Here is a 51,297-nt window from a genome sequence, read left to right on the forward strand (position 1 = left end):
ATTTAATGTTTTAGTCGGTTTTAACCGACTTCTGCTATGAGGCGGGGAATTCATTCCCCGGCGGACTCTGGGTGAATGCGTGGGAATTGATTCCCCAGCGGACTCTGGGTGAATTCGAGAATCAAATATACAATCCCAAAATTCCCAAAATCCCATGCAACAATACCTGACAATCAAACAACTTACAGAAGCGGTAAAAGGCACAATTACCCCTCGGATGGTGCGACACTATCACGCTTTGGGGCTGCTATCTCCGGCGGTACGATCGACTTCTAACTATAGATTGTATACCCGCAGCGATGTGCAAAGGCTGCAAAGAATAGTGGCACTCAAGCAGCAAGGCTTTCAACTGTCTCACATCCGCAAACTGTTAGAAACTGATGCGGATGCTTCGCCTGACGCGCTGATGGCGACTCTGCAACGGCAATATCTGTCGGTTATTCAGCAAATTGTTCGCCTCAGAGAAACGGCTTCGGCGCTGGAAGGATTGCTGGGACGGGATATTTCCTGTCAAGCGGTGCAAGCGGACGCATTGGCGCAATTAAGGCTGTTGCAGGCGGAAACTGAGGGGGGGTGGGATGAGTTGGAACAATTTTGGGAGGGTTGGGATGCGGGGGCGCACACTCACCCGGAGGATTTTGGGGAGTCGTTGCAGCTTTTGTTGCCGGATTTGGCCGATCGCTCGGAAATTGAGGTAGACTTGCTTTCTAAACTGGTGTTAGCTTGCGGAGATTGTTCGCTGCTGCCGTTTGTGAAGTTGAGCGAAACGGCGATTAAATCGGCGCGGGATGCTTTGAAAAATCAGTGTCAAATTGTGGCTGATGTGCCGCCTGTTTTTGCGGCTTTGGATGGGACAAGATTGGCGCATTTGGGAACAAGTATTGCAACTTTAATTGATGATCCGCACATCAATGCTGCGGCGGAAGCGGAACAGGAATTCTGGCAGCAGCGTGAGTGGTTTGATAAGTTGTTGAAACTGGAAAAAGGATGTATATTGGTGATAGGATATGCGCCGTCTGTGCTGATGGCGGTTTGCGAGGCGATCGAGTGTGGGCAATTGCAACCGGCTTTGGTAGTTGGAATGCCGATCGGTTTTAGTCATTCTCCGGTGGCGAAACGGCGGTTAGTGCGATCGGGCGTTGCTTATATTACGACTGTGGGAACTTTTGGCGGCGGATTGTTGGCGGCGGTTGCTTTGAATGCTTTGGTTGAGTCTTTGATTGAAAAGCCGAATTGTCACTGTCATCTTAAGTAAAGATGGGATTTAGGTTGGTTGTGACTTAATTTGTATTTTGCTCTTTCAGAGGTTTTAATCCCTGATAGGGAGTTTGGTTAATTGCGGCGTAACAATGGGACAGTTACTAGATGAAATTATAAGTTTCAATCCCTGATAGGGAGTTTGGTTAATTGCGGCGTCAAAATTAACTAAAGGGAAAAAAGCCTTTACGTTTGGTTTCAATCCCTGATAGGGAGTTTGGTTAATTGCGGCGGAAAGGATTCGGCGAAGGAAACGAACGACAAATCGTTTCAATCCCTGATAGGGAGTTTGGTTAATTGCGGCGGGTTAGAGAGTTACCACTTATGGGAAGAAATAGGTTTCAATCCCTGATAGGGAGTTTGGTTAATTGCGGCAAACCCGCCGCGTCGCAGGCTACTATACGGTAGAGGAATTAAGTTTCAATCCCTGATAGGGAGTTTGGTTAATTGCGGCGTGGATGTGGTGCGGAAACCCCCCGAAATTCTAAAAGTTTCAATCCCTGATAGGGAGTTTGGTTAATTGCGGCTAGCGCTACTAGAGGTTCTTGCTTTTAGTCTTAGGTTTCAATCCCTGATAGGGAGTTTGGTTAATTGCGGCTAGAAAACTGAGAAGCTCTAGCCAACTCATTTAAGGGTTTCAATCCCTGATAGGGAGTTTGGTTAATTGCGGCATAATGCCAAAAGGTGTAGCCTTCACAGGTCAAGTTTCAATCCCTGATAGGGAGTTTGGTTAATTGCGGCGAATCTTATCATGATGCAACAATTCAGAGTAGCCAAGTTTCAATCCCTGATAGGGAGTTTGGTTAATTGCGGCTCTGGCGGACGGTTCCTTTGTCCAGATTCCCCGCCAAGCCGAGTTTCAATCCCTGATAGGGAGTTTGGTTAATTGCGGCCAGAAATGTTTGCTACCGTACAATTTCCTATTGACGGTTTCAATCCCTGATAGGGAGTTTGGTTAATTGCGGCGAGTAAATTATTTTCCTGTTCCTTCTCCTCTGCCGTCTGTTTCAATCCCTGATAGGGAGTTTGGTTAATTGCGGCTTTTCGCCCGTCGCTGCGGGTAAAATTCATGTTGTGTTTCAATCCCTGATAGGGAGTTTGGTTAATTGCGGCAGATGGGACTTATAAAGTAATTTGGAATAATTACTTAGGCGTTTCAATCCCTGATAGGGAGTTTGGTTAATTGCGGCTCGGCTTACGATATAGCAGGTCTTCCTTTGTATCCCGGTGAGTTTCAATCCCTGATAGGGAGTTTGGTTAATTGCGGCAGCCGACTGGATTTCATTAAGCGCAACCGCAACTTCCTCGTTTCAATCCCTGATAGGGAGTTTGGTTAATTGCGGCCAAAGTCCAAAGACAAAAATTGTTAGCTTGATTTCCCCAGTTTCAATCCCTGATAGGGAGTTTGGTTAATTGCGGCAATCAGTTTGATTAACTCCAGCAAAAGCTTGTTGGTTTCAATCCCTGATAGGGAGTTTGGTTAATTGCGGCCTGCTGCGGTACTCACTAACGCTACGGGATTACCTTTAACTGGGTTTCAATCCCTGATAGGGAGTTTGGTTAATTGCGGCTTTGCCGTCGTCGGCGATCGTCCCGCTCATCGTCGGACTTTCGTTTCAATCCCTGATAGGGAGTTTGGTTAATTGCGGCCGTAGCGGAAAGAGTCATTCTCTGTAAGCCAAGTAGTTTCAATCCCTGATAGGGAGTTTGGTTAATTGCGGCCTGTACCGACCGCATTAACAAGGTAAATATGTCCTGGTCGCGTTTCAATCCCTGATAGGGAGTTTGGTTAATTGCGGCCAGAGCTCAAGCAGCCGCTGGGCGAAGAGTCGCGGGTTTCAATCCCTGATAGGGAGTTTGGTTAATTGCGGCGCTTCAATATTTTGGGATGAGTGCAGGATACGCAAATCGTTTCAATCCCTGATAGGGAGTTTGGTTAATTGCGGCACGACTTACACAACTTCCAATAATGCTCCAACTGGGTTTCAATCCCTGATAGGGAGTTTGGTTAATTGCGGCCGACTGGCTTGCAGTCGGGAAGTTCGACGCATTTATTGTTTCAATCCCTGATAGGGAGTTTGGTTAATTGCGGCTCGCACGGATTAAGAGAAGATGCTGAAACAGATTTAGTTAGGTTTCAATCCCTGATAGGGAGTTTGGTTAATTGCGGCAAGTCTTATTAGGCTATCCAGTAAGTTAGTTTACTGGGTTTCAATCCCTGATAGGGAGTTTGGTTAATTGCGGCCGAAGTTGGCGAGGTATCAGACGGATTTCATACTTTTGTTTCAATCCCTGATAGGGAGTTTGGTTAATTGCGGCTTTATCCGATTGTTAGTATTGGAGCCGAGCCTTTGTTTCAATCCCTGATAGGGAGTTTGGTTAATTGCGGCAGAGCTAGTATTCGCTCATGTGTAACCGTATCTGTGTTTCAATCCCTGATAGGGAGTTTGGTTAATTGCGGCTAAGCGGTAAGTTTTTCCAGTTCATTCATTGCAAGTTTCAATCCCTGATAGGGAGTTTGGTTAATTGCGGCGCTTTTCGGGGAGGTATTCCAAGGTCTTGCCGAAGCTGTTTCAATCCCTGATAGGGAGTTTGGTTAATTGCGGCTCAAAATTCTTGGCGTAGAACTTGGATAAACCAAAGTTTCAATCCCTGATAGGGAGTTTGGTTAATTGCGGCTATTAAGCGACGGTGGAAGGCGTTGATTGAATCAAAGAGTTTCAATCCCTGATAGGGAGTTTGGTTAATTGCGGCGCCCGTATTAAGCGCGAGGATGAGTTAGCCAAGTTTCAATCCCTGATAGGGAGTTTGGTTAATTGCGGCATTACTTAGGATTCAAGGGAGAGCAGCAAATCAAAGTTTCAATCCCTGATAGGGAGTTTGGTTAATTGCGGCGCCCGTTCCAGAGGCTTTGCTGTATTTGGTTTTCAAGGTTCATTTGCGTCTGCATAAAACAAAAGTACCATTTCAGCCTTCGACTTGTCAATACCCAACTTTTCAGACAGCCCTCAAACCCTTGTCCCGCATAGATTTCAGCGATTGCGTCTACCATTTTATTGCTTGAAGGGCCTCTAACCCTTACAGCATCTACATTATAGCCCCCCAATTTAACACCTCGATTTTTACACCTACTCATAGACGCATTTTCCACCCAAAAACAGACATCAACCGATCACCACTTACCCAAAGCCCCCCAAACAGTACCCGAAACCACCCCCCAAATCGCCCCCAAACCAGCCCCCACGATCGCCCCCGCCACAGGCCCCAACTCCACCGGCACCCCAGCACTAACAGCCGGAAACATCGCAGACACCCCCGCACCCAACACAGCACCCGCAAAAGTCCCCAAAAAACTGCCCCAAATCGCCCCCAAACTCCCACCACTTACACCCGAAGGCTGAAACGAAATCGGCAACTTCGGCGCAAACCCGCAAAAACCCAACAAACCGCCAGAAACCACACCTCCAACAGAACCGACACCAGCCGCCACGATCGCCACACCCAGCAACAAACCCGCAAACTCATTCACCGGCCGCATCTGGACACCGTACTGCTGCCAAACCACCAGCCCAGCCCCCAAAAAAACACCAGCCAGAGTCCCCACAAACGAACCCCAGACGGCCCCCAAATACCCTCCCCGTCGGCCCCACACCCTCCCCATCGGCAGCGCCAGAGGAGGCTGAAAACTCGCCCAAACACAGCCCCAGACAGCACCAACCCCCGCCCCAGCCAAAATCCTCTCCCCGATCCCCGGAGTGCTATTAATCGCCCCAAACACCGCACCGCCGATCGCCGCCAACAAAAAAGCCCCCCAAGACGCCCCCACCAAAACACCGCCCCACTTCCGCCAAATTTGATTCGGCGACAAAGTAAAAACCCCCCACATCACCCCAAAAAAACAGCCCCAAATCGAACCAACAAAAATCGCCCCCAAAATAGCACTGCCGCCCTCAGCTATTGCCGAATAAATCCCCCCGATCGCCGCCAAACACAAACTACCCCAAACACCTCCCCAAGCAGCATCCTGAAAAATGCGCTCAAACTTGCCCACCGGAAGCTGAGGCGCAGGAGTCCGACTCCGAGAAGACATTGGCATCGGTAGCAACGGCACTGCGTACTGGCCCATGGGGCGCGACAGGCCCGTGGCGGGCTGTTGCCGACGCACTGCGGGCTTGGGCACGACAGGCGGTGGTTGGGGCTTTTTACGCTTGGTTTTCGCGGGCTGCAAGTGCAATCCGTGGCTGATTGCTTGCCGCGAAGGAAACGGATCGCGCCCTTTGAGGAGTTTTGCCCGATCGCACCAAGGACACCGACTGAGATGATTTCCGTACTTATGCTGACTGTTTTTGCTGCAAGTTACCAAAGCATCTTCCGCTTCCCGAATCGCATTCACCCAAGTTTTCGCATCCGGGCGCGCCGCCGGATTGCCGTGCCCTTCCTCAAAACAGCGGATAAACAGTTGCCGCAGCCGGGGATGCAGCATCTCAAAAGGAGGCGCAGCGGGCATCGGGCGGTAGGGAATCCGCTTCGTACCTGTGGGGAAATGGCCCGATCGAATTCTCGCTTCCAAAGACGGCGGTTCATCGCTACCGAGATAAACTCCCGCAAACGGATGCGTACCTTCCATCAGCAATTGAAAAATTAATACCGCTAAACCGAACAAATCGTGCTCTGGAGATCGATCGATATCGCGGAAAGTCTGCCCCTGCAACTCCGGCGGCGTAAACTCCGGTTTCCCCACGGGACACCGATAAACGTAACCCGTATAAGGATCGCGGACTTGAAACGAATCCGTGTCCACCAGCGTTACCAGCGCCGTATCCGTCACGAGAATGTTCGACTCGTTTACATCGCCGATGACGTAACCCCTGACGTGGAGGGCATTTACAGCCGAGGCGAGGTTTCTGGCGGTACGGTGGAGGTAAAGATAGCTAAATAGCGGTTTTTGTTCGCGCCTGGTTTTGGGAGTGTAGAAAGTGTGTACCGGCATCACTTTGTTGACGCGTGGCATCACAAAACCGACGATTTTTTCGCGCCCGCCGACAGTATGCAGCAAATCGATCGGCCAAGCAATGGAAGCGTGCCCGGGTTCCGCGATCGGCGCATCCGGCGGCATACTGAACATGACTGTGAGTTTGTCGCCGTCTTCGTCTGTCGGTTTGTGGTAGATTTTTGCTACAAGGGACGAGTCTTGGGCGATCGGGTAGATGCGACCTTCACCCCCACTGGCGATCGCGTTTTTGGTGTCGATCGCAATCAGTTGTCCGCTAAATTGGCGCTGCAACTGCATAGAATTCGCTTAGGGTATGGGGGCATCAATCGATTTTAGATTTGAGATTTTGGATTTTAGATTAAAGAAAGCTACCCCACTGATAAATCCGTAATTCTATTTTATTGTGGGGAGTAGGGGTTGGGCAGGAGAGCCCGCCCTGGAAAATTCAGCAACAGGCTACGAGGGCCTGTTCCACGATAATTCTATTTTATTGTGGATTGGGCAGGAGAGCCCGCCCTGGAAAACTCAGCAACAGGCTAAGAGGGCCTGTTCCACAATAGTTCAATTTTATTGTGGGGAGTAGGGATTGGGCAGGAGAGCCCGTCCTGGAAAACTCAGCAACAGGCTAGGAGGGCCTGTTCCACAATAGTTCAATTTTGCAGTTGTGCTTACAATTGATTGGGATCGATGCCCATTTCTCGGAGTCTTGCTTCCAAAGCTTGCGATCGCGATCGTTCTTGTTCCAGCAGCATTTCTGCCTGTTCGGCCCGGATCTGTTCTTGTTCGGCCCGCGCCTCAGCTTGCTGGATCTGTCGATCGAGTTCCACAAAACTTCTAAACGGTTCTCCAGAGGGCCCGAACATTTCGAGTCCTGTTTCTGATAATTGAAACCGCACTCCCAGTCTCGGACTTACCCAACCATCAATTTGTTCGATCGGTTCTAATTTTCCCTCAGCCCGCAACCATCCTATCAGTTCCAATTTTTCGGGATCGTACAAATAGTATTCTTCCACACCATAGCGTTCGTAAAATTGAAATTTTTGCATCATCGGAGTCAGACGATTTCCCCGCGACCAAATTTCAAATGCGACTTGTGGCGCAATATCATTTTCATACCACTGTTGATAGGAACCTCGATATCCTTTGGGGATGCCAAAAACTGCCATTACATCTGGTGCTTGAGACAGTTTGTTATTGCCTTCCACCGGATACCAAAGCAAGTCACCTGCTACAAAAACATTTGGATCGTCGGCAAACAGCAATTCTAAGTTTTCTTTAATCCAAACAATTAATCGAAACTGATCCGTATTGTTTGACATCGGTTCGCCGTTATCGTCGGGGTAGATGATATTTGATTTTTCGGGAGATTGCAGTTGTGTAACCATTGCTGTTTCCCCAATTTTTTTGACAATTTGATTTTATTTCAGTCGATCGCCTGTTTCCTCTTCCAGTTCGTCAACTGCGGTTTGGATAAAGTTATCCACCAACCAGTCGCGGGTACGCGAGAAATTGCTTCTCAACTCCAGGTACTGACTGCCTAGTTTTGCCTTAAAGTCTTTGGGGAAAATCTCTTTGGCGACTAACATATTTTTCCAGCGAGTTAGCTGGCTGGCGTTGCGTTCGGGAAAGCGGTTGTACAAATAGTCGATCGCGATCGCATCTAGAATATCCGCCCCCAGGATTTCCCGGCGTTTCACCTCGTTTTCTGGCCCTGTTTGTCGCCGCTGAGTTATCTCCCCATGCTGGCAAACATTTGGTTCAATCAAGTGCTGAATCAGCCAGTTTTCTGCACGAAAAAAATCGCGATCGAATTCTAAGTAAATCGCGCCAAACAAAGCTTCACAAGTCTCCGAAAAAACTCTATTGCGATCGCTTTCTTCTGTTTCTCTCCCATTCCATACGCGCCAACTGAGTTCGTTGAATTTCAGATTTTGTGCAAAATCCGCAAGTTTTTTGGGTTCTGCTAAACGAGCTTTTAAGGTTGAGATAGCATCGGGATCTAGTTCGGGATATTCGCGGTAGAGGTAATCGGTAACAATAGCACCGAAAATCGCTCCTCCTAGGAGTGACAGGCGTTTGTACTTAACCTCTTGCCAAGCGGGAGACTCCTCCGGGCGATCGGAGTAATAGCTGGTAGAGGAACGGCAATTTAAGGCAATTTCCAGCAGTTTTGTCTGCTGAAAGCTGGAAAGGTCGATCGCTGCTTTGACTGCTTCAATATCTACCTTTTTATTTTTTATTAGCTCTAATTCTTCTTCACATTTTCCCCACTTTTCCAACCAATCACCGCCCGCGTCTTCCACATACAAATCCACAAAATCTACCCCGTAATTCATCCATTCATCCTGCATTTTTCTGGCTGCTTCCAGTTCTTCCCAGACTTTTTGCAAGTTATTTTCAACGGTATGTGTACCTTGTACTGTCATAGTATTTGATTTTGATGTAATTAGATTTTATTTCCAACAATTTCACCGCAATTAAATCAAATCTCAATTCAATTTAGGCAGACTTGCTAGTTATTTCACCCGATTGATTGCTGCGGTAAATGTTCCCATTGCTTAGCCTTCGTATCAAGCACCTCTTGCCTGTGTCTGGCAAACCCCTCCCGGAGACAGAAAAGGGGAGGAAAAATCTTGCTCTGTTTTCCCTTTTCCAGAATCTGTCTGGGGACTAGGCTGTTGCCCTTCTCGAAAATTGTGCAATATGTGAGTTAGTCAAATTTTTTTTCACAGAGTTTGGAGCAGTCGAACTATTCTCAGCAGCAGATATGCTTGATTTACGGGAACTTGAGGTAACGACCTGCGGGCAAATTATCACTATTATATAATGCTATATTAACTAACTGATTCAGGAAATTTGCATCGTTTTTATCATAACTTAAAAATAATCCTCTGTCAATCCCCCAATCTTGAAGAGTTTGTTGCCAATTATGATATTTTTGTTCAGAGAATTCATCCGAAAGAGTTGTGACTTGAATGCAGAGGGGCTGCTGTTGGCGGCTACTAACGATCGAATCGGTTGCCATAGAAAGATCTGCAACATATCGATACAAAACAGTGCCTTGGCGATCGACTATTCGGGCTGCGATCGCACGAATCACGATATCATCACCCGGATCGAATTGGCCGGCCTTGAGTTTTTGTTTCCAGATGTAAAATTTGCGATCGTTTTCGCTCAGCCATTTAGGAAATAGATAGCTGTACCAATACCTTTCCCCCGGCGTCATTAACTCAAACGCGGCTTGCTGTTCTCTTTCCGAAGGTAGAGATTGAACTGCCAGCCAAACCTGAGAATCTCGGATAAGCTGCAGCAAAAAAGCCATCACAAATTTTTTAGCAGTTAGCGAACCGGGTTTAACATCTTTCACCCAGCGATTGATTTCATCCAATCTTCTCGCCAAACTCGGATCTATTGGATCTGCGGCGCTAATTAGGGAGTTGAGCTTATCCTTAATCTCTTGTGCTTGCAAACGACGACCTACTGTACAGACTAAAGCAGAATTGTTGACACCTCGATTTTATTATAGAACCGCGCCAAATTTTCACCGCTGATGAGGTTGAACGCATTAGACTTGTTGCAAAATTCAGAATCGGAAATTTTTAACCGCAGATCGACGCCAATTCACCCAGATGGGTATTGGCTGTGGCAAAATGTTTATTTTTAATTGTCCTGTGCCTCCGAACTCGAAAAAGTTGCTAGCAATAATGTTAAGTCATCATCGGTGCGTTCGGAAACGCGGGGCGATCGCAAAAATGACTCTAACTGCTGTTTCGCATCTTCTTCTTCTTTCCACTCGCCCGAAAACCGAAACAAAGGCGCAAAAAACGGCTTGTGCGGCGTGCCTTCTGGGATTTTGAGGGCTAGCATTTGCAAGCCGTCGGAAAACACCGCCAAGTGCCGCAGTTTTTCCCGAAGTACCTGAAATTGCGCTGTTTCAATTGCATTCGGCGAAATCAAAAAGATAGTTTCGTTGATGTATTCGCCGCAGGGGGGTACAGTCAGGGCGATCGCATTTCCTGCACTATCACCTGCTACCGCCGCACCGTCGCCGATTTGAGCAACGGCGATTAATTCCGGCGTAGCAACAACAGCAATTAAAGTGCAGGCTAAATCTCTCGCAGCCACTTCCCGCACTGCCGCTTCTGCTTCCACCTGCGCCCGCGCAACTTGCAGTGATGCTGTCAAGAATACCTGCCATTCATCGTCATTTTGAGGCAGCCTTTCCTGTTGCTGGCAAATCGTTTCGACAACCGCTTCCACAGCAATTTTTGCCCCAACTTCTGCGAGTGCTGCCGAGCCCGCACCATCGGCAACCGCTGCCGCTAAAACACCGTTTGGCAAGAGACGCCAGCAGTGGGCATCTTGACAAGGCTGCGATCGTTTTTCGTGGCTCGTACCTATCACCGATGCCGCTACAACTTGCCAATTAAAGGATGAATTCTGCATTAATAACTCTTTAACTCAAAACTTCGTAAATTCACAACTATGCAAAGTCTGGACGGGTTTATTTATCCCTAATTAGGTAGGGCGATGCACACCACACTTTACTAATTTGGTAGGGCGATGTACACCACACATTACCGCTTGTCACATACTAATGACCAATGACCAATGACCAATGACCAATGACCAATGACCAATGACCAATGACTAATAACTAAACAGTTCCCCATCCGGGTGGGGGCAGTGCTACTTGTTCATCAATTTTTGAGTGAGAAACTCTCTGCATACTAGCCGACAGCCAGATGAACATCTCTCTAAAGTCTAATCCTCTCAATTTTACAGGCGTGCGCTCGACAATTTGCGCGAGACGAGGAATATTAGCACCTTCCACTCCGACTGCAAAAAATGCCACGCGCTTGTTAATTTCTTCCTCTTTAATCCGCTGTGCTGCTATTTCCACAACATCGTCGGATTCACCTTGAGGTTCGCCGTCAGTAATCATAAATACCCACGGGCGGTAGTAGGTAATGCCGTTGTTGCGGTATTCCGATTTGCGGGCCGCAATGGTATCTAATGCTAGCTGAATGCCGGCGCCCATGTGGGTTTGTCCTTGAGCTGTCAGCAGTGGCGTCTCGAACTGGTCGGCGGTAACGAAGTCTTGCACGATTTTGATTTGATTGTCAAATGAAATAATCGCGACTTCGACTCGCTTTTTAGCTAGTTCGTCTTTAATTAGGTCATTCCTAAAAATTTCCAGCCCCTCATTCAAGGCATCTATGGGTGCGCCTTGCATGGAGCCGGAGGTGTCCAGCAGGAGGACGCAGGGACAGCGCGGCTCTGGGTTTTCGGCAAATTCTACGGCTTCGTCTAGTCTCATGGTTCGGGGTTGACCTGGGAGTGGCTCGATTTCTAGGTTTGTTACTTTCTACCCTAGCAAGTAGGTGACATATTTAACTCAATCTGCCCGCTGGCGATCGTATTTTACCATTTACGTGAATCGATTTTTGATTTTTGATTGTATATTTTAGATTTTAGAATTGGATGTCTGCCGTCAAAAAAACAAAATTCTTCCTGCCTGTGGTAATATAGGCTAATAGTATTACTGCAAAATAAGGATAAATCTTATGATTGCAACAGTCACACAGCAATTAACCTTTGACCAATTCCTTGTAGAATGTCCAGAAGATGGACGTTATGAACTGGTAAATGGAGAAATAGTAGAGATGAATTCCACAAGAAATCATGATGATGTTGCTAATTTCCTGTTATTTGGCTTCAACGATGAAATCCGGCGACTAAATTTGAATTATGTAGTCAACACTACAGCCGTTATCAGAACTGTAAGTAAAGCCGGCATCGAACAAGGGCGGAGACCGGATGTCAGCGTCATCGATCGCGATTTGTGGCGATCGAACCGTTCTGCTTATGCTGCAATGCGGGAACCAATTCAACTGGCAGTGGAAGTAACATCAACAAATTGGGAGGACGATTATATAGACAAATTGGACGAATATCGGCGCCTCGGAATTCCTGAGTATTGGATTGTCGATTATTTAGCAATTGGCAGCAGGGAATTTCTGGGAAATCCCAAAATTCCAACTGTATTGGTTCACCTTTTGGATGCAGATGGCAATTATCAAAGAAGCGCGTTTAAAGGCAGCGAACGAATTGTGTCGCGGACTTTTCCCGAATTAACGCTGACAGCAGAAGATGTGATGAATGTTTAACTTCGGTTAATCCAGCTACCCAGACTATTATCCCTAAAAAATTACTAAAAATATGAAATCTATTTCTGATAATAAACTTTCTAATCAAAAAGCTATTAGTCCTTGGAGTTACAAACCTTGGTGGTGTCAGCCTTGGTCGATTCTTTTAACTGGTACTAGCCTGATTAGCGGTAGTTGGTTTTTATTAAAAACTGTTTGGATAACGGTTTTAGTCGCGATTCCTTTATTAGCTTGGATGGGCTTTTTCTTGTTAGTTTGGCCGAGGTTGATGCTGTCTAGCGGAGTTTTGGATTCCGATGCAGATTAGGTTTTGGTGACGCGCACCTTATGTTTAGGGTAAGGTGCGCGGTCATTGGTGTGAACTTAACGTTAAACCCTCAGTCCGGCAGGGTTTGAAACAACAGCCTCAAAGCGAAAGTCCTCGCTATGAAGACTAATGAGTTCTTCAGTCCTCTTTGAGAGGACTTTCGCTATCAGACAGGGAATTCATTCCCTGGCGGACTGCCGGGTGAGCCGGAGGACTGGCGGACTAAAAGCTTCAGTTGACACTAATAGTGCGCCCTGCACACCCTACCTTTGAGTGTTTCCCAGTCTAGGCTTGCGGGTAATAGTCTTGAATTGCTTTTACTTCCATCGGGTGAGATTTGAGCGATCGAATTCCCGCTGCTGTCGCTTTGGCACCGGCTATTGTGGTAATAATCGGGATTTTGTAAGTCAAAGCTGTGCGGCGGATAAAGATTCCGTCGGCCCGGGATTCTTCGCCGGAAGGTGTGGTGATAATTAGTTGAATTTTCTCATTTTTGATCGAATCCAACAAATTCGGCCGCCCTTCGTGCAGTTTCAATTCCAAATCTACCTCTAAACCTTGCTCTCGCAAAACTTTGCGTGTCCCGTGAGTTGCGACTACTCGGAAACCCAATTCTAAGAATTCCTTGACAACGGGTACAACTGCTAGTTTGTCCCGATCGCGCATCGAAACCAACACGGTTCCAAACAGCGGCATCATTTGTCCAGCACCTAATTGAGCTTTGGCAAATGCTTTACCAAAATCGGTGTCAATTCCCATGACTTCGCCGGTCGATCGCATTTCTGGCCCTAACAAGGTATCAGTTCCTGGGAACTTAGCAAAGGGCAATACAGCTTCTTTTACCGAAACATGAGTGGGTATAATCTCTTCAGTAAAACCCAAAGCTTCTAGAGTTTTGCCAGACATGACTCGCGAGGCCATTTTTGCTAAGGGAACTCCGATCGCCTTGGAGACAAAAGGCACTGTTCGAGAAGCGCGCGGGTTAGCTTCCAAAATGAAAACTTCTTCCCCTTGAACGGCAAATTGAATATTCATCAACCCGATTACTTTCAGGGATTTTGCTAATTCTACAGTCCAGCGACGGATTGTTACCAAAGCTGCATCAGAAAGTGTTTGGTAAGGGATAGAACAAGCAGAGTCGCCGGAGTGGATTCCCGCTTCCTCAATGTGCTCCATAATACCGCCGATCGTCACATTGCCAGTAACATCGGCGATCGCATCGACATCAACCTCGATCGCATTCTCCAAAAACTTATCAATTAAAATCGGATGATCGGGTTCTACCAGCACGGCATAGGTCATGTAACGTTCCAATTCCGTATCGGAATAAACAATTTCCATGGCTCGGCCGCCTAATACGTAACTCGGTCGCACCACTACCGGATAACCTATGCGTTGAGCTACTATTAAAGCATCCTCAAAACTACGGGCCAAACCGTTAGCAGCTTGCTGAATATCCAACTCGCGCAGAATCTTTTCAAATCGCTCCCTGTCTTCAGCAGTATCAATGGAATCCGGCGAAGTACCCCAAATTTTTGTTTGTACATCGGGGTGATTTTCGAGGGCTTTTTGTAAAGGAAGCGCTAATTTCAGTGGGGTTTGTCCGCCAAACTGAATAATTATTCCCTCTGGATTTTCGGCTTCGATGATGTTGAGAACATCTTCTTTTGTTAGCGGTTCAAAATACAGGCGATCGCTCGTATCGTAATCCGTCGAAACCGTTTCCGGGTTTGAGTTGACCATAATTGTCTCAAAGCCATCTTCTCCTAGGGAATAGGAAGCGTGACAACAGCAGTAATCAAACTCAATTCCCTGTCCGATCCGGTTGGGCCCGCCACCTAAAATCATCACTTTTCGCTTGGTAGAAGGCAAAACTTCCGACTCCGGCGCGAGACTGTGGCCCACAGGCGAAACTTTCTTTTCTTCATCGCCCAATTCCCAAATAGCCGCACCCGCTTCGTAGGTGGAATAATAATACGGTGTAAACGCTTCAAATTCAGCGGCACAGGTATCGACTGTTTTGTAAATCGGAATGACGCCTAACTGTTTGCGGTAAGCGCGAACTTGATCTTCCGATGTTTTGGTGGCGTAAGCAATTTGGCGATCGCTAAAACCCAACTGCTTTACTTCAAACATTGTCTCTTTTGTCAACTGTTCCAACCGCGTTCGTTTCAAGAACTTCTCAGTTTCCAGCAATTCCTGCATTTTATCCAAAAACCAAGGATCGATTCCTGTAAACTCGAAGATATCTTCCACCGACATTCCCATCATCATCGCGTGGCGAACTGTAAAAATGCGATCGGGATTTGGCGTCCGCAATCCGGCGCGAATTTGTTCCAAACTCGGCAACTTTTCCGGTTTGTCGCAGCCGAAACCCGCGCGGCCTGTTTCCAATCCCCGCAGGGCTTTTTGGAAGGATTCGTTGAAGCTGCGCCCGATCGCCATTACCTCCCCAACTGACTTCATTTGCGTTGTCAGAGTCGGTTCGGAACCGGGGAACTTTTCAAAGGCAAATCGGGGAATCTTCGTCACCACGTAGTCAATTGTCGGCTCAAAAGACGCCGGAGTTTTCTTGGTGATATCGTTGGAAATTTCGTCTAGGCTGTAACCTACCGCTAATTTTGCCGCCATTTTGGCAATAGGGAAACCAGTTGCTTTCGAGGCCAAGGCGGAGGAACGGGAAACCCTAGGGTTCATTTCAATAACGATGAAATCTCCGTTGACTGGATTGACGGCAAATTGAATGTTGGAACCGCCGGTTTCAACTCCGATTTCGCGAATAATTTTCACCGAAGCATCTCGCAGGCGCTGATATTCTTTGTCTGTGAGAGTTTGCGCCGGGGCGACGGTGATCGAATCGCCGGTGTGGACGCCCATCGGGTCGAGATTCTCGATCGAACAAATAATCACTACATTATCTGCCAAATCTCGCATTACTTCGAGTTCGTACTCTTTCCAACCAATCAAAGATTGTTCGATCAAAATTTGGGATACTGGACTGGCATCAATCCCGCCTTGTGCCATTTCTTCAAACTCTTCTTGATTGTAAGAAATGCCGCCTCCCGTGCCGCCCATTGTAAAAGCAGGACGAATAATTAACGGATAACTGCCGATTTGGTGACCAATGGCTTTGGCTTCGTCGAGAGTGTTGGCAATTCCCGAAGGGCAAACGGCGACACCAATTCGCGCCATCGCTTCCTTAAATAATAGCCGATCTTCTGCCATTTCAATTGCTGGCAATTTAGCACCAATCAACTCGACGTTGTATTTTTCTAAAACGCCATTTTTAGCGACGGCAACTGCTAAATTTAGCGCCGTTTGACCGCCCATAGTCGGTAAAATTGCTTGAGGTCTTTCTTTAGCGATGATTTGTTCGAGGATGGCCGGCGTTAGAGGTTCGATGTAAATGCGATCGGCAGTTTCCGGATCGGTCATAATCGTTGCCGGGTTGGAATTCACCAACACTACTTCAAAACCTTCTTCTCGCAAAGCTTTGCAAGCTTGTGTCCCTGAATAGTCAAATTCGCACGCTTGACCGATAACAATTGGGCCGGAACCAATGAGAAGAATCTTTTTTAAGTCTTGACGACGGGGCATAGGTTCGTAATTAGTAATTGGACAAGGTTGAGGATTAATTTGATATTTTGCATCAGTCTTAGAAACAGGCTTTCTAAGCTGTTCCCCCAAAAGCTTACTCAAAAAAGTGCAAGTTTTGTTGTTAATTTGAAATTGTGCACCATTCTCAGCCTTTTGGAAGCAGAACCTAGCAACTCCGGCCCACAGACACCCCCAGCTAACCAGAAATATTGATGAGAAAAGGGTGCAGTCGATCGGTAAATCAAGACTATTTTAAGTGTTGCGGTCAAATCGTGTTCTAAAATACACAATCCATTTATTCCGCCAGATTAATCATTGTAGGGACACTCCAAGAAGCCATTGGTGTCAACTTAACGTCAAACCCAATCACAGACTGTTGTTTGAGTATTAAATCTAGATCCCCCCTAGCCAACCCCTACTCCCCTTAAGAAGGGGGGGACAAGAGTCTTCTCAAAGTCAACCCCTACTCCCCAACAATCAGGGGGATTTAGGGGGATCTAGACTTAGCTAAAACCTAGATTTATCAATGGTTTCAGGCGATTGTTGACACAACGAAAGACACGGTTTCCCTACCGTATTTCACCCTATTTTTAGGCTTTGCGCGATCGGCGAATGAGTACGCTTATAACTTGTCCCGGCTGTGCGCCTCGCTGGGGCGGACTCCAATCCCCGACGGCGGCAAATCCCAGTCGGTACAAGGTGTGGATGGTTTCTAACACGGCGGCGCGGGAACCGACAACCGTTATCCGCACGACTTCCTGTTCGGATACTGCTGAGTCGTCATTTGGACGCGCGGAAAAGTTATCGTCAGGCACGAATTCCTGTGACATAATATGATCTCCTGGTTTTTGGTTTTCTAGGAAAACCCAAAAACCCAGCCGCCCCGCACGTTAACACAGAGCAGGGCGGCTACAGAGAATGTTAGAATTCTCAATCAGCCTCCATACTGCTTACTCAGTTTGGCGGTAGCTGTCCATTGCTGCTGGTAACAGCTTTGGGCAGTGCAACTAGATTTTTGGGCGACGCGGGCCGCTTCCTCTGCAAGCAAAGCAACCTTAATTTCACAGCGTAGCCGCAGATGGGGGCCGCCGTCAATCGATTGCGCGATTTTAGATTTTAGATTTTAGATTGGGGTTTTCCTGCAACAACTTTATCGATTTTAGATTTTAGATTGAGATTTTCCTGCAACAACTCTCCGGTCTCTCCCACCCTCCCCTTTTCCCACTCTCCCCCTCTCCCACTCTCTCCTTCTCCCAGTCTCTCCCCCTCCCTCAATCCAACCTACTAAATGAGGGAATGCGCCGAGGAAGAGGTAAAATATGGAATCGTTCCAAAAGCTTAAAATCAAAAATCTAAAATACAGATATGCCTAGAACACAAGTGCGAATATTCCGTGCACCTGCTGCTTGAGGGCAGCCACATCAATTTTAGATTTTAGATTTTAAATTGTCCTCCAACAACTCTCCCCATCTCCTATGCCTAGAACTCCCAGCGAATATTCCGTGCACCTGCTGCTTGAGGGCGGGCACCGCGAAGAAGTGCGTTTCGCAACCCTGCAAGATTTTCAAAAATGGTACAGCAGTACGCTGGTGCCGAAACAAGATTCAAGAGAATTTCTTAACGTCCCGATCAAAAATATTCAAGGCGAATACATGGTAGTTCGGCCTACCAGCGTTCTCGCAATTCGCGTAGAACCGATATTTACTTCTAGCGTCGAACGATACAATGAATAAGGAAAATCATCAATTGAGTAGGGAAAATTGGAAATTGAGCAAGATTTTTCGCTATCAGCTATTGGCGATCGCCTGTTGCGTTTTGGCGATCGCTTTTTCGGTGCCCGCCGTTGCAGTTCCATCGCTGCAACCAATTAGTATAAATCAATTGCAAGCGAGTGAATTGGAGTCGATCGCCTTTGACGCTCAAATCTGGGGCGAAAATGGCAAACCGGGCGATAAAGAATTGCTGTTAAGGTCGATCGACCACAGCCTCCGCTATCTCAATACATCGGCCGCAGCCACTGCTTACAGCCGCTATCCAGTCGCAGGAGTTACGCGCGATCGAGTCCGCCGTTCCCTCGATCGATTCCGCCAATTAGTTGTCAGTTCCACAACCCCAGCACAACTTCAGGAATCTGTCAAGCGCGAATTTGTATTTTACAAATCCACGGGCAAAGACGGCAAAGGAACAGTAGCATTTACAGGTTATTTCGAGCCGACTTACGCAGCATCTCGGACGCCGAATTCCGAATACCGTTATCCCCTGTACCGGATGCCGCCAAACATGGCATCTTGGCCGAAACCTCACCCGACAAGATTGCAATTAGAAGGCGCAGATGCTTTGCAGGCAAGTAAAGGATTGCTGCGAGGATTAGAATTAGTTTGGTTGCGCGATCGATTCCAAGCATTTCTCGTGCACGTCCAAGGTTCTGCGAGATTGCAACTAACAGATGGTAGCGAGATGACCGTCGGTTTTGCAGGCAAAACCAGTCACAGTTATACAGGAGTCGGACGAGAATTAGTTAAAGACGGAAAGTTTACTTTAGAAGAGTTAACTTTGCCGAAACTAAGGGAATATTTTACCAACTTTCCCGCAGATATGAACAAATATTTGCCGAAAAATGAAAGCTTTGTATTCTTCCGGGATAGTAATGGAGCTCCAGCCACAGGAAGCATTGGAGTGCCAGTAACTGCCGAAAGGTCGATCGCCACCGACAAAGCTTTAATGCCCCCCGGCGCACTAGCATTAATTAGTACAAAACTCCCTTATCCGAATGGGGCGGGACAACTCGAACAAAATGCCGTGAATCGGTACGTTTTGGATCAGGATACTGGCGGCGCAATCAAAGGCGCGGGGAGAGTTGACGTATTTATGGGAACGGGGGATTTAGCGGGCGATCGGGCCGGTTATATCAACTCAACAGGAGAACTGTATTATCCGCTTTTAAAGTAGGAACAAAGCGAGTGGCCAGAAACCGGGTTTTTACAAAAAATATTCGCGATAATCCGCAGATTAGGAAAAAACCCGGTTTCTTCGATATTCACTCTATCTAGGTATTTGGTAATATGGGTTAGTTGGTTGGGTAGGGGCGGGTTTATCAATATTTGGGATGGGAATTATAGATTGTGGGCGAACCCGCCCCTACGGTATTTGATAATAAAATAATACATCTAAAATAGCAAAATTGGTAGGGCGGGTTAGCCGAAATTTATATCATCAAATAGCATAATTCATCAACCCGCACCCACCCATCCCAGATACTCAAACACCCGCCCCTTTCCCATCGCAGATACCGACAAACCTGTCCGCATTCGTATAAAATAGAAACAACCCAACCCATCCCCACAAATGCTAAACAAAATTTGGCAATTCCTCAAACGACTCATCCAGCGCCTATTAGGAACCGCACCCCCACCACCGCCGCCACCACCTGCGCCCCGCCCCACCCAAACTGACGCGGAATACGAGTCGAAATTCATGGAAATCCTGGAAGGGGTGAATGTCGGCTGGAGTCGAGGAGATGTAGCGGGATTCTTAATCGCAAAACGCCTTAAAGATGGTGAATTGGCTGCTTGGCTGCGACGGTTTGGGACTCGATTGTTAGAGGGGGAAAACCAGCAGGGCGGGTACGGGGGCACCGCCCCTACGGATGCGGTGGCATCGCTTCAGGAATTGGCGCAGCGGCTGGTTTTGTTAGGTAGAATTGGCAGCGGGGAATTGTCAGAGGTGGCGAGGCAAATTGGGCGGGAGATATTGACACGGTTTCCGCTGCCGGAGGTTGAGGAGGAGGAGACAAAGGGGAGGGTGATTGAGGCGGTGTTTGTTGGGGATGGTTTGGGTTTTTCTGGGACAGTGAACCGCAAAGGCGCAGAAGCTGCGGAGGCAGAATCGGAAGTTAATGTAGAGGCGAAAGCGTGGTGCGATCGGGGGAATGAGCAGTATAATTTAGGAAGATTTGAAGATGCGATCGCATCTTATACCCAGGCAATTGCTCTCCAACCAGACTATCACGATGCTTTGCACAACCGAGAGGTAGCGCAACGTAAGTTAGGCGAAATTAAATAGGCGAACTCGCTGGTATCCATAATTTTTGCTAGGAATTGCGATCGGTATGATAGTATTAATAATTAACCCATTTTTTGTCGCTAAGTATTATAGACTAAAATAGAAGTTGGAGGATTTAAATTATCACTACAAACTTACTTGGTAATGTGTACAGTCCGCACCTTAAAATATGTTTATCCTATGAGGATTAATCCCAAATCCTTGCATCCAAAACTCAAATCGAATGACACAAGTAATCGGCATTGACTTAGGCGGAACCGCAATTAAACTCGGCAGATTTAGCGAAGACGGCATTTGTCACCAATCCTTAACTGTTCCAACTCCTCAACCGGCAACGCCAGAAGCCGTTTTAGCTGCGATGACCGATGCTATTTTACAACTGAATCCGGTGGAAAATGCTGTAAGTGCGATCGGCATCGGCACTCCAGGCCCTGCAGACGCCGCCGGCCGCATAGCCAGAGTAGCAATTAACCTCAAAAACTGGCATAACGTCCCCCTCGCTGACTGGTTGGAAGCTAAAACCGGACTGCCGACAATATTAGCAAATGATGCCAACTGTGCCGGATTGGGAGAAGCTTGGTTGGGCGCAGGAAGGCACTTTAAAGACCTAATTTTAATAACTTTAGGTACAGGAGTCGGCGGTGCAGTTATCCTAGACGGCAAACTATTTGTAGGTCATCAAGGCGCGGCCGGAGAACTAGGATTGATTACTATAAATCCCGACGGCCCGGAGTGCAACAGCGGCAATCGCGGTTCTTTAGAACAGTACGTTTCGGTGCAAGCAATTCGCCGCGAAACGGGTTTGGAACCGCTAGAATTAGCAAATCTAGCTAAGTCGGAAGATGCCAAAGCTTTAGAATTTTGGCAAAATTACGGGCGCTATCTGGGTATCGGTTTGGCAAGTCTCATTTATATTTTGACGCCGGAAGCTATTATTATCGGCGGTGGAATTAGTGCAGGTGCAGAATTTTTCTTGCCGAAGGTTCGACAAGAAATTGAGCAACGTGTACTGCCGAGTTCTCGCGAGGATTTACAGTTATTGGTGGCTGAATTGGGCAATCAAGCAGGCATTGTAGGGGCAGCAAAATTAGCTTGGCAGCTTGTTCAATAGTTAAAATTTCAAAAAGCAGCGCAGTTTATTGCGCTTTTTTCATATCTAAACTTAGGGTGCAACCTAAGCACCTTACCCCAAAAAAAAATAAAATGAATGTTAGGATTTACTAAAAATAGTCTTCCTTCCTCCTTCATTGTTCATACTTATAACTAATGACTAATGACTAATGACTAATGACTAATGACTAACAACTAACGACTAATGACTAATGACTAACAACTAATGACTAATGACTGCTTCATGGCAGAGATTGTCCAGTGGTATTTTTAATGTAGTCCTGAATTTCTTGATAAGTTTCCGGGTTGTTTTGGCGCAGGATAATAATATTAGTTGCGCTGTCCGGCAGGCAAAAGCTTAGCCGACCGTTCTGTTCGCAAGCAAAAGAGCTAATTCGACTCATATCGATCGCAAATTCTTTGCGGTCATAATGAATTTTAATCCACGAACCTCTCGAATTGCGATCGATGGTTTTTTTGAGGTAATCGAGAACTTGCTTGTAAGCCTCAGAATTGCCTTGGGGATTGAGGATAATCGGCTGACTGCTATTAGGCAGCCAAAAGGTGAGACGCTTGTTATCCAGTTCGCTAGAAAAAGCACTAATAGTGTCAAGGTCAATTATGTATGTACTTTTCTCATAAGTAATTTTGCTCCAATAAGCCACAAAGCCTCCTCAAACCTGTGTTTCCTGGTATTTTAGGATAGTTTGACAACTCATACCATTTTAGATTTTAGATTTTAGATTTTAGATTGGGCATGACTGATGACTATCGGGGTTGGGAAGTTGCCTAAAGTTACATTTTTTTTTACTGGTATCACCATTGAAATCCAAGCTAAAAAGTTAAGTAAAAATATCAGCATTTTTACCCAATACGCTTGGGTTAAAACTATTTATTCCGGGCGAGATCCCCCTAAATCCCCCTTCCCAAGGGGGACGCAAGAGTAAGTTCTTGTCCCACCCCCTACTCCCCTTTGTAGGGGCGGTGCCCCTGTGCCCGCCCTAGGCGCCAGGGGATCGAGCTTAACTGAACCGTATTGCATTTTTACCTTCTGCCTTCTCCCTTGTGGTACTAGCCCCCCAGCCCTAGCATAGGGGTTGGGGGGGAGGTTTTTCACTCGTTGAGAATGCTGCCCGATATCTAGTCCGATAAGTGCAACCCCTATCAAATCCTATTGGTCTGTTGGGCGGGTTTTGTAATGTCGATTGCCGGGGCGATTTGAATATTGTGTACTCTGAACCGCCCCTACAGACATCTAATATATCAGAACTAATCGATCGCACATGATATGAGATCAGTTTGCTGCAACTTTCTCGGCCACCAAGTCGCGATCCTCATCTTCTAAAACATCCTGCTTTCCCTGGATGCTAGCGGCCTGGATAAACCCTTGAAACAAGGGGTGGGGGGTGCTAGGTCGAGATTGGAATTCGGGGTGAAATTGGCAGGCTATGAAAAAGGGATGGTTGGGAAATTCGATCATTTCTACCAATCGGCCGTCTGGAGATGTACCGGACACTGCATAACCTGATTCTAAGAAAAGATTGCGGTAGGCGTTGTTAAATTCGTACCGATGGCGGTGCCGCTCGTAAATCACTTCTTTCTGATAAAGTTTGAAAGCTAGCGTGTCTGGGTTGACACGGCACGGATACAAACCCAGTCGCATTGTACCGCCCAAATCGACTACATCTTGCTGTTCTGGCAATAAATTAATTACCGGATTTGCTGTATCTGGGTTAAATTCAGCGCTGTTGGCATCCTCTAGTTGAGCGATGTTGCGCGCCCATTCAATCACAGCACACTGCATCCCCAAACACAATCCCAAAAATGGAATTTTGTGGTGTTTAGCATATTCGATCGCCGCTATTTTGCCGTCAACTCCCCGAACCCCAAAACCTCCCGGTACAACAATGCCGTTGATACCTTTGAGATAATTATCGAGGTTTCCCGATTCTAAATCTTCTGAGTTAATCCAGTGTAAATTCAGGTCGCAGCCGATCGCAATTGCCGCGTGCCGCAAAGCTTCGACCACCGAAAGATAAGCATCGTTCAACCGCACGTATTTGCCAACTAAAGCAATATCAATTTTGTGATTGGGACTGTAAAGCCTGTTGACTAAAGTTTGCCACTGATGCAAATCTGGCTGGCGATGTTCGAGTTGCAACAAATTGAGCGTTTGTTCCGCCAAACCTTCCTGTTCCATCATCAGCGGCACTTCGTAGATACTTTTAGCATCTTGAGCGGTGATGACACATTCTTCGGGGACGTTGCAGAATTCCGACAATTTCTGTTTCATGCCCAAAGACAGCGGGCGATCGCACCGACAGACTAAAATATCTGGTTGAATGCCGATCGACCGCAATTCCTTCACCGAATGCTGAGTCGGTTTAGTTTTCATCTCCCCAGCCGAAGGAATCCAAGGTATCAGCGTGACGTGCATATACACAACATTTTGCCGACCGACATCCTTGCGAAACTGGCGAATTGCCTCCAAAAACGGCAAAGATTCAATATCTCCCACCGTTCCGCCGATTTCCGTAATCACCACATCGGGATTGGTATTTTTTGCTACCCGGTGAATTCGATCTTTAATCTCGTTAGTAATGTGCGGAATCACCTGCACCGTGCTCCCCTGATACTCACCGCGGCGTTCTTTGTTAATCACCGCTTGATAAATGGAACCCGTGGTGACGCTATTGAGGCGAGACATGGAAGTGTCGGTAAAACGCTCGTAGTGCCCCAAATCCAAGTCAGTTTCCGCACCATCTTGCGTGACAAAGACTTCTCCGTGCTGAAACGGGCTCAGAGTGCCGGGGTCAACGTTAATATAGGGGTCTAGCTTCAAAATCGAGACTGAATAGTCCCGCGACTTTAATAGGCGGCCCAAGGAAGCACCGACAATTCCCTTGCCGATGCTGGAAACCACGCCACCAGTCACAAACACAAATTTGCTCATAGGATTTTCGACTTTAGATGTTTCAATGTCAGGTCAGACTCAAATGTGACATAGTTGACACTCCCGGTGCTAAAGCAGCGGGGATTCTTTGTTCGTAGACTCAACTTGCTTGCGACAGGATTTCTCCAGCCAAAGTAGAGGTCGAATCTCCCAAAGCGTTCGGGTCTTTGACCCAAGTTCCGGTATGCCCTACCGTACTCAAGGCTAATTTCAGGATATTAATCGCAGCATTCCAATCCCTATCCATAACGAACCCGCATTCACAAACATGGGTTCTTACGGATAGGGTTTTTTTTACGATTGCACCGCAGTTAGAACATTTTTGCGAAGTATATGCTGGATTGACGGCAACCGTCACCCGGTCAAATTTTACTCCAAAATACTCCAGCCACTTCCTGAATAGATACCAACCCGCATCATTGATCGATTTGGCGAGACAGTGATTCTTTACTAAGTTTTTAATCCTCAAATCTTCGTAGGCGACCAAATCGTTAGATCGGATTACGCAACGCGCCAGTCTCTTAGCGTGTTCTTCACGTTGCCTACTTATTTTGAGGTGTACTCTTCCTAATCGATTAATTGCTTTCTTGCGGTTGGCAGAGCCTTTCTTTTTACGAGAAACGCGGCGCTGTCGAAACTTTAACCGTTTCTCAGTGGTTCGATAAAACTGGGGGTTTGGTTCAGAGTGACCGTTAGAGTCTGTATAAAACTCTTTGAGCCCTACGTCCAAACCGAGTGTTTTACCAGTCGGCGTCGTATCTACTTCGTTTTCAGCACCGATCAAAAACTGAACGTAGTAACCGTCAGCGCGACGGATCAAGCGTACCCGTTTTATTTGATCGAGCTGGTAGAAGTTTAGATCCCACGTTCCTTTTAGTTTGAGCTTACCAATTCCTTTCTTGTCAGTGAAAGTGATTTGCTTGCGGGTTTCTGAAAGTTTCCAGCCGCTCACTTTATATTCAACTGAGCGACAGTTTTTCTTAAAAGTCGGATAACCTTTCTTTCCGGGAAGAGCTTTCTTGCAGTTGTCGTAAAACCGAGCAATTGCAGAATAAGCTCTCTCGACTGACGCTTGGCAAGCACTAGAATTCAAGGTTTTGACGAAAGGAAACTCTTCTCTGAGCGCAGTGCTGTGCCGATACAAGTCTTTTTGCCCAACACCTCGGTTATCCATCCAGAAACGGATGCACTTATTCCGAACGAACTGAGCAGTCCTAATTGCCTCGTCTATTGCTGCGTACTGATTTGGTTTTCCTTTCGCCTTGAATTCTAGAACGAACATCTTACGTGGAAAATCGCTACGCTAAGATACTAACACTAAGCCGTTCTAAAAGGATGGGGCTTTAGACCCAAGTTTTTGGTAATCCATAAGGGCAACCACGGGGGATTGCCCCCTACACCCATTTGACCAAATTATTGACGATTGTTATGTGCTTGCAACCAAGTTGTCAAATCTGACAAACTGGCAAAGTCTAATAGTGCCTCTCCTAGATTCTCTAATTGCTGAGTGGATAACTGAGCGATGCTGGTTTTGAGATCCGCCGACAGCACGCCGACACTGCGCTCCAACTGACGAACAATTAATGTCATATTTCCTTGTTTGATGCCTTGTTCGATGCCTTGTTCGATGCCTTGTTCGATGCCTTGTTCGATGCCTTGTTCGATGCCTTGTTCGATGCCTTGTCTGATTCCTTGTTCTATCCCGATTCTGGTAGCTTTGGTAATTGCACCGCGCTGGTCTTGAATAAAAATTTCTCGCCTTTCTAAATCCTCCAATTCATCAGGATCGAGATTTGCTTCATTGGCAATTGTAAAAGCTTTGCGGAGTTCCGGTACATTTCCCAACTCTTCCGGCACAGACCTTAACGTGCGAGCGGTTTTCATGAAATATATCCACTTGTCAGTCAGAGTCTCTAATTCTGCTAAAGTCTTGTCAAATTTGGGCAACTCAACAAAGACAAATTCTAATTCATCCGCCAAATACTCGACTAAGTTGTTTTTTTCTTTGATACAAAACCGCGAAATTACTGTTTCCAGATGCTCAAACATTTGGAAATCTGTAATCGTCAACGCAATCACGGGATTTAAGAGGTTGTAGTTTTCTCCGCTTTTTAATTGCACTGAGTAAGCTTTGGTAGCATTGTATAAAATCCGCTTCTCAAAGGATTCTACATTCAATACCTGCATTTCAATTATCACAGTTTTGCTGCCACCAATTTTTGCTTTGACATCCAAGTAAGTATCTTTGACTCCTTTGATTTTGGGAGCTAAATAAGGGTCAAGAATTTCTAAATCTTCGATGACCGGCAGCGCTTCGTAGAGGATGGCATTTAAGAAGCTAATCAAAATGTCTTTGCTGTCAGCCGAGCCGAAGATTTTTTTAAATGCAAAGTCGGTTTTGGGGTTAATAAAATTCATGGCTTTTTCAATTTATTAGAGATTGAGAGGTTGAGGTTAGAGTTATTTAATTATTTAACTATCATACAATCTTCTAGGTTGGGTCGCGGACGATCGCCCCAACCGACTTCACCCAAATACGGATGCAAGCCCACAGCAGTCTAGACAAAAGTTCCACTCCCCCATGAGCGCCTGTAGAGTTAATCTAAAATCTAAAATCTAAAATCAGCCCTACGCGCTCAGTCATTTTTCCCAAAAAGCTAACTGAGGAACGTTTCGGCAATGGTAAAGTCATGGTAAACAAAGCACCTCAAGTCTGCTAAAAAAAAACAGCTATGAAGTTTGTCTGCGTTCTATCCCCTCAACGGTTGCTTTGTACTGGTATCGCATTGCTCGCAGCCATCGAGTGTGGCGTGTGGCTCGCTCCCAATGGGGCGCGGGCAAATGCTCTTGGGGAAAATTATTCGTCTGTGTCGCCGAAAATCCTCGCTAGTAACGATGTTAATTGCAATGGCGGACGATCGCCCGAAACTCCCTGTCCAGTCGGCGGTTTGTTCGTCAAAACTCCCAACACGACGCCAGAACAAGTCTTTCCTCTGAAACAGACTGAAGTTAAAGCCAAAATAGCTGGCAATATCTCCCGCGTCGAAGTTGTTCAGAAGTTTGAAAATCCTTTTCCCGAATCTATAGAAGCTGTTTATGTATTTCCTTTGCCCGACGAAGCAGCGGTGGACGATATGGAAATTAAAATAGGCTCACGAACTATTAAAGCTGATATCAAACGCCGGGAGGAAGCTTTGGAAATGTACGAACAAGCCAGAAAGCAAGGCCGGAGTGCAGGTTTGTTGGAACAAGAACGATCCAATATTTTTACTCAGTCTCTGGCTAATATCAAACCGGGAGAAAAAATTGAAGTTACGATTCGCTACACCGAAAGTCTCAAATTTGTCGGCGGCGATTACGAATTTGTGTTTCCAATGGTGGTAGGGCCTCGCTATATTTCGGGAAATTCGACCGATGCCGATCGCATTAACCCGCCTGTTTTGCCTCCGGGAGCGCGATCGGGTCACAATATTGCTGTTTCGGTAGAAATAGATGCCGGAGTTGCGATCGGCGATGTCCGCTCTACTTCCCATCAAATTACAACTGACCGCAGGGGAAATATTGTGCAAGTCCAATTAGCCAATTCTGACACAATTCCCAATAAAGATTTAATTTTGCGCTATCGAGTGGCGGGCGAAAATACGCGCGCAACTGTCTTGACTCAATCCGACCAGCGGGGCGGTCATTTTGCTACTTATTTAATTCCGGCATTAAATTACAAAAATAATGAAATTGTACCTAAAGATGTCGTGTTTCTGATGGATACTTCCGGTTCTCAAAAGGGCGAGCCACTAGCAAAATCTAAGGAGTTGATGCGCCGCTTTATTCAAGGGTTGAATTCCAACGATACTTTTACTATTATTGATTTTGCCAACACTACGCAAGCGCTTTCAACTACTCCTTTAGCGAATACGGCAGAAAATCGACAAAGCGCAATTAATTATATCGAAAAGTTGCAGGCTAACGGTGGCAGTGAACTGCTTAACGGCCTTCAAGCAGTGATGAATTTTCCGGCGGCGGCTACGGGAAGGCTGCGGAGTATTGTATTAATTACGGATGGTTACATTGGTAATGAAAATGAAGTGCTGGCTCTGGTTCAGCAGAGTCTGAAACCAGGAAATCGACTTTATAGTTTTGGTGTTGGCGGTTCGGTGAATCGGTTTTTGCTCAACCGTTTGGCGGAAGTGGGAAGAGGCACTTCTCAAGTAATTCGTCAAGATGAACCGTCGGCAGAAGCGACAGAAAAGTTTTTTCGTGAAATTAATCGTCCGGTATTGACTAATATTCAAATTAGTTGGGAAGGAGTGGGGGAAAAACCGGAGATTTATCCGATCGCGCCCCCAGACTTGTTTGCGAGTGGGCCACTGGTTTTGTTTGGCAAAAAGGCCGATCGAACTAACGGCCAACTTCGCATCCGCGGCACTCTTGCAGGTGGCAAAGCTTACGAGCAAGTTTTACCTGTTAATTTTGCTCAATCCGGCGGGAGGCAGCGAGAGTCTACTTCCGTCGCAGCAACCGCTACGGATTTTGGCAATCCGGCGGTAGCTCAACTTTGGGGGCGATCGCGCATTAAAGATTTAATGAATCAAATGTTTGGTGGCGAGACTAAATCTCTGGTGGAAGCTGTGACTAATACTGCTCTGACTTATCGCTTGCTGTCGGAATACACGGCTTTTGTGGCTGTGAGCGAAGAAGTGCGAGTGGAACCAGATGGATCTCGTCGCCGCGTGCAAGTGCCTGTAGAATTGCCGCAGGGTGTCAGCTACGAGGGTATTTTCGAGTCGGGAGGGGAAGAGCCAACTAGGGGCGGCACTCGCAGCGTTACCTCGACTCGCAACTCGGCACCGGTGAGTCCAGCTCCTGCTATGGCGCCGCAGCAAGGTTACGGTGAGTTGCAACGCCCGAAGCCTTTGGCTTCTCGCCTCCAAGTAGTTAGCGTCGAAGGGTTGGATGCCGGGGCGATCGCGGCTTTGAGTCAATACCTGCAATCTGTTAATCTCCCGGCGGGGGTTAGCGGTGAAACGGTGTGGAAGTTATTGGTACAAGACGGCCGCGTTGCCCGATTGGCGCTCGACACTAAAACCTCGACGCTGCAAGCAACAGACGCCGTAGAAACTCTCAAGAGGGCCTTGAGTTCCTGGCAACCTCCTGCAGGATTCAAGGGCACGCTGCGCCTGAAGTTGCGAATTACAGGCGATCGTTAAGGAATGACTATCTATGTCAAGAAACATTAATTTTTAATTCAAAAATACCGAAACTGGGATCGCTACCGCGAGGAAGATATAAAATCTTTATTAAGAGATTGCCTTTAAACAGAAAGTGATGTTAATGAAATTTATACCGTTTGAGGCAAACGCTAAAACAGTTTCCTTTCTGAAACAGTTTCCTTTCTGAAACAACCTTAACAGTAAAGATTTCTGGATCGAAACCCCCCAATCATAGAAGGTATGATGCCCTATGGAAGTTAGCGAACTGCTCAACAATTACGAAAAAGGAGAAAGAGACTTTACTGGAGCCGACCTCAGCGGGAAAGACCTCAGCGGAGCAATCTTAATCGGAGTCAACCTTTCGCGAGCTAATCTTTCCGGGGCGAACCTCAGTAGGGCGTTTCTCACCAAAGCAACACTCAAAGATGCACAGATGCACAGAACAAATCTGAGTTTTGCCAAAATGGGTGAAACCCAACTCTCTGGTGCAGATTTGACAAAAGCTAATTTGAGTGGAGCTTTTTTGGTAAAAGCAAAAATGCCCAAGGTAAAGTTAAGCGGCGCAACTTTAACTGGCGCAAACCTGCGGGGTGCTGTGTTGTGGAATGCCAATTTGTGCAGCGCCGACTTGCAATTAGTTAACTTGCTGGGCGCGAATCTGACGGGAGCTAATTTTAAGTGGGCCAACCTTTACGGTGCAAGGCTCAATAGTGCAAAACTTTTTGGAGCTCAATTAACCGGAGTCAGTCTGCGACGAGCGCAGTTGACAGGGGTGAATCTTTGCGGTGTAGATTTGAGCGGCGTCAACGTGAGCGAAGCTAAACTCATGGGAGCTAATTTGGAAGGCTCGAATTTGGCGGGGGCGAATTTCAGCGCGGCTCAGTTGCGTGGGGTGAAGTTGGCGGGTGCAAACTTAACCGGGGCTAAGTTGAGGGGAAGTTGTTTGAGAGGGGCAAATCTGAATTGGGCAAAGTTGTCTCAAGCAGATTTGATGGCGGCAGATTTGAGCGAGGCGACGTTAATAGGAACTAATTTAGATAATGCTTTGTTGACGGGAGCTATTTTGCCGGAATCTACTAGGCGCTATTTTTCCTTAGCTGGGGCTGGCAGAGTCAATTCTTGGGAAGTTAATGAGATTAACGGTTGATTGTTGACTGTTGACTGTTGACTGTTGACAATTCCCGCATCCAGGATACCCGCCACGTGATTCATCTGTCCAGAAATAAAAAACCTGTATCCGATAAAGGATCCCCCGAATTTATCTCGCGCAAGTCAATGCTAAAATCGAAAATCGAAAATCTAAAATCTAAAATCTAAAATCGATTGACTGTTCACTGATTACTATGACAATTAATTTTGGGGTGGTGCTGGTAACTGCGGCATCGGAGGCGGAAGCGGAGAATCTCGCGAAATCTCTAATTGAAAACAAGCTGGCTGCTTGTGTGAGTTTGTCACCAATTCGCTCGATTTATAGTTGGCAAGGCGAGATTCATTCCGAGTCAGAGTGGCAGTTGCTGATTAAAACTGATTTGGCTAAATTTGAGGCTTTAAAAACAAAAGTTCAGGAACTCCATTCCTATGAAGTTCCCGAAATTATTGCTATTCCTATTATCGCTGGCAGCGATGCTTATCTCAATTGGCTGGGACAATCTTTAAGTTTGTAGTCAAGATTTTAGTCCTAAATTATCCAATGAAGAGGGACGGAATTCCCTACTAAAAATGGTCAGAAACCTAGGAATTATGACTGGTAGGGCCGATGACGCCGATTTTGTGGCGAAAACTTAGTTCGCCGCCGAACCAGCCTGTAACGCCCAGCAAAGTTGCTACGACGATCGATATTGCTAAACCTGTGTATACGATCGGCTCCGCCGGATTTTCTTGTCGCAATAGCAAGTTAATCAGGGTAAGTACCATAACCGCCACATTGCCGCCCATGTGCAACCAACCGGCACTGCGATCGCGCACTCTTTTAACTTTGAAAAAATCTAAAAAGCCCGTGATTGCGGCCAAAATCCCCGCAGCGAAACCCACACCCATCAGCCAAACCGAAGCTCTCGCCCAAAACGGATCGCTTGTCAGCCAATAACCGATGTCCGTGCCGGCGGCTCCTACTAAAAAGGCTACCGGAAAGATGACGATGATGGGGTGGATGGGATGGCCTGCAACTGAAAGCGTACTCGTAATACCGGCGTCGCGGTACTCTGTATCGTGACTTTCTAGAATCGGCGGAAGATTGGGATAGGGCGTACTATTTCTGGGATTTGTTTCCATGATTTCTACGATAACTTTTGTACAAAAAAACCCGTTTTTATTGGATTGAACTTAATCCCAAACCCGTTCGCCATTTTCGTCAACGCGGGCCTGCCGAATTACGTCAGAAATTTCGTCGGCGTCTTTGACGTGGTGCAAAGCTTTCTTTTCCCCGTCTGGTTCTTCGACGATTACATAAGTTGGAACTGTAACTGTATCTCCCACGATGTCGGGTACGTGGTCTACCGCTAGTTGCTGGGCTTTTTCTTCAATGGTTTGCGGTTGGTCGGAAATACGATCGCCCGGATTGACCGTGCGCTCCATATCTTTGCCTGGTTTGTCGATACTCATAAAAACCTCTCTGGTATTTCTAATTTTTTGCTGACTCTAATTCCTACTATTGAACGAAAAATATCTCTACGCAAACATCTCCCGACGGGTGGAAGTTTCAGTTAGGGCGATCGCAGACAGCCTCTTCCTGTAGGTAGAGGTTTTTCGATTTGTTCCGAAAAAACTAAGCTAAAATCTAAGCATGATATTTTCCTTCCCTTTGAGTTGCCCATGAAAAGTTACGATTGGATTGTTGTCGGCGGTGGCATTACGGGTGCGTCACTGAGTTACGAACTGGCAAAAAAAGGTTTTGCTGTGCTGCTTTTGGAACGAGATGCTACCATGCAAAATGCTACTCGTTTTAGTTATGGCGGCTTGGCTTATTGGTCGGGAACGACTGATTTAACTCGGCAATTGTGTCGGGAAGGTATCGAACGCCACCGCCATTTATCGGCCCAATTAGATGCTGATACTGAGTTTCGCGAGTTAGATTTGTTGCTGACAATTGATGCGGGCAATGATGTAGAAAAAGTGGCGGCTAATTACGCGCAATTTGCGATCGTTCCGCAGCTTTTGAGTGTTGCAGAAGCTGGCGAGTTGGAACCTTTGTTGAATAAAAGTGCGATCGCCGGAGCTCTGACTGTGCGTCACGGTCACATTTCGCCGACTGCCACAAATAAAGCTTATTGTCAAGGGTTTCTGCGGTTGGGAGGAACTATAGAATTTGCTGAAGTAATTGGGTTTATAGAAGAGGGAAATCGGATTTCGGGAGTTAAGACGGTACAGGAAAGTTATGCCTGCGAAAATACGGTTATTTGTGCTGGAGGTTGGAGTCGGAGTTTACTGAAAGCCGCTGGTGTTTCTGTGGGAGTTTATTTTACTCGCACGGAGATTTTGGAAACTGCACCTGTGGATTTGAAACTCAGAACTTTGGTGATGCCTGCGGTATTAAAACGTTTTGAATTGGAAGCTGAATCGAGTAGAAATGAGGTGGATTTTCTTTGGGATGAACCTGGTAAAGAGTTGCTGTCACCGATTTTAGATTCGGGTGCCATTCAATTTAATGATGGCAGTTTGCGGATCGGGCAATTGTCGCGCACTTTGAGCGATTTGAATGCTAAAGTCGATCGAGAAACCAGCGAAACGGCAATTCGTGCAGGAATCGGCAAGGTTTTGCCTGATTTGGCAGGTTTACCTGCAACTTGGCACGAGTGTAGTGTGGCATTTAGCGCTGATAATTTGCCTGTAGTGGGGCCGATCGCCGATCGCCCTGGATTGAACGTTTTTTCGGGTCTCAGCAATCCTTTGGCTATTGTACCTGCTTTGGCTGAGCGATTTGCGAAGGCGGCGGGGGGAGAAGAAGATAGGGCGATCGAGCTTTTGTCTCCCGATCGATTTGCTTAAAAATGATATCATGTCCGGCCTGATTGAGACTTGTATGAATTTTGTAGGGGCGGGTTCACTAACAATAATTGCCTATAATCTACAATCTCATAAACCCGCCCCCCCGATACTTTTATCTCCTCTCCGTTGAATTGTCCGCGATGAAATTCTGTCGCGTGGTGGGGGCGGGTTTATGTAGATTGTTAGTCTGGATGATAGATTTTTGGTGAAACCCGCCCCTACAAGTATTGTGCTTATTTTACCGGACATGACTAATGACTACTGACGACTGACTACGGACTACTGACTACTAACTAAAAAAGGCAGAGTGACAATAAATGTAGTACCTTTGTCGATCGCACTTTCCACACTTATTGTACCGCCGTGCAGGTCAACTATGTGTTTGACAATGCAGAGTCCCAAACCCGATCCTTTAATGTTGCCTACATTAGCACCCCGTTCAAACTGCTGAAATAGTTTTTCTTGATATTCCGCTGTCATCCCAATTCCCTCATCTCGAACGCACAAAATTATTTGTTGGTTTTCGCAGCTTAACTCTAAACTGACATTGCCACCGTTTGGAGAATATTTAATGGCGTTGGAAAGCAAATTAGTCAGAAGGTGGTGCAGTAGTTTGGCGTCAAGATTGGCGTGCAGCGGATTTGTGTGACTGCGGAAATGTATTAGGTGTTTGTCGGTGACGATAGGTTGCAGTTCTTCTAAAATAGAATTGCATAAATCCGTCGCATTAATCGGATTTAAATTTAAGGAAATTTTGCCTGATTCGGCTTTGCTAAGCATTAAAATATCTTCCAGCAACCCACTCATATTACTGACGGCTTTTTTTATGCGATCGACATTTTTATGGGTGGTTCCGGCGCTTCTCTGCAAGTCGCTATCTTCTAGCATTTCCGCCGATAATTGTATGGTAGTTAAAGGAGTGCTTAAATCGTGGTAAGCCATTGAAATAAAGCGGGCTCTATTTTCGCTTTTTTCTGCTGCTAACGCCATTAAATTTTTCAAACTCACTGCTTCTTGATGTTTGCTCAGTGCTATCTTGATAGTGGCGTGCATTTCTCTTTCTTTAAAAGGTTTGAGCAGGTAGCCGTAAGAACCCGTATTTTCGGCTCGCTGCAAAGTTTCGTCGTCAGCATAGGCAGTTGTATAGATAATTGGTATATCTAATTCTTGATTAATTATTGCTGCTGTTTCTATGCCGTCAATGTCGCCTTTGATAACTATGTCCATTAAAATTAAATCTGGTCTTAGTTCGCGGGCGCGCTGGATGGCATCCGCTCCAGAAGAAACGATATCGGCAATTTGATATCCCAATTTTTCTAATTTAGGGGATAAGTTTTTAGCAATTAACAGTTCGTCTTCGACAATCAAAATCTTAATTGGTTTTTCGACCAAGCTCATATTGTTACAATCTTTGAAAGTAGTTTAACTCGTTAAATTTTAAGTGAAAGGATGTACCAACTTCTCTGGATATTTCGATTGTTCCTTCTAACTGCTCGGTTAAAGTGCAGACAACTTGAAACCCCATCGAGTGAGTTTTCCGAAAATCTAAGTTTTGAGGAAAGCCAATGCCGTTGTCCTTAACTAAAAGGTTGATTTCTCGATCGCCCGTTTGATAGCATTCTACACTAACTGTACCTGTTGTGCCATCAGGAAAAGCGTGTTTTAGCGTATTTGAAACCAATTCATTGGCAATTAAACCGCAGGGAGTAGCAGTTTCAAGATTTAGGGATATTGGCTCAGCTAATACCTGCAACTGAATTCGGTTGTTGCTAATATTGTAAGAGTGAAACAAGTTACTTACCAAGTCTTCGAGATATTCGCCAAAATTAATTTGCGCTAGGTTAGTCGAACGGTACAGTTTTTCGTGAATCAGAGCCATAGAATAAAGGCGATTCTGACTTTCTTCAAACATTTTGCTGACTTGGGGGTCGGCAACTGTGTTCGATTGCAATTCTAACAGACTGGCAACTACACAGAGGTTGTTTTTGACGCGGTGGTGAATTTCTTTGAGCAAAATTTCTTTTTCTCTGAGGGAGTTTTTCAAATTTGCTTCTGCTTGTTTGCGATCGCTCAGTTCAGCTTGCAGTTGCTGGTAAAGTAGAGATTGCTGAATCGCGATCGCCAATTGATTTACCAACTGCTGAAATAAATTGATTTCCGATTCTTGCCACTCACGAGGGCGATCGCATTGGTGGGCTATTAGCAATCCCCAAATTTGGCTGTGCTGAATAATCGGCACTACTAACTTGGCCCTAACTTGAATCTGTTTCATAAACTGGGCCATACAAGGTGTAAGGGAGGGATCATCTAGTTGGGAGATCGCACAAATTCGCCCTTGCAAATAAAGCTGAGAACTTTGGGCCGGAAAAACCTCTTCGCCAAAACATTTATCCACCAGTTGGCTGCATCCTTCTGCAACGGCTTCAGCAATGACTCGCCCGCCATTTTCGGGTAAAAGTTGATAAACCAAAACTCGATCGGCTAATAATACTTGCTGGAGTTCGGCAACGGTAGTGTTGAGAATTTCCTCTAATTGCAAAGACTGGCGCACACGACGGGCGATCGCCTCCACAAGCCTTTCTTGCTCGAACTGCTGCCCCCTAGCGAGTTCGGCATATTTAGAATTGCTGATATCCGCGGCATAACCAATAATTTCGATCGGAACACCTCTGCTATCAACCAATAGTTTGAGTTCCGTCCTTAGCCAGCGGTAACTTCCGTCTTGGTGTAGAAAACGATACTCGCAAATGCAATTTTTTTCCTCAGACAAATCCGAAAAATTTACTAAAAATTGTGGCCGATCTTCAGGATGAATCCGGCTCGACCAAAATTTACAATCTGCTAACAATTCTTGGGGGTCGTAGCCAACGATTGTCTGAACGTTGTCGCTGATGTAAGTAGTACAAAAGTCCCCCATCGGTGCGGCTGTAAAAATTACCGCCGGATTAGAACCCAGTAAAAATTGCAGGCGTTCTTTTAACTGCTGAAATTCCATTTCTGCTCGCTTACGATAACTGATATCTTCGATCGCCCCCATGCTGTAGAGAGGAATGCCCTCGCGATCGCGGATCAGCGTCACCGTCAAGTTTGCCCACATCAGCTCGCCATTCTTCTTAATCAAGCGTTTTTCCCTTTGGAAGCGAGAAATCTTGCCACAGATCAACTGCTTGACTTCCTCTACATCTGCGTGTAAATCTTCTGGATGCGTGAGTTCACTAAAAGTCGTGCTAGCCAACTCCGAATCGCTGTAGCCCAACATCTGGCGGTGAGCTTCATTCACTTTGATCGTGCGGAAGTCGCGCACGCTTGCCAAACCAAGCGCGATCGGAGCATCGTCAAATAAGTTGCGAAACTTTTCCTCGCTCTTTTGCAGTGCAGCTTCTGCGTGTTTGCGAGCGGTAATGTCTCGGGCTACCCACATCACCCGATCGAGCTCCAGGGGCGAAATACTGGCATCAAACCAAAATAACTTGCAGCCAATTTCCATGCTGTATTCAACTCTGTGGGTTTGCCCAGATGCCAATGTTTGGCGAATGTGGGCTAGGGCAAAATTAGCTTCCGCTTCTGGGAAGATTTCGGCGAGGGTTTTCCCCAGCACTTCAGGAGCCGGTTTATACAGCAGTTCGGGAGCCGTGGGGGCGATTTTGAGGTAGCGGCCGCTTGCGTCGAAAACCAGGACGATATCCGTCATGGCGTTAAACAGCGCCAGCAGTTCGGCTTCGGAGTTTTGGAGTTTTTCTTCGGTCAATTTGCGATCGGTAATGTCAGTGTCAGTGCCAGTCAGGCGGAAAGCCCTGCCAGAAGCCGATCGAATCGCGCTGCCGCGGGCTAGTATCCAGCAGGTGCTGCCGTCTTTACGCACCATCCGGTGTTCTACTTCATAAATTTCTGTCAAACCTTCTAAATAAGCATTTACTGCTTGGGCGACGGCAACTCGATCGTCGGGATGAACGTGAGATGCCCAATTTTCCATGCGGTTAGGAATCTCTGTGTCTTGATAGCCCAACAAAGCTTTCAAAGAGGGAGCAATGTAGATTTCATCGGTTTGCAAATTCCAGTCCCAAACCCCCACTTTGCCGGCCGATACTGCCAGTTCGTACCATTGTGTCCGCTGCTGCACTCTCAGTTCTAACTCTGCATTGAGCTGCTGCAAAGCGATTTCTGCTTGTTTGCGATCCGTGACATCCCTGCCTGCAGCTTGATACTCGACGATTTGTCCGCTCTCGTCAAATATAGCCCGATCGATCCACTGGTGCCAGCGAATTTCCCCGCTCGGCAAAATTACTTGGTGCTCGCAGGTAAAAATAGGGTTGTCGGGAGACACAGAAGTATATTGCTGTTGAAAAAATTCTCGGTCTGCTTCTGGCAGCAGCGACATGAAGCATTTGCCTAGTAAGTCGATCGGCTGCACGCCGAAATAACGGCAATAAGCTTGATTGACAAAAGTTATTTTACCGTCTGGGAGGTAGCTGCAAATCAGTTCGGTTTGGTCTTCCACAATCGCCAGGTAGCGCGCCTCGCTCTGCCGCAGGGTATTTTCGGCATTTTGGCGATCGCTGACTTTTTCTAGTTCACAATTGCCCTCTAACAGTTCGCATTGTTCCTGGAGTTTTGCCACTTCTTGGTGCAGTGCCTCGCTCCAGCTATACATTGCTGGACGAATACTTTTTTCACTGATTAAACCTACTGGCTGACCCAGTTCATCTACAATTGGCAAGCAATCAATCGAGTATTGACAAAATAGCTTGAATGCGGTAGTAATATCTGTAAATTCTGATTCTTTTAAAACAATTAAATTCCGCGTCATTGCGTCGGCAACTTTCATGCCTTGCCATCCATATTCGGTCGCAGCTAAGTTGAGCACATCTTCCGGGCTTAGCAGTCCGACTAGCTGATTTTTATCGACAACTAAGACGCAACTAATAAATGCTTTTACAGTTTCGTTTGAGTCGGGAAATGCAGGTGAATTAGGCAGTGGGCAATGGTTGTTCGTCCGACGCATCAGGGCGATCGCCTCTGGGAGCGAAGTTGAGGGCCCAACCATCACAGGATGGCGATCGACAGCTTCGTCGGGCGATCGTAAATTGACCGACAAATTAGCAAGTTCCATTAGTCTTGGTGAAAAAGTATTGTTAATTAACTTTAGCAACACTTGTAGTCATCAGCCAGATGACTGATGACTGATGACCGATGACCTGCCTTATATTCGGCCAAGGAGCAGATAAGTTTTCATTGCCCCTTTGCCCTTAACTTCAATAGTTCCCCGCTCCTGAAATACATATTTGTGTTCCAATAACTTATAAGTAGTTTCGCTCACTTGAATCCGCCAAGGCAAACCGTGAGATTCCATGCGGGAAGCAATATTTACTGTGTCGCCCCACAAATCGTAAATAAACTTTTTTATGCCAATTACTCCAGCCACAACCGGGCCGCTGTGAATGCCGATGCGGATGCTAAAATATTTATTATGGCTAGCATTAAATCGGGCTATTTCTGCTTGCATATCTAGCGCCATTTGGGCGATCGCCTCTGCGTGGTCTGCCCTGGGTTCAGGGAGCCCTCCAACCGCCATGTATGCGTCGCCGATGGTCTTGATTTTCTCTAACCCATGCCGTTCGCACAAAAGGTCAAATCCTGAAAAAATCTGATTCAGAAGATCCACCAGTTCGATCGGATTCATGACGGCAGACAAAGCAGTAAACCCCACAATGTCAGCGAACAAAACAGTCACTTCTGGAAAGTATTCGGCAATAGTAGTTTCGTTTTGCTTGAGGCGTTCTGCTATTGCCTTGGGCAAGATATTTAACAGCAGCTTTTCTGATTTTTCTTGTTCTTCCCGCAGGGCATCTTCTGCTTGCTTGCGTTCCGTAATGTCATGGTAACTCCAGACTCGGCCGATAATTTTATCTCCCAACCGCTGCGGTTGCGAATAGCGTTCAAAAAATCTGCCGTCCTGAAATTCCAACAAGTCGTAACTTTCGGCTTCTGGCTGATCGTAAAGCGATTCTATTCTCTCTTGAAATGTTTGGGCGTCTTTGAGTTGATTCAGGAAAAAGGCGATCGTTGTGGCGTCATTTCGGAGTGCCATCACTTCGTTAGGTAGGCCCCACATTTCCACAAATTCTCGATTGAAAGTGACTATTTTTCCGCTCCTGTCAGTAGCTAAAATACCGTCAGCAGTAGAATCAAAAGTTGCTTGCAGCAGGGATACAGATTTTGCTAGGGCGTCCTCGGCCATTTTTCGAGCAGTAATGTCTCGCAAAATAGCGCGAATCGCTACTAGCGAACCTTCCGCAAATTTACAGCTTATGCTGCCTTCTAGCAAAATTTGTTCGTGATTTTTAGTAATAAATATTGTTTGAATAGAGTCAGGATACAATGTATTTTCATTGACCGTTTTTTTGGTAATAGCTTTATAGAATATATCCAGAGACTCAGGCGAGCTGTTCGGATGAATGATATCAAAAACAGTCATTTGAGCAATTTCTGCTTCGGTGTAGCCCAGAGTTTCCCGCCAAGCCCGATTTACATACAAAAAATGACCGTCCGCTCCTATACTTTGAATTAAGTCAGTAGCATTTTCAAATAAGTCTCGCAGTTGTTCTTCGCTTTCCCGCAAAGCTATTTCAGCTTGCTTGCGCTTAATGAATTGACCAATTTGGCTACCGATTGTTGCCATGGTTTGGAGCAATTCTTCATCAAAACACTGCACTTCCCTGCTGAATAAAATCATCACGCCCAAAACAGACCGGGCCGATTGTTCCGCCTCGTAGCCACCCAAAATTGGGAAACCAAAAGCTCCGTGCAGCCCTTCTTCAGCAGCGATTTCTCGGCGCAGACAACTGTCACTTTTTGTGACATCTGCAATCCACTGAGCTGAACCGCTAGCCCAAACGAAACCGGGCAATCCTTCGCCAAATGCACAGGTCATTTGTTCGGTAAATTCTGCAAATTTGGGGATCGAAAGTGAGCGTTTTGTCCAACTGGCGACACAGCGAAGCAAATTGGGAGCGGAAACCGCAGTTATTCTCTTAGTTTCTGACAGCAGTTTTTCCCCGGATTCTGGCATCCAAAGTTCGACGGTATCCCATCCCAAGCTGTCGCAAATTACAGGGAGAATTGCTGCTATAGCTTTTTTGATTGTTTCGGATGCCGACAGGATGCGAGTAGCGATGTACTGAGTTATTTGTCGCTTGCGGGCGCGCTGTTTATCTGTGACATCGCGGCCGATGTACACGAAATCTTGAAGGGTGGGCAAAGAACTAGAAATGCCTTGAATGTCAGTCGAAATAGCCGTACAGGAAAACGAAACTGTTAGTTTTTCTCCGGTTTTTGCCGTGCAAATTACTTCGGCATTAGTTTGCGATTGTTGAGGCTCATCTGGGCTAACTGCTTGCAAAGAGGAGCCAAAAGCAGCAAGAGCGTCTATTTGCTGGCCTACTAATTCTGATTCGCTGTAACCGAACAAATCTTGAGCCGCTTGATTGACTTTTTTAATCTTTCCCGATGCTGTTGTTACCAATAAAACTTCGGCCATTGAAGTAATAATTTTTTCAACATAATTATTAGTAGCGGCTAAGGTACTCAATAAAATATCCATTTCATTGGTAGCTTGCACTAAAGTTTGTTCTAAAGCCATCCTGTCGCTTACGTCTTGAAAAAATATAATTAATCTCTGATAATTTTCGTCATTGCTAAACTCCACGATATACATATCAAAATAAAGCCGCGAACCATTTTCTAATAGTCGCGTCATCGCTTTTAATTCAAAATTTGGCAAACGTTTTTCAAAAATATCGATTAAAATTTCTTCAGTTCCCACTAATTCGGGAAAGGGAATGCGAACATCGTTGCCGGCGACTACTTCCTCGGGACAGTCGGCAAACTGCTGCACTTGTAGAGAGATTTCTTGGATAAAAAAGTTTTTATCCAGTGCTAGGTACTCCAAGTGGTGGGGAACTAACAGTTTTTTTAACAAGGTTTTCATGTGAGATTTTTCTTATTGAATGCGCCCTAGGGATTGAATTATCTAAAATCAATCTATTTATCTCTGTTTATTAAATGGAATTCTGACTAAAAAGGTAGTGCCTAGCCCTATCTCGCTGGAAAACTCGATTTGACCTCCATGCAAATCTACACACTGCTTGACTATGGATAAACCCAGTCCTGTACCGGGTATTTTTTCGACATTTTTGGCTCGATAATAAGATTCAAAGAGTTGTTCTTGGTCTTCGAGAGGAATGCCAATGCCTGCGTCTTTAATTTTAAATGTGGCTTCTTCATTATTCTGACAATTTAATTCAAAATAAATATTGCTGTCGAGGGGCGAATATTTGACTGCATTTGACAGCAAATTTGTCAAGATGTGTCGCAGCAATTTGGGATCTAGTGCGGGCAACTGTTCCGTTTCCTGTAAGTTGGTATCATCTTTTTTCGCTGGCGTAACTAATTCTTGATAAATAAAGTTAATTGTATGATTTTTCCCATAACTAATTTTAATGAATTCTACTAACTCGCTGCAAAATTTTTTTAAGTCAACTGGTGCGGGATAGAATTCGAGTTTTCCTGCTTCGGCGCTGCTGAGCAACCGCACGTCATCTAATAGCTGAGCCATTTGTTGAGATGCTGATTTAACGTGTTGCAGGTATTGTTGTTTTTCCGCGTGGGTGATATCGTCGCCGTAGTCTTGGAGGATTTTAGTAGCAAATAATACTGTACTTAAAGGATTGCCAAATTCGTGAGCAATCATCGAGAAAAAACGAGATTTTACCTGTCTGAGTTCTTGCTCTTTTGCCAAAGAGCGGCGAATTTCTATTTCTTGTTGTTTGCGTTCTGTGATGTCCCTACCTATATAAATGAAATCGTAAAGTCCCTCTAATTCTGTCTGAACTGCCGAACAGGAAAATTCTACCCAAATTTTTTCTCCTGCTTTAGTAGTGCAGACTATTTCTAGTTCTCTACGTAGCTCTTTTTGAGACAAAATATATCGGTGGCGAGCTTGGTAAATTAATGTTTCTTCGACTACTATTATGGACAGGGGGTTGCCGATTAATTCTGCTTCGTTATACCCAAATAACCATTGGGCAGATTGATTGATTTTTTTGATATTTCCTAATGTTGTTGTCACCAACAAAGCATCACCCATCGAACGAATAACTTTATCTATATAATCTTTAGAAGCGGCTAAGGCACTAACCAAAAGATTAGCTTCATTCGCCCTCTGAATCAACGATTGCTTCATGACCATCTTTTCGGTGGTATCTTCAATCAAAATTAGCAATTTACTTGGGACATCTTCTTGTTCTTCTTCATATTTGATAGCCAACATATCAAAGTATAAAGGGCGGTTTGGGTCGGCAAACCGAGCGATACCTTTGACTTCAAAACCGGGCAGCCGTCCCATAATGATGGACATGAGGATATTTTCAATGCCAATCAGTTCGGGAAAACTCAGGCGAGCATCTGCACCGGGTATAGCCTGGCCCGGAATATCAGCATAATGCTGCACTTCGGCGGAGGTTTCCTGAATGATGAAATGGTGATTTACTAGAAAATACTGTGTTTGTCGCGGGCCTAACAGCTTTCTTAACAGGAGGTTCATACTTGTTCTACCATTGTGTAAGCTAGTTTGTAGAAAATTTCGTCAACGTCTTTGCCTGTTTTAGCAGATGTTGTGTAAACTCCTATTACTTTGTCTTGACTTATCGAATGGGACATTTCCACTAGCAGCGCCAATTTTTCCTCGTCAATCAAGTCTACTTTGTTCAAAGCGACGATAATTGACCCTTTAGGATTGACTGAAGAAAAAAGCTGAATGTGTTCGGAGATTCGCTCAACTGTTTCGGAGCGGCTGACATCGGCAACGATTAAAACGCCGCTAGCTCCCTGCAAGTAAGTCGGTGCTATTCCTTTGAATTTTGTATGCCCTTCTAAGTCCCAAATCAGCAACTTTGCAGTGACGTTTTCCCGCTGTTTTATCCCTTCTAATTCTACGATTTTGCTGGAAATTTTTACTCCTACTGTGGAGAGGTATTGGTCGCTGAATTGCCGATCGACAAAACGGCGGATTAGGCTAGTTTTACCCACGCCGAAATCCCCAATCATGCACATTTTTTTAGATATAGTAACTGACATAATTAGTTGCTGTTTATGGTCTTAGTTATTGGTTCAAATAGCACACATCTGCTTAAAAGTAGCGGTTGATTGGGTTCCAAGCCGGAAGGAGGATGTGGGCTGCCAATCGCGACAAGGCGCTTGGGGTCAGCACCTTGCCGCACTAAAGCCTCTTGCACTGCTGTGGCACGCTGGAGTGACAACCGTTGATTTGTGGCAAGTTCCCCAGTTCGATCGCTGTGCCCAATTATCTTAATATGTTTTTGAGGATATTGATCCATGAAATTTTTGACACTGGCGATGATTTGTCCGTATGTAGGGTCTAATTTTGCCGTTCCTGGCTGGAAGTAAATGCGGCTTGTAATTTTCAGCGGCTCTAATTTAATTGTGCTAATCACCGATTGAACACCGGGAATTTGCTTCAGGGACTGAGCTATTTTCTGTGCGTCTGCACCATCTCTAACGCTACCCTCTACTGTCACTTTACGATCGCCATACCGCGTAGAAATAGAAAGGCCCTCTTTCTGATTCAAAACTGCGGTAATCCGCTGTACCTCAGCCGCCGTCAAAACTGGATCTGGGGGGACATCTACAGCTAGAATTCTATTATCTAATTGCAATTTCGGTGCAGTTGATGCGGCTATTTTTGCAGCTTGTGCCCGCAATTCTTGATTTGGCAACTTTCCGGTTAGCTTTAAAGTTTTGCCATCAACTGTAACATCTAAGCGGTAAACTGCTAATTGGGGAGTGGATGCTAAAGCTGCGATGGCATTTGCTTCGAGGCGACGGTAAATGTTGCTGCGATACTGAGAAATTCCCCAAGGTACTAAGATTAAGCTCAGGGCGGCTAAACTGATAGCCGCTAGGGCGATCGGGGGTTTTGTTGATTTTTCCCTTTGCAGCGGGTCGAATAAACTTTTTATACAGGGGTGCAGCGAATCCGGTATAGTACCGGGGTCGCCGTTAAACTCGTGAATTACTTTAGCATAATTAAGGATGAGATTACTAACTGTTTGCCGCAGTTTGTTGATGAAAGACTGTGGCGGTTCTCCTTTAATCACGACTGCCATGTAGCAATATCCCGCTACTTCGAGCATAATTTTTGAGTCGCCGTATTCAATTTGATTTAGTTCGGAAACTTCTCCGGGCTGCACGATGCACTCGTTAACAAAGCTGCGAATAGCGGTGAGCATTCCTGCTACCATTTCTGATTCTAACTGGTAGCTTTCTGAGTTTTGAAATTCGGAAATTATCAAGCCTGATGCTTTATGAATTAAGAATGCTGCTTGGACGGTAAAGGGTATTGATTCTTTGAGGATTAATTCGGCTTCGGAGACTCCTTGTACTTTGGAGCGAATTTTGCGCTGAACTCCTTCAACGCTGAGGGCGTTTGACACTTTTTCATTGATTGTCTTGATAGCTTCTGCCATGTATCGGGAAATAGTATTGCCAATTACGGGATAGAGGGCATCCACCATTGCGTCGCGTTCGAGTTCAATTTGGGCTGTAATCGCTTTGCCCATTTCCGGGGCGAGGGCTTGAGCGATCGACTCTTGGTCAAGGCGAATTTGCTCTTTAATTGCCAGACCAATTTCTGGGGCGATCGCCTTAGCAATATCCGCTGGCGAATTAACTATTTGTTGAGCAAGTGCGTCGGGAAGCAGCTCAGCTATTGCCGCACTCATTGCCGACTTGTTTTCGACAGTTTTTGCCCTAATCACTTCGTCAATAATCGGCACGATCGCCTTAACAACTTCTTCCCTGGAATCGGCGACTTTGCGACTGAGAATTTCTGCGATCCAAGGTAACATCAACTCAATCAACTCTTGGGGATCGTAGATTTGGTGCTCCAATTTTCCTAATTTATCGTCGATTGTTGCCATCAGGTGGCGCACACCCGGCAAATCGTTTTCTGCCAGCAGATTTTTGACTTGCTCGATATCTGATATTTTTGAGCCAAAAATCAGATTTTGCAGCGTTTCCATCGCGCTGTCTGCTTCATTTAAATCCTGTTTAATTTGACCTAATATTTCTGCTGGCTGCGATCTCGTTGTCGGCTGTTCTACCAAGTTTGGCATCGATTGAAGCGAAGAAGCAACCACCGGATCTAAATATGCAGTTGATGGTGGATCTGAGACTTTGGAAAATATGGGATTATGGGAAATTTCCGAGGATTTTGACTCGGAATCGGTTGCGGAAACATCTTGTTGCGGATGGAACCCCTGGGATTTTTGAGCCTCTACGTAATGTAGAGAATCTTTTATTGTCAAGTTAGACAATGCTTCGACAGGCTGTGATTCCTCCTCCAAATCCGGCTGGGCGATCGCGGAAACATCTATAGTTTTAGCTGAGGAATAGTCTTTTTCCAGTTCTGAAGTGTTGAGTTTTTGAGTAGCGAATAGCAAACTTTTGAACTCATCTTTAACATCCCACGAATCGCCAGACTCCGGTTGGTGAGATCCAGTTTCGGGTACACTCGCTGCAACTTCCTCTGGCGCTTGCTCAGAAATACCCAACAAATCCATCAACCCGCCGAGGGCCCCAGCTTGATTATTTTTGTCGCTGCTGTCATCTTCGGGCTCTGCATTTTGCTGGTTGGAGCCTGCAATAATTTTGAGATCGACTAACAGATTCAGCAAGGGTTCTAGCTGGGTTGCTGCATGGGAAGCAGACTCGTCAGGTTGAGAAACAAAACCCTCTAACTCATTTTCGTCAGCCGGATTTTCTTTCGGTAAAGCCATGCGTTATTATCCGTTATGGTGGCGCTCCGGCAACAGAAACTCGGTATTTAACTTATTATCCGCAACGCCTTTAAGTTCGGGGACAAATTCTGTTCCTTTGAGCCTCATGCCGAGTTCAAACAGAATTTCTGCCATGTCGTCTCTAGAAACTTTAACATCTCTGAGCATAGAAAAGCGACGATCGAGTTCTTCAAAAACCTGTGTTTTCAAAGTGCGGGTTTCTTCAGATAGTCGCTCTCTGGTTTGGGAGAGTTCGTCACGCAGCGAACTGGTTTGATTGTCTATAGCCTCGTCGAGGGCTTCCATGCTGCTGGAGAATTTGCGGTTAATGCGATCGACTTGCTGGCGGATGTCTGCGCTTTCTTCTTGGGTGTTTGAGGTGAGCGATTTAACTTTCTTTTCTAGCGAATCAACTGCAGCCCTCATTTCTCCTGAAAGAACTGTTTTTACTTGTTCGATGCGAGTTTGCATATCTTGCTGCATCATCGACAAGTCGGAATCTATTTTATCGAAGCGATTATCGTATTCTCTAAGCTGCGCTCCGAAAATTATATCGCGAATCTGGTCGATATTTCCCAGCCGTTCGCGCATTTCTTCTTTAGTTATTTCGGCCATAATACCTGGAATCTCCGGAGATGGTGAGTTTAAGAACTGTGCTAGTGATTTACTACCGTTGTTGGTGGCACTAGCTTTTTTGAGTGGGCGGGCTTTTATTGTTTGAACTCTCACCCCTGCGTCGGGGATGGGATTTTTTAGAGTCTTGACTCTAAATATCCTGAGATTCAAATTTTTGAGCCTGGTCTTGTCACCAAAAATGGCGGTTGGCTATCCTTGGCTTGCAGCAAGCTCATAGAAGCGTTGATTTTGCTGCTATACAGCACAGCGGGTAGGTTTTAATGTCTTGACTGACATCCTCAATCATATCCCATCTTGACAGTGCCTCATACGACAGCGGTGGAGTCCCGGCAAAAAGCAGGCGGGCGCGCTCCACGTGCCATTATATATAATATATAACTCAAAACCTGCACCGATCGATCGCCGATCGGCTCGGAGGGATGCTGCCTTTGAGCAGAAAGCACTTAGGAGCGCGAATTAAATAATTTACACAAGTTTTTGGGGAGTAGGGGTTGGGCTTATAGCCCGCCCTTTCTGGACGGGCGGGACGCCCATCCCACAAGAACCATCACGCATTGTAAGTTATTTAATTCTCATTCCTTATAAAGTCGAACTCGGCCGAGCTCTCCCCCTCGAATCCTCTTCTCCTGCGATCGCCCTATAAAAATTCATAGGGCCCGATCGACAGCGATCGGACCCAATAATATGAGAGCTTTGTTTTTTCTAACAAACGAGATGTGTTTCCGGTGGAGAACTTTTACTTACTAGGGTTTACAACTTGTGCAGCTTTACTGTTAATCCGCAACTACAACTACGTCTGACTCGACTGCGGTTTGGCTTGACTGCTCGATCGGCAGTTCGCCACTATTTCAAGTTGTGTTCGGTTAATTTCTGCTGCGCCTGGGAATCTAGACCGGAGACACCATGTCTATATCCTCGAACTTTCTTTCTAAATATAGCGACCTCCTTTCTCTTCCTGTCCCGGTGTCTATTATTAAGTTAGCATGAGCTTTCCGAGGAGTAAAGCACTATTTGCAAAACTTGATAGGTCTTTACATTACTAAGTATAATGATATGAATATCCAAATAGATGTAAGTTAGCACTCACGCACTCGCCCACAAAGAAACCGGGTTTTTTCACCGAGATTGAGGATTTTAAGCAAGTATTTTGGTTGAAAAACCCGGTTTCTGGACACCCGTGCAAAAGTCCTATAAATTCTATTGTTGCTACATCTTTACATTCTTAACAGTTCTTGTCATGACTATTTCTCCTAAGTTTCTCAGTGGTAGCCAAATCCGCCAAACATTCCTCGACTTTTATGCCCAGCGGGGACATAAGATATTGCCGAGTGCTTCTTTGGTGCCCGAAGATCCGACAGTGTTGCTGACGATCGCCGGAATGCTACAATTCAAGCCGATATTTCTCGGACAGCGCACCCCCGAATCACCGCGCGCCACGACTTCTCAAAAGTGCATCCGCACCAACGACATCGAAAACGTCGGCCGCACCGCCCGCCACCACACGTTTTTTGAGATGTTGGGTAACTTCAGTTTCGGGGATTATTTCAAGAAACAGGCGATCGCCTGGGCGTGGGAACTTTCCACGGAAGTTTTCGGTTTACCAGCGTCGAATTTGGTTGTTAGTGTTTTCCGAGAAGATGACGAAGCTTTTGCAATTTGGCGCGATGAAATTGGTATTCCGGGCGATCGGATTCAGCGCATGGGAGAAGATGACAATTTCTGGCAATCCGGCCCGACAGGCCCCTGCGGCCCGTGTTCGGAGATTTACTATGATTTCCACCCAGAAAGAGGCGACAATATTGACCTCGAAGATGATAGCAGGTTTATTGAATTCTACAACCTGGTTTTCATGCAGTACAATAAGGATGCAGAGGGCAATTTAACACCGCTGCAAAATCAAAATATTGATACTGGGTTGGGACTGGAACGGATGGCGCAAATCCTCCAGAAAGTCCCCAATAATTACGAAACAGATTTGATTTTTCCGATCATTCAATCGGCGGCAGAAATTGCCGGGATTGATTACCACAATAGCGATGAAAAAGTCAAGGTTTCGCTGAAAGTAATTGGCGATCACATTCGGGCTGTGGTGCACATGATTGCGGACGAAATTCGCGCGTCGAATGTTGGTCGGGGTTACATTTTGCGGCGGTTGATTCGCCGGGTGGTGCGCCACGGGCGACTGATTGGAATTCAGGGCGAATTTACGGTGCGGGTAGCTGAAAGTGCGATCGCCCTTTCGGAAGCAGCTTATCCGAACGTGCGGCGGCGGGAAGCTCAAATTAAGGCGGAATTGGCAAGGGAAGAGGCGCAGTTTCTCAAGACTTTGGAACGCGGAGAGAAGCTGCTGGAGGAAATTGTCGATCGCACAAAACAGCAAGCAAACAAACAAATCAGCGGTCAAGATGCTTTCACTCTTTACGATACCTACGGTTTTCCCTTAGAACTGACTCAAGAAATTGCTGAGGAACAGGGAATTACGGTGGATTTGGACGGCTTTGAAGCGGCGATGGAGGAACAGCAAACTCGCGCTAAAAATGCTCGCCAAACAATCGATTTGACTGTGCAGGGTTCTTTGGATAAGTTGGCTGAAACAATCCAGGGAACTGAGTTTGTCGGTTATGCTGAATTGTCGAGTTTAGCTGAGGTGGAAGTTATCTTAGTTGACGGCAAATCTGTGGAAGAAGCAGCCGCAGGCACTGAGGTACAAGTTGTTTTGAACCAAACACCGTTTTATGCAGAATCCGGCGGACAAATTGGGGATAAAGGTTATTTGAAAAGCGGAGATAATGGTGATGGTTTGTTAGTAAGAGTTGATGATGTGAAGAAGGAATCAGATTTCTTCGTGCATTTCGGCTTTGTGGAACGGGGAACGCTGAGAGTTGGCGATAGTATTACGGCGAAAATTGACAATAGCGGTCGCCGCCGAATTCAGGCCAACCACACAGCAACTCACTTATTACAATCAGCTTTGCGGAAAATTGTGGACGATTCGATTTCGCAAGCTGGTTCGCTGGTATCGTCAGAAAGATTGCGGTTTGATTTCAATTCTCCGCGCGCTGTCACAGCAGAAGAGTTGCAGAAAATTGAGGATTTAATTAATAGTTGGATTGCTGAGGCCCACGCTGCGGAAGTTGCGGAAATGCCGATCGCCCTTGCGAGAGAAAAAGGCGCGACTGCGATGTTTGGCGAGAAGTACGGCGACGTGGTGCGGGTTATCGATTTTCCCGGCGTTTCGATGGAATTGTGCGGCGGAACTCACGTCAGCAATACCGCAGAAATCGGGCTGTTTAAGATTGTTTCGGAAGCGGGGGTAGCGGCGGGAACTCGCAGGATTGAAGCGGTTTCCGGTCAAGCTGTTTTGGACTATTTGAATGTGCGGGATAAGGTGGTGCGCGATTTGGGCGATCGATTTAAGGCGAAGCCTGAAGAATTGCCGAACCGGATTACTAATTTGCAGAATGAGTTGAAGGATACTCAGAAACATTTGGCTGCTGTGAAGTCGGAATTGGCGATCGCGAAATCCGATCAGTTGCTGAGTGCGGCGGAGGCGATCGGCGAATTCAAAATCATTGTAGCTCAATTGGGAGATGTGGATACAGAAGCGCTGAAAACTGCGGCGGAAAGATTGCAGCAAAAGTTAGGAAATGCTGCGGTTGTTTTGGCCTCAATTCCTGAACCGGATAAGGTAAGTTTGGTGGCTGCTTTTAGTCCTGAAGTCAATAAGAAAGGATTGCAAGCTGGCAAGTTTATCGGGGGAATTGCTCAAATTTGTGGCGGAAAAGGCGGCGGGCGGCCGAATTTGGCGCAAGCTGGGGGACGCGATGCAAGTAAGTTGCAGGAAGCCTTGGAAAGTGCTCGCAATTTGTTAGTTGAAGGGTTGGGTTAATTACTCGGATCAGGTGATTTCGGGGAAACTGTAGGGGCGGGTTCACCAACCATAATCGTCAATAATCGACAATCTCGAAAACCCGCCCCCACCCAACCATAAATCACACTGTACATAGTCCTCGTAGGGGCGGGTTCACCAACCATAATTGCCACAAATCGACAATCTCAAAAACCCGCCCCCACCCACTAAGAATCATCATGTACATAGTCCTCGTAGGGGCGGGTTCACCAACCATAATTGCCACAAATCGACAATCTCAAAAACCCGCCCCCACC

At 46.2% G+C, this 51,297-nt stretch carries 33 protein-coding genes and 1 CRISPR repeat array; of the genes, 12 read left to right on the forward strand and 21 right to left on the reverse strand.

What is annotated here, in order from left to right:
* Positions 1-154: 154 nt before the first annotated feature.
* The gene (locus tag QT984_RS00570; RefSeq protein WP_333260731.1) at positions 155-1,255 is read left to right on the forward strand and encodes a precorrin-8X methylmutase; all 1,101 of its coding nucleotides are present in this window, start codon (positions 155-157) and stop codon (positions 1,253-1,255) included.
* Positions 1,256-1,306: 51 nt separating this feature from the next.
* Positions 1,307-4,152: direct repeats of the CRISPR family, unit length 37 nt; unit sequence GTTTCAATCCCTGATAGGGAGTTTGGTTAATTGCGGC.
* 277 nt (positions 4,153-4,429) lie between these two features.
* Here the strand turns inward: QT984_RS00570 and QT984_RS00575 are convergent.
* The 6 genes from QT984_RS00575 to QT984_RS00600 form a co-directional block, all read right to left on the reverse strand.
* Complete coding sequence (locus tag QT984_RS00575; protein WP_333372760.1) at positions 4,430-6,547, reverse strand: DNA-binding protein; 2,118 nt, start codon at positions 6,545-6,547, stop codon at positions 4,430-4,432.
* 371 nt (positions 6,548-6,918) lie between these two features.
* Positions 6,919-7,635, reverse strand: coding sequence for a Uma2 family endonuclease (locus QT984_RS00580; RefSeq protein ID WP_333372763.1), 717 nt, complete (start codon positions 7,633-7,635; stop codon positions 6,919-6,921).
* Between the two features lie 33 nt (positions 7,636-7,668).
* Positions 7,669-8,676: a ribonuclease III domain-containing protein gene (locus tag QT984_RS00585; protein ID WP_333312929.1), complete on the reverse strand. Its 1,008-nt coding sequence runs from the start codon at positions 8,674-8,676 to the stop codon at positions 7,669-7,671.
* A 350-nt stretch (positions 8,677-9,026) separates the two neighbouring features.
* Positions 9,027-9,719, reverse strand: a complete 693-nt coding sequence (locus QT984_RS00590) for a hypothetical protein (protein WP_333207914.1) — start codon at positions 9,717-9,719, stop codon at positions 9,027-9,029.
* 191 nt (positions 9,720-9,910) lie between these two features.
* Entirely contained in the window at positions 9,911-10,696 is a 786-nt protein-coding gene (locus QT984_RS00595; RefSeq protein ID WP_333054289.1) for a PP2C family serine/threonine-protein phosphatase, read from the reverse strand.
* A 211-nt stretch (positions 10,697-10,907) separates the two neighbouring features.
* Positions 10,908-11,570, reverse strand: coding sequence for a VWA domain-containing protein (locus QT984_RS00600; RefSeq protein ID WP_333054290.1), 663 nt, complete (start codon positions 11,568-11,570; stop codon positions 10,908-10,910).
* Between the two features lie 247 nt (positions 11,571-11,817).
* On the opposite strand from QT984_RS00600, the gene QT984_RS00605 reads away from it, so the two are divergent.
* Together QT984_RS00605 and QT984_RS00610 are read left to right on the forward strand one after the other, a co-directional pair.
* Positions 11,818-12,420, forward strand: coding sequence for a Uma2 family endonuclease (locus QT984_RS00605; RefSeq protein WP_333259489.1), 603 nt, complete (start codon positions 11,818-11,820; stop codon positions 12,418-12,420).
* 52 nt (positions 12,421-12,472) lie between these two features.
* Positions 12,473-12,727 (forward strand): DUF6737 family protein, encoded by a 255-nt coding sequence (locus QT984_RS00610; RefSeq protein WP_333054293.1) that lies wholly within the window; start codon positions 12,473-12,475, stop codon positions 12,725-12,727.
* A gap of 285 nt (positions 12,728-13,012) precedes the next feature.
* Here QT984_RS00610 and carB read toward each other — a convergent pair whose 3' ends face one another.
* Both carB and QT984_RS00620 read right to left on the reverse strand, forming a co-directional pair.
* Positions 13,013-16,324 carry a carbamoyl-phosphate synthase large subunit gene (carB, locus tag QT984_RS00615; protein WP_333054411.1) on the reverse strand — a complete coding sequence of 1,104 codons (3,312 nt, stop codon included), beginning with the start codon at positions 16,322-16,324 and terminating at the stop codon, positions 13,013-13,015.
* A gap of 590 nt (positions 16,325-16,914) precedes the next feature.
* Entirely contained in the window at positions 16,915-17,154 is a 240-nt protein-coding gene (locus tag QT984_RS00620) for a hypothetical protein (RefSeq protein ID WP_333054294.1), read from the reverse strand.
* 645 nt (positions 17,155-17,799) lie between these two features.
* On the opposite strand from QT984_RS00620, the gene QT984_RS00625 reads away from it, so the two are divergent.
* The 4 genes from QT984_RS00625 (at position 17,800) to QT984_RS00640 (ending at position 21,497) form a co-directional block, all read left to right on the forward strand.
* Positions 17,800-18,057, forward strand: coding sequence for a hypothetical protein (locus QT984_RS00625; protein ID WP_333054296.1), 258 nt, complete (start codon positions 17,800-17,802; stop codon positions 18,055-18,057).
* Positions 18,050-19,273 carry a murein transglycosylase A gene (locus QT984_RS00630; RefSeq protein ID WP_333372770.1) on the forward strand — a complete coding sequence of 408 codons (1,224 nt, stop codon included), beginning with the start codon at positions 18,050-18,052 and terminating at the stop codon, positions 19,271-19,273. Before QT984_RS00625 ends, QT984_RS00630 begins: the two co-directional genes overlap by 8 nt.
* Positions 19,274-19,669: 396 nt before the next feature.
* Positions 19,670-20,386, forward strand: a complete 717-nt coding sequence (locus QT984_RS00635; RefSeq protein WP_333372773.1) for a tetratricopeptide repeat protein — start codon at positions 19,670-19,672, stop codon at positions 20,384-20,386.
* Positions 20,387-20,609: 223 nt separating this feature from the next.
* Positions 20,610-21,497, forward strand: a complete 888-nt coding sequence (locus QT984_RS00640) for an ROK family protein (protein ID WP_333054299.1) — start codon at positions 20,610-20,612, stop codon at positions 21,495-21,497.
* A gap of 241 nt (positions 21,498-21,738) precedes the next feature.
* On the opposite strand, the gene QT984_RS00645 is transcribed toward QT984_RS00640, so the two are convergent.
* The 4 genes from QT984_RS00645 to QT984_RS00660 form a co-directional block, all read right to left on the reverse strand.
* Positions 21,739-22,161, reverse strand: a complete 423-nt coding sequence (locus QT984_RS00645) for a hypothetical protein (RefSeq protein ID WP_333054300.1) — start codon at positions 22,159-22,161, stop codon at positions 21,739-21,741.
* A 629-nt stretch (positions 22,162-22,790) separates the two neighbouring features.
* Positions 22,791-24,449, reverse strand: coding sequence for a CTP synthase (locus tag QT984_RS00650; RefSeq protein ID WP_333372778.1), 1,659 nt, complete (start codon positions 24,447-24,449; stop codon positions 22,791-22,793).
* 100 nt (positions 24,450-24,549) lie between these two features.
* The gene (locus QT984_RS00655; RefSeq protein WP_333054304.1) at positions 24,550-25,731 is read right to left on the reverse strand and encodes a transposase; all 1,182 of its coding nucleotides are present in this window, start codon (positions 25,729-25,731) and stop codon (positions 24,550-24,552) included.
* 131 nt (positions 25,732-25,862) lie between these two features.
* The gene (locus QT984_RS00660) at positions 25,863-26,867 is read right to left on the reverse strand and encodes an Rpn family recombination-promoting nuclease/putative transposase (protein ID WP_333372781.1); all 1,005 of its coding nucleotides are present in this window, start codon (positions 26,865-26,867) and stop codon (positions 25,863-25,865) included.
* 314 nt (positions 26,868-27,181) lie between these two features.
* Between QT984_RS00660 and QT984_RS00665 the strand changes: the two genes are divergently transcribed.
* From QT984_RS00665 to cutA, 3 genes are all read left to right on the forward strand, one after another.
* Positions 27,182-29,653, forward strand: a complete 2,472-nt coding sequence (locus QT984_RS00665) for a VIT domain-containing protein (RefSeq protein ID WP_333207922.1) — start codon at positions 27,182-27,184, stop codon at positions 29,651-29,653.
* A 253-nt stretch (positions 29,654-29,906) separates the two neighbouring features.
* Positions 29,907-30,803: a pentapeptide repeat-containing protein gene (locus QT984_RS00670; protein WP_333054310.1), complete on the forward strand. Its 897-nt coding sequence runs from the start codon at positions 29,907-29,909 to the stop codon at positions 30,801-30,803.
* Positions 30,804-30,999: 196 nt separating this feature from the next.
* The gene (gene cutA, locus QT984_RS00675) at positions 31,000-31,320 is read left to right on the forward strand and encodes a divalent-cation tolerance protein CutA (protein WP_333207924.1); all 321 of its coding nucleotides are present in this window, start codon (positions 31,000-31,002) and stop codon (positions 31,318-31,320) included.
* A gap of 67 nt (positions 31,321-31,387) precedes the next feature.
* On the opposite strand, the gene QT984_RS00680 is transcribed toward cutA, so the two are convergent.
* Together QT984_RS00680 and QT984_RS00685 are read right to left on the reverse strand one after the other, a co-directional pair.
* Positions 31,388-31,927: a DUF2231 domain-containing protein gene (locus QT984_RS00680; protein WP_333207926.1), complete on the reverse strand. Its 540-nt coding sequence runs from the start codon at positions 31,925-31,927 to the stop codon at positions 31,388-31,390.
* Between the two features lie 51 nt (positions 31,928-31,978).
* The gene (locus QT984_RS00685; RefSeq protein WP_333207928.1) at positions 31,979-32,257 is read right to left on the reverse strand and encodes a hypothetical protein; all 279 of its coding nucleotides are present in this window, start codon (positions 32,255-32,257) and stop codon (positions 31,979-31,981) included.
* A 210-nt stretch (positions 32,258-32,467) separates the two neighbouring features.
* Here QT984_RS00685 and QT984_RS00690 point away from each other — a divergent pair, with 210 nt between their 5' ends.
* Positions 32,468-33,640: an FAD-binding oxidoreductase gene (locus tag QT984_RS00690; protein ID WP_333372784.1), complete on the forward strand. Its 1,173-nt coding sequence runs from the start codon at positions 32,468-32,470 to the stop codon at positions 33,638-33,640.
* Between the two features lie 279 nt (positions 33,641-33,919).
* Here QT984_RS00690 and QT984_RS00695 read toward each other — a convergent pair whose 3' ends face one another.
* From QT984_RS00695 to QT984_RS00725, 7 genes are all read right to left on the reverse strand, one after another.
* On the reverse strand, positions 33,920-35,038 hold the full coding sequence (locus tag QT984_RS00695; protein WP_333054320.1) for an ATP-binding protein: 1,119 nt from the start codon (positions 35,036-35,038) through the stop codon (positions 33,920-33,922).
* Positions 35,039-35,042: 4 nt separating this feature from the next.
* A complete protein-coding gene (locus QT984_RS00700) occupies positions 35,043-38,750 on the reverse strand; it encodes a PAS domain S-box protein (protein ID WP_333259501.1) in 3,708 nt (1,235 codons plus the stop codon).
* Between the two features lie 90 nt (positions 38,751-38,840).
* Entirely contained in the window at positions 38,841-41,627 is a 2,787-nt protein-coding gene (locus tag QT984_RS00705) for an adenylate/guanylate cyclase domain-containing protein (RefSeq protein WP_333054324.1), read from the reverse strand.
* Between the two features lie 57 nt (positions 41,628-41,684).
* Positions 41,685-43,241, reverse strand: coding sequence for a PAS domain-containing sensor histidine kinase (locus QT984_RS00710; RefSeq protein ID WP_333054325.1), 1,557 nt, complete (start codon positions 43,239-43,241; stop codon positions 41,685-41,687).
* Positions 43,238-43,774: a Rab family GTPase gene (locus tag QT984_RS00715; RefSeq protein WP_333054326.1), complete on the reverse strand. Its 537-nt coding sequence runs from the start codon at positions 43,772-43,774 to the stop codon at positions 43,238-43,240. The genes QT984_RS00710 and QT984_RS00715 overlap by 4 nt, the downstream gene beginning before the upstream one ends.
* A gap of 2 nt (positions 43,775-43,776) precedes the next feature.
* Entirely contained in the window at positions 43,777-46,494 is a 2,718-nt protein-coding gene (locus QT984_RS00720) for an OmpA family protein (protein ID WP_333054327.1), read from the reverse strand.
* Between the two features lie 6 nt (positions 46,495-46,500).
* Positions 46,501-47,109 carry a hypothetical protein gene (locus QT984_RS00725; protein ID WP_333054328.1) on the reverse strand — a complete coding sequence of 203 codons (609 nt, stop codon included), beginning with the start codon at positions 47,107-47,109 and terminating at the stop codon, positions 46,501-46,503.
* A 1,258-nt stretch (positions 47,110-48,367) separates the two neighbouring features.
* On the opposite strand from QT984_RS00725, the gene alaS reads away from it, so the two are divergent.
* On the forward strand, positions 48,368-51,019 hold the full coding sequence (alaS, locus tag QT984_RS00730) for an alanine--tRNA ligase (protein ID WP_333372789.1): 2,652 nt from the start codon (positions 48,368-48,370) through the stop codon (positions 51,017-51,019).
* Positions 51,020-51,297 lie beyond the last annotated feature (278 nt).

The sequence above is a fragment of the Microcoleus sp. Z1_B2 genome, assembly GCF_036700325.1.
Lineage (GTDB): Bacteria > Cyanobacteriota > Cyanobacteriia > Cyanobacteriales > Microcoleaceae > Microcoleus.

Excerpts from the sequence above, each read along its gene's own strand:
- QT984_RS00635 (WP_333372773.1), top strand. The coding sequence starts at position 19,670 with ATGCTAAACAAAATTTGGCAATTCCTCAAACGACTCATCCAGCGCCTA.
- QT984_RS00680 (WP_333207926.1), bottom strand. The coding sequence starts at position 31,927 with ATGGAAACAAATCCCAGAAATAGTACGCCCTATCCCAATCTTCCGCCG.
- cutA (WP_333207924.1), top strand. The coding sequence starts at position 31,000 with ATGACAATTAATTTTGGGGTGGTGCTGGTAACTGCGGCATCGGAGGCG.
- QT984_RS00600 (WP_333054290.1), bottom strand. The coding sequence starts at position 11,570 with ATGAGACTAGACGAAGCCGTAGAATTTGCCGAAAACCCAGAGCCGCGC.
- QT984_RS00620 (WP_333054294.1), bottom strand. The coding sequence starts at position 17,154 with ATGTCACAGGAATTCGTGCCTGACGATAACTTTTCCGCGCGTCCAAAT.
- QT984_RS00705 (WP_333054324.1), bottom strand. The coding sequence starts at position 41,627 with ATGAAAACCTTGTTAAAAAAACTGTTAGTTCCCCACCACTTGGAGTAC.
- QT984_RS00665 (WP_333207922.1), top strand. The coding sequence starts at position 27,182 with ATGAAGTTTGTCTGCGTTCTATCCCCTCAACGGTTGCTTTGTACTGGT.
- QT984_RS00610 (WP_333054293.1), top strand. The coding sequence starts at position 12,473 with ATGAAATCTATTTCTGATAATAAACTTTCTAATCAAAAAGCTATTAGT.
- QT984_RS00575 (WP_333372760.1), bottom strand. The coding sequence starts at position 6,547 with ATGCAGTTGCAGCGCCAATTTAGCGGACAACTGATTGCGATCGACACC.
- QT984_RS00715 (WP_333054326.1), bottom strand. The coding sequence starts at position 43,774 with ATGTCAGTTACTATATCTAAAAAAATGTGCATGATTGGGGATTTCGGC.
- QT984_RS00690 (WP_333372784.1), top strand. The coding sequence starts at position 32,468 with ATGAAAAGTTACGATTGGATTGTTGTCGGCGGTGGCATTACGGGTGCG.
- QT984_RS00650 (WP_333372778.1), bottom strand. The coding sequence starts at position 24,449 with ATGAGCAAATTTGTGTTTGTGACTGGTGGCGTGGTTTCCAGCATCGGC.
- QT984_RS00660 (WP_333372781.1), bottom strand. The coding sequence starts at position 26,867 with ATGAATTTTATTAACCCCAAAACCGACTTTGCATTTAAAAAAATCTTC.
- QT984_RS00695 (WP_333054320.1), bottom strand. The coding sequence starts at position 35,038 with ATGAGCTTGGTCGAAAAACCAATTAAGATTTTGATTGTCGAAGACGAA.
- alaS (WP_333372789.1), top strand. The coding sequence starts at position 48,368 with ATGACTATTTCTCCTAAGTTTCTCAGTGGTAGCCAAATCCGCCAAACA.
- QT984_RS00605 (WP_333259489.1), top strand. The coding sequence starts at position 11,818 with ATGATTGCAACAGTCACACAGCAATTAACCTTTGACCAATTCCTTGTA.
- QT984_RS00685 (WP_333207928.1), bottom strand. The coding sequence starts at position 32,257 with ATGAGTATCGACAAACCAGGCAAAGATATGGAGCGCACGGTCAATCCG.
- QT984_RS00640 (WP_333054299.1), top strand. The coding sequence starts at position 20,610 with ATGACACAAGTAATCGGCATTGACTTAGGCGGAACCGCAATTAAACTC.
- QT984_RS00625 (WP_333054296.1), top strand. The coding sequence starts at position 17,800 with ATGCCTAGAACTCCCAGCGAATATTCCGTGCACCTGCTGCTTGAGGGC.
- QT984_RS00585 (WP_333312929.1), bottom strand. The coding sequence starts at position 8,676 with ATGACAGTACAAGGTACACATACCGTTGAAAATAACTTGCAAAAAGTC.
- QT984_RS00710 (WP_333054325.1), bottom strand. The coding sequence starts at position 43,241 with ATGAACCTCCTGTTAAGAAAGCTGTTAGGCCCGCGACAAACACAGTAT.
- QT984_RS00580 (WP_333372763.1), bottom strand. The coding sequence starts at position 7,635 with ATGGTTACACAACTGCAATCTCCCGAAAAATCAAATATCATCTACCCC.
- QT984_RS00570 (WP_333260731.1), top strand. The coding sequence starts at position 155 with ATGCAACAATACCTGACAATCAAACAACTTACAGAAGCGGTAAAAGGC.
- carB (WP_333054411.1), bottom strand. The coding sequence starts at position 16,324 with ATGCCCCGTCGTCAAGACTTAAAAAAGATTCTTCTCATTGGTTCCGGC.
- QT984_RS00670 (WP_333054310.1), top strand. The coding sequence starts at position 29,907 with ATGGAAGTTAGCGAACTGCTCAACAATTACGAAAAAGGAGAAAGAGAC.
- QT984_RS00700 (WP_333259501.1), bottom strand. The coding sequence starts at position 38,750 with ATGGAACTTGCTAATTTGTCGGTCAATTTACGATCGCCCGACGAAGCT.
- QT984_RS00630 (WP_333372770.1), top strand. The coding sequence starts at position 18,050 with ATGAATAAGGAAAATCATCAATTGAGTAGGGAAAATTGGAAATTGAGC.
- QT984_RS00725 (WP_333054328.1), bottom strand. The coding sequence starts at position 47,109 with ATGGCCGAAATAACTAAAGAAGAAATGCGCGAACGGCTGGGAAATATC.
- QT984_RS00595 (WP_333054289.1), bottom strand. The coding sequence starts at position 10,696 with ATGCAGAATTCATCCTTTAATTGGCAAGTTGTAGCGGCATCGGTGATA.
- QT984_RS00655 (WP_333054304.1), bottom strand. The coding sequence starts at position 25,731 with ATGTTCGTTCTAGAATTCAAGGCGAAAGGAAAACCAAATCAGTACGCA.
- QT984_RS00720 (WP_333054327.1), bottom strand. The coding sequence starts at position 46,494 with ATGGCTTTACCGAAAGAAAATCCGGCTGACGAAAATGAGTTAGAGGGT.